55 protein-coding genes and 1 tRNA gene (2 of these 56 cut by a window edge) are annotated in these 56,318 nt (G+C 63.4%); 28 read left to right on the forward strand and 28 right to left on the reverse strand.

Going from position 1 to position 56,318, the window contains the following annotated elements; genetic code table 11:
- The 11 genes from AC1TQG_RS12065 to AC1TQG_RS12115 all read right to left on the reverse strand — a co-directional run.
- A protein-coding gene (locus AC1TQG_RS12065; RefSeq protein WP_482137136.1) for an LLM class F420-dependent oxidoreductase crosses the window boundary here: on the reverse strand, positions 1 to 557 show its 5' portion. It extends 349 nt beyond the left edge of the window; the window shows 557 of its 906 coding nt (coding positions 1–557); the start codon lies at positions 555 to 557; the stop codon falls past the left edge of the window.
- A 45-nt stretch (positions 558 to 602) separates the two neighbouring features.
- A complete protein-coding gene (locus AC1TQG_RS12070) occupies positions 603 to 2,144 on the reverse strand; it encodes an acyl-CoA synthetase (protein ID WP_482137341.1) in 1,542 nt (513 codons plus the stop codon).
- 28 nt (positions 2,145 to 2,172) lie between these two features.
- Positions 2,173 to 2,979, reverse strand: coding sequence for an NAD(P)-dependent oxidoreductase (locus tag AC1TQG_RS12075; RefSeq protein ID WP_482137342.1), 807 nt, complete (start codon positions 2,977 to 2,979; stop codon positions 2,173 to 2,175).
- Positions 2,979 to 3,806, reverse strand: a complete 828-nt coding sequence (locus AC1TQG_RS12080; RefSeq protein WP_482137137.1) for an NAD(P)-dependent oxidoreductase — start codon at positions 3,804 to 3,806, stop codon at positions 2,979 to 2,981. The genes AC1TQG_RS12075 and AC1TQG_RS12080 overlap by 1 nt, the downstream gene beginning before the upstream one ends.
- A 25-nt stretch (positions 3,807 to 3,831) precedes the next feature.
- Positions 3,832 to 4,743: an alpha/beta fold hydrolase gene (locus AC1TQG_RS12085; RefSeq protein ID WP_482137138.1), complete on the reverse strand. Its 912-nt coding sequence runs from the start codon at positions 4,741 to 4,743 to the stop codon at positions 3,832 to 3,834.
- Positions 4,740 to 6,407 carry a thiolase C-terminal domain-containing protein gene (locus tag AC1TQG_RS12090; RefSeq protein ID WP_482137139.1) on the reverse strand — a complete coding sequence of 556 codons (1,668 nt, stop codon included), beginning with the start codon at positions 6,405 to 6,407 and terminating at the stop codon, positions 4,740 to 4,742. The genes AC1TQG_RS12085 and AC1TQG_RS12090 overlap by 4 nt, the downstream gene beginning before the upstream one ends.
- A gap of 124 nt (positions 6,408 to 6,531) precedes the next feature.
- Complete coding sequence (locus tag AC1TQG_RS12095; RefSeq protein ID WP_482137140.1) at positions 6,532 to 7,896, reverse strand: cytochrome P450; 1,365 nt, start codon at positions 7,894 to 7,896, stop codon at positions 6,532 to 6,534.
- Positions 7,897 to 7,950: 54 nt separating this feature from the next.
- Entirely contained in the window at positions 7,951 to 8,145 is a 195-nt protein-coding gene (locus AC1TQG_RS12100; RefSeq protein WP_482137141.1) for a ferredoxin, read from the reverse strand.
- A gap of 50 nt (positions 8,146 to 8,195) precedes the next feature.
- Entirely contained in the window at positions 8,196 to 9,056 is an 861-nt protein-coding gene (locus AC1TQG_RS12105) for a mycofactocin-coupled SDR family oxidoreductase (protein ID WP_482137142.1), read from the reverse strand.
- Positions 9,057 to 9,146: 90 nt separating this feature from the next.
- Positions 9,147 to 9,851: an SDR family NAD(P)-dependent oxidoreductase gene (locus tag AC1TQG_RS12110; protein ID WP_482137343.1), complete on the reverse strand. Its 705-nt coding sequence runs from the start codon at positions 9,849 to 9,851 to the stop codon at positions 9,147 to 9,149.
- Positions 9,848 to 10,654 (reverse strand): TauD/TfdA dioxygenase family protein, encoded by an 807-nt coding sequence (locus AC1TQG_RS12115; protein ID WP_482137143.1) that lies wholly within the window; start codon positions 10,652 to 10,654, stop codon positions 9,848 to 9,850. The genes AC1TQG_RS12110 and AC1TQG_RS12115 overlap by 4 nt, the downstream gene beginning before the upstream one ends.
- A gap of 219 nt (positions 10,655 to 10,873) precedes the next feature.
- Between AC1TQG_RS12115 and AC1TQG_RS12120 the strand changes: the two genes are divergently transcribed.
- From AC1TQG_RS12120 to AC1TQG_RS12135, 4 genes are read left to right on the forward strand one after another with little or no spacing between them, the layout of a single operon-like run.
- On the forward strand, positions 10,874 to 12,376 hold the full coding sequence (locus AC1TQG_RS12120) for an aldehyde dehydrogenase family protein (RefSeq protein ID WP_482137144.1): 1,503 nt from the start codon (positions 10,874 to 10,876) through the stop codon (positions 12,374 to 12,376).
- A complete protein-coding gene (locus AC1TQG_RS12125; protein ID WP_482137145.1) occupies positions 12,373 to 13,578 on the forward strand; it encodes a CaiB/BaiF CoA transferase family protein in 1,206 nt (401 codons plus the stop codon). Before AC1TQG_RS12120 ends, AC1TQG_RS12125 begins: the two co-directional genes overlap by 4 nt.
- An 18-nt stretch (positions 13,579 to 13,596) precedes the next feature.
- Positions 13,597 to 14,784 carry a Zn-ribbon domain-containing OB-fold protein gene (locus AC1TQG_RS12130; protein ID WP_482137146.1) on the forward strand — a complete coding sequence of 396 codons (1,188 nt, stop codon included), beginning with the start codon at positions 13,597 to 13,599 and terminating at the stop codon, positions 14,782 to 14,784.
- Positions 14,781 to 15,947, forward strand: a complete 1,167-nt coding sequence (locus AC1TQG_RS12135; RefSeq protein ID WP_482137147.1) for a thiolase C-terminal domain-containing protein — start codon at positions 14,781 to 14,783, stop codon at positions 15,945 to 15,947. Before AC1TQG_RS12130 ends, AC1TQG_RS12135 begins: the two co-directional genes overlap by 4 nt.
- Positions 15,948 to 16,062: 115 nt before the next feature.
- Here the strand turns inward: AC1TQG_RS12135 and AC1TQG_RS12140 are convergent, their stop codons facing one another.
- Together AC1TQG_RS12140 and AC1TQG_RS12145 are read right to left on the reverse strand one after the other, a co-directional pair.
- On the reverse strand, positions 16,063 to 17,256 hold the full coding sequence (locus tag AC1TQG_RS12140; protein ID WP_482137344.1) for an HNH endonuclease signature motif containing protein: 1,194 nt from the start codon (positions 17,254 to 17,256) through the stop codon (positions 16,063 to 16,065).
- Between the two features lie 293 nt (positions 17,257 to 17,549).
- A complete protein-coding gene (locus tag AC1TQG_RS12145; protein ID WP_482137148.1) occupies positions 17,550 to 18,608 on the reverse strand; it encodes an SDR family oxidoreductase in 1,059 nt (352 codons plus the stop codon).
- Positions 18,609 to 18,698: 90 nt separating this feature from the next.
- Between AC1TQG_RS12145 and AC1TQG_RS12150 the strand changes: the two genes are divergently transcribed.
- Positions 18,699 to 19,016 (forward strand): ArsR/SmtB family transcription factor, encoded by a 318-nt coding sequence (locus AC1TQG_RS12150; protein WP_482137149.1) that lies wholly within the window; start codon positions 18,699 to 18,701, stop codon positions 19,014 to 19,016.
- Positions 19,017 to 19,076: 60 nt separating this feature from the next.
- Here AC1TQG_RS12150 and AC1TQG_RS12155 read toward each other — a convergent pair whose 3' ends face one another.
- Genes AC1TQG_RS12155 through AC1TQG_RS12170 form a run of 4 tightly spaced genes read right to left on the reverse strand, consistent with a single transcriptional unit; the run spans position 19,077 to position 23,745 of the window.
- Positions 19,077 to 19,514: a hypothetical protein gene (locus AC1TQG_RS12155; protein WP_482137150.1), complete on the reverse strand. Its 438-nt coding sequence runs from the start codon at positions 19,512 to 19,514 to the stop codon at positions 19,077 to 19,079.
- 51 nt (positions 19,515 to 19,565) lie between these two features.
- The gene (locus tag AC1TQG_RS12160) at positions 19,566 to 20,996 is read right to left on the reverse strand and encodes a FadD3 family acyl-CoA ligase (RefSeq protein ID WP_482137151.1); all 1,431 of its coding nucleotides are present in this window, start codon (positions 20,994 to 20,996) and stop codon (positions 19,566 to 19,568) included.
- On the reverse strand, positions 20,993 to 22,171 hold the full coding sequence (locus AC1TQG_RS12165; protein WP_482137152.1) for an amidohydrolase family protein: 1,179 nt from the start codon (positions 22,169 to 22,171) through the stop codon (positions 20,993 to 20,995). Before AC1TQG_RS12165 ends, AC1TQG_RS12160 begins: the two co-directional genes overlap by 4 nt.
- A 38-nt stretch (positions 22,172 to 22,209) precedes the next feature.
- The gene (locus tag AC1TQG_RS12170) at positions 22,210 to 23,745 is read right to left on the reverse strand and encodes an AMP-binding protein (protein ID WP_482137153.1); all 1,536 of its coding nucleotides are present in this window, start codon (positions 23,743 to 23,745) and stop codon (positions 22,210 to 22,212) included.
- A 149-nt stretch (positions 23,746 to 23,894) separates the two neighbouring features.
- On the opposite strand from AC1TQG_RS12170, the gene AC1TQG_RS12175 reads away from it, so the two are divergent.
- Together AC1TQG_RS12175 and AC1TQG_RS12180 are read left to right on the forward strand one after the other, a co-directional pair.
- Positions 23,895 to 24,611, forward strand: a complete 717-nt coding sequence (locus AC1TQG_RS12175) for an enoyl-CoA hydratase/isomerase family protein (protein WP_482137154.1) — start codon at positions 23,895 to 23,897, stop codon at positions 24,609 to 24,611.
- A gap of 164 nt (positions 24,612 to 24,775) precedes the next feature.
- Positions 24,776 to 25,396 carry a TetR/AcrR family transcriptional regulator gene (locus AC1TQG_RS12180; RefSeq protein ID WP_482137155.1) on the forward strand — a complete coding sequence of 207 codons (621 nt, stop codon included), beginning with the start codon at positions 24,776 to 24,778 and terminating at the stop codon, positions 25,394 to 25,396.
- A gap of 12 nt (positions 25,397 to 25,408) precedes the next feature.
- Here the strand turns inward: AC1TQG_RS12180 and AC1TQG_RS12185 are convergent, their stop codons facing one another.
- Positions 25,409 to 25,666: a hypothetical protein gene (locus tag AC1TQG_RS12185; RefSeq protein ID WP_482137156.1), complete on the reverse strand. Its 258-nt coding sequence runs from the start codon at positions 25,664 to 25,666 to the stop codon at positions 25,409 to 25,411.
- 308 nt (positions 25,667 to 25,974) lie between these two features.
- Between AC1TQG_RS12185 and AC1TQG_RS12190 the strand changes: the two genes are divergently transcribed.
- From AC1TQG_RS12190 to AC1TQG_RS12220, 7 genes are all read left to right on the forward strand, one after another.
- Positions 25,975 to 26,115, forward strand: coding sequence for a potassium-transporting ATPase subunit F (locus AC1TQG_RS12190; protein WP_482137157.1), 141 nt, complete (start codon positions 25,975 to 25,977; stop codon positions 26,113 to 26,115).
- 3 nt (positions 26,116 to 26,118) lie between these two features.
- The gene (kdpA, locus tag AC1TQG_RS12195; RefSeq protein WP_482137158.1) at positions 26,119 to 27,804 is read left to right on the forward strand and encodes a potassium-transporting ATPase subunit KdpA; all 1,686 of its coding nucleotides are present in this window, start codon (positions 26,119 to 26,121) and stop codon (positions 27,802 to 27,804) included.
- Complete coding sequence (gene kdpB / locus AC1TQG_RS12200) at positions 27,801 to 29,906, forward strand: potassium-transporting ATPase subunit KdpB (RefSeq protein ID WP_482137159.1); 2,106 nt, start codon at positions 27,801 to 27,803, stop codon at positions 29,904 to 29,906. Before kdpA ends, kdpB begins: the two co-directional genes overlap by 4 nt.
- Positions 29,907 to 29,912: 6 nt before the next feature.
- The gene (locus AC1TQG_RS12205; RefSeq protein ID WP_482137160.1) at positions 29,913 to 30,539 is read left to right on the forward strand and encodes a potassium-transporting ATPase subunit C; all 627 of its coding nucleotides are present in this window, start codon (positions 29,913 to 29,915) and stop codon (positions 30,537 to 30,539) included.
- Between the two features lie 10 nt (positions 30,540 to 30,549).
- Positions 30,550 to 33,084 (forward strand): DUF4118 domain-containing protein, encoded by a 2,535-nt coding sequence (locus tag AC1TQG_RS12210; protein ID WP_482137161.1) that lies wholly within the window; start codon positions 30,550 to 30,552, stop codon positions 33,082 to 33,084.
- Positions 33,077 to 33,766 carry a response regulator gene (locus tag AC1TQG_RS12215; RefSeq protein WP_482137162.1) on the forward strand — a complete coding sequence of 230 codons (690 nt, stop codon included), beginning with the start codon at positions 33,077 to 33,079 and terminating at the stop codon, positions 33,764 to 33,766. Before AC1TQG_RS12210 ends, AC1TQG_RS12215 begins: the two co-directional genes overlap by 8 nt.
- A 515-nt stretch (positions 33,767 to 34,281) precedes the next feature.
- Positions 34,282 to 34,761 (forward strand): hypothetical protein, encoded by a 480-nt coding sequence (locus tag AC1TQG_RS12220; protein WP_482137163.1) that lies wholly within the window; start codon positions 34,282 to 34,284, stop codon positions 34,759 to 34,761.
- Between the two features lie 168 nt (positions 34,762 to 34,929).
- Here the strand turns inward: AC1TQG_RS12220 and AC1TQG_RS12225 are convergent, their stop codons facing one another.
- The 3 genes from AC1TQG_RS12225 to AC1TQG_RS12235 all read right to left on the reverse strand — a co-directional run bounded on the left by AC1TQG_RS12225 (position 34,930) and on the right by AC1TQG_RS12235 (position 36,568).
- Complete coding sequence (locus tag AC1TQG_RS12225; RefSeq protein ID WP_482137164.1) at positions 34,930 to 35,184, reverse strand: hypothetical protein; 255 nt, start codon at positions 35,182 to 35,184, stop codon at positions 34,930 to 34,932.
- Positions 35,185 to 35,433: 249 nt separating this feature from the next.
- Positions 35,434 to 35,507: transfer RNA gene (locus tag AC1TQG_RS12230), tRNA-Pro, on the reverse strand.
- 65 nt (positions 35,508 to 35,572) lie between these two features.
- On the reverse strand, positions 35,573 to 36,568 hold the full coding sequence (locus AC1TQG_RS12235; protein WP_482137165.1) for a metallophosphoesterase: 996 nt from the start codon (positions 36,566 to 36,568) through the stop codon (positions 35,573 to 35,575).
- 104 nt (positions 36,569 to 36,672) lie between these two features.
- On the opposite strand from AC1TQG_RS12235, the gene AC1TQG_RS12240 reads away from it, so the two are divergent.
- A complete protein-coding gene (locus tag AC1TQG_RS12240) occupies positions 36,673 to 37,140 on the forward strand; it encodes a GatB/YqeY domain-containing protein (RefSeq protein WP_482137166.1) in 468 nt (155 codons plus the stop codon).
- Positions 37,141 to 37,224: 84 nt separating this feature from the next.
- Here AC1TQG_RS12240 and AC1TQG_RS12245 read toward each other — a convergent pair whose 3' ends face one another.
- Positions 37,225 to 39,693 (reverse strand): penicillin-binding protein, encoded by a 2,469-nt coding sequence (locus AC1TQG_RS12245; protein ID WP_482137167.1) that lies wholly within the window; start codon positions 39,691 to 39,693, stop codon positions 37,225 to 37,227.
- A 227-nt stretch (positions 39,694 to 39,920) separates the two neighbouring features.
- Here AC1TQG_RS12245 and AC1TQG_RS12250 point away from each other — a divergent pair, with 227 nt between their 5' ends.
- A complete protein-coding gene (locus AC1TQG_RS12250; RefSeq protein WP_482137168.1) occupies positions 39,921 to 40,238 on the forward strand; it encodes a WhiB family transcriptional regulator in 318 nt (105 codons plus the stop codon).
- Positions 40,239 to 40,295: 57 nt separating this feature from the next.
- On the opposite strand, the gene bagB is transcribed toward AC1TQG_RS12250, so the two are convergent.
- Positions 40,296 to 41,390: an ATPase BagB gene (gene bagB / locus AC1TQG_RS12255; RefSeq protein ID WP_482137169.1), complete on the reverse strand. Its 1,095-nt coding sequence runs from the start codon at positions 41,388 to 41,390 to the stop codon at positions 40,296 to 40,298.
- Entirely contained in the window at positions 41,390 to 42,400 is a 1,011-nt protein-coding gene (bagA, locus tag AC1TQG_RS12260) for an ATPase BagA (protein WP_482137170.1), read from the reverse strand. The genes bagB and bagA overlap by 1 nt, the downstream gene beginning before the upstream one ends.
- A gap of 143 nt (positions 42,401 to 42,543) precedes the next feature.
- Between bagA and sp36 the strand changes: the two genes are divergently transcribed.
- On the forward strand, positions 42,544 to 42,708 hold the full coding sequence (gene sp36 / locus AC1TQG_RS12265; protein WP_023956445.1) for a Sp36 family protein: 165 nt from the start codon (positions 42,544 to 42,546) through the stop codon (positions 42,706 to 42,708).
- Between the two features lie 7 nt (positions 42,709 to 42,715).
- Entirely contained in the window at positions 42,716 to 43,180 is a 465-nt protein-coding gene (locus AC1TQG_RS12270; protein WP_482137171.1) for a RidA family protein, read from the forward strand.
- Between the two features lie 41 nt (positions 43,181 to 43,221).
- Here the strand turns inward: AC1TQG_RS12270 and AC1TQG_RS12275 are convergent, their stop codons facing one another.
- Entirely contained in the window at positions 43,222 to 43,365 is a 144-nt protein-coding gene (locus AC1TQG_RS12275) for a hypothetical protein (protein WP_482137172.1), read from the reverse strand.
- Positions 43,366 to 43,497: 132 nt separating this feature from the next.
- On the opposite strand from AC1TQG_RS12275, the gene AC1TQG_RS12280 reads away from it, so the two are divergent.
- Genes AC1TQG_RS12280 through AC1TQG_RS12290 form a run of 3 tightly spaced genes read left to right on the forward strand, consistent with a single transcriptional unit; the run spans position 43,498 to position 46,915 of the window.
- On the forward strand, positions 43,498 to 44,670 hold the full coding sequence (locus AC1TQG_RS12280; protein WP_482137173.1) for a CoA transferase: 1,173 nt from the start codon (positions 43,498 to 43,500) through the stop codon (positions 44,668 to 44,670).
- Positions 44,664 to 46,004: an amidohydrolase family protein gene (locus AC1TQG_RS12285; RefSeq protein WP_482137174.1), complete on the forward strand. Its 1,341-nt coding sequence runs from the start codon at positions 44,664 to 44,666 to the stop codon at positions 46,002 to 46,004. The genes AC1TQG_RS12280 and AC1TQG_RS12285 overlap by 7 nt, the downstream gene beginning before the upstream one ends.
- An 11-nt stretch (positions 46,005 to 46,015) precedes the next feature.
- A complete protein-coding gene (locus AC1TQG_RS12290; RefSeq protein WP_482137175.1) occupies positions 46,016 to 46,915 on the forward strand; it encodes an LLM class flavin-dependent oxidoreductase in 900 nt (299 codons plus the stop codon).
- Here AC1TQG_RS12290 and AC1TQG_RS12295 read toward each other — a convergent pair.
- Both AC1TQG_RS12295 and AC1TQG_RS12300 read right to left on the reverse strand, forming a co-directional pair.
- Entirely contained in the window at positions 46,912 to 47,895 is a 984-nt protein-coding gene (locus tag AC1TQG_RS12295) for a MaoC family dehydratase (protein WP_482137176.1), read from the reverse strand. The genes AC1TQG_RS12290 and AC1TQG_RS12295 overlap by 4 nt on opposite strands.
- Positions 47,888 to 48,742 carry an HpcH/HpaI aldolase/citrate lyase family protein gene (locus AC1TQG_RS12300; protein ID WP_482137177.1) on the reverse strand — a complete coding sequence of 285 codons (855 nt, stop codon included), beginning with the start codon at positions 48,740 to 48,742 and terminating at the stop codon, positions 47,888 to 47,890. Before AC1TQG_RS12300 ends, AC1TQG_RS12295 begins: the two co-directional genes overlap by 8 nt.
- A 167-nt stretch (positions 48,743 to 48,909) precedes the next feature.
- Between AC1TQG_RS12300 and AC1TQG_RS12305 the strand changes: the two genes are divergently transcribed.
- The 7 genes from AC1TQG_RS12305 to AC1TQG_RS12335 all read left to right on the forward strand — a co-directional run bounded on the left by AC1TQG_RS12305 (position 48,910) and on the right by AC1TQG_RS12335 (position 56,176).
- The gene (locus AC1TQG_RS12305; RefSeq protein WP_482137178.1) at positions 48,910 to 50,064 is read left to right on the forward strand and encodes an acyl-CoA dehydrogenase family protein; all 1,155 of its coding nucleotides are present in this window, start codon (positions 48,910 to 48,912) and stop codon (positions 50,062 to 50,064) included.
- Between the two features lie 27 nt (positions 50,065 to 50,091).
- Positions 50,092 to 50,838 carry a GntR family transcriptional regulator gene (locus tag AC1TQG_RS12310; protein WP_482137179.1) on the forward strand — a complete coding sequence of 249 codons (747 nt, stop codon included), beginning with the start codon at positions 50,092 to 50,094 and terminating at the stop codon, positions 50,836 to 50,838.
- Positions 50,839 to 50,872: 34 nt separating this feature from the next.
- Positions 50,873 to 51,679, forward strand: a complete 807-nt coding sequence (locus AC1TQG_RS12315; protein WP_482137180.1) for an MBL fold metallo-hydrolase — start codon at positions 50,873 to 50,875, stop codon at positions 51,677 to 51,679.
- A gap of 395 nt (positions 51,680 to 52,074) precedes the next feature.
- A complete protein-coding gene (locus tag AC1TQG_RS12320) occupies positions 52,075 to 54,798 on the forward strand; it encodes a HAMP domain-containing sensor histidine kinase (RefSeq protein ID WP_482137181.1) in 2,724 nt (907 codons plus the stop codon).
- Complete coding sequence (locus AC1TQG_RS12325; protein ID WP_482137182.1) at positions 54,795 to 55,208, forward strand: roadblock/LC7 domain-containing protein; 414 nt, start codon at positions 54,795 to 54,797, stop codon at positions 55,206 to 55,208. Before AC1TQG_RS12320 ends, AC1TQG_RS12325 begins: the two co-directional genes overlap by 4 nt.
- 7 nt (positions 55,209 to 55,215) lie before the next feature.
- The gene (locus AC1TQG_RS12330; protein WP_482137183.1) at positions 55,216 to 55,614 is read left to right on the forward strand and encodes a DUF742 domain-containing protein; all 399 of its coding nucleotides are present in this window, start codon (positions 55,216 to 55,218) and stop codon (positions 55,612 to 55,614) included.
- On the forward strand, positions 55,595 to 56,176 hold the full coding sequence (locus AC1TQG_RS12335) for a GTP-binding protein (RefSeq protein WP_482137184.1): 582 nt from the start codon (positions 55,595 to 55,597) through the stop codon (positions 56,174 to 56,176). Before AC1TQG_RS12330 ends, AC1TQG_RS12335 begins: the two co-directional genes overlap by 20 nt.
- An 82-nt stretch (positions 56,177 to 56,258) precedes the next feature.
- Here AC1TQG_RS12335 and AC1TQG_RS12340 read toward each other — a convergent pair whose 3' ends face one another.
- Positions 56,259 to 56,318 carry the 3' portion of a Crp/Fnr family transcriptional regulator gene (locus AC1TQG_RS12340; RefSeq protein ID WP_482137185.1) on the reverse strand. The gene runs 615 nt beyond the window's last position, so 60 of the gene's 675 nt are visible here — the last part of the coding sequence; its start codon lies beyond the right edge, outside the window; it ends in the stop codon at positions 56,259 to 56,261.

Raw genomic sequence — 56,318 nt, forward strand, 5'->3', positions numbered from 1 at the left:
CGGCGGCTCAGTTTGGAGTTGCCGCCGACCCAGATCGGGATCGGGTTGGAGACCGGACGGGGCAGGGACCGCACATCACGCGCGTTGAAGTGCTTGCCCTGGTAGCTGAATGCCTCGCCACTCCAGTGCAGTGGCAGTACGTCCAGCGCCTCGTCGAACAACTCGTTGCGCTCGTTGATGTCGACACCGAGTGCAAAGAACTCGCTCTTCTGATAGCCGGTGCCCAGGCCCAGGATCAGTCGTCCGCCGGACAGCGTGTCCAGTGTCGACGCAGACTTGGCCAGCAACAGTGGATTCCGGTAGGGCGCGACAGCAAGATAGGTGAGGACCTTGATCCGCGTGGTGGCAGCGGCGACAAAGCTAAGTGCAACAAAGGGATCCACCGTCTGATGTCCGCCGGTGGCGAGCCACTTCGCTCCGGGGATCGGATGTTCACTCACCGAGAATCCGCTGAACCCGGCCTGTTCTACCGCTACCGCGACATCGGCCATCGGTCCGGCGGCAAAGAGATCGGCTTCGGGGCCGCTGGGTTCTGGATAGTGGAAGATGTAGCGCATCGGTCACCTCATGAACTTTTGTTGTGGACTAACTCGGGTCTTCGGTCAAAGGATGAGGCTGTTGTGCCCGTCCCAGTAGCGTTCGCGGAGCCGGCGTTTGTACAACTTGCCGTTCGGGTCACGCGGCAGTTCGTCGACGAAGTCGACGCTGCGCGGACACTTGTAGGTGGCGAGTTCTCGTTGGCAGTAGGCGATCAGGTCGGCCGCCAACTCGTCACCGGCAGCATCCGGATCAACCAACTGCACAACGGCCTTGACCGATTCACCCATTTCGTCATCGGGTACCCCGATGACGGCCGCGTCGGCGATCGCCGGATGGGAGGCGAGGATGTTCTCGGTTTCCTGCGGATAGATGTTCACTCCGCCGGAGATGATCATGTGGGCCTTGCGGTCGGTGAGGTAGAGATACCCGTCCTCGTCGAGGTAGCCCATGTCGCCGATCGTCCGCCAGCCGTGGGCGTTTGCCACAGACGCGGTCTTTTCCGGATCGTTGTGGTATTCGAATGGGCGGCCGCCTTCGAAGTACACAACACCGGACGCGCCGGCCGGAAGCTCGTTGCCGTGCTCGTCGACGATGTGGCACGGCTGCATCGGCCGGCCCACCGAACCCGGATGCGCCAGCCATTCGGCAGCCGTGATGGCCGTGGCCCCGACATCTTCGGTACCCGAGTAATACTCGGTGATGATCGGGCCCCACCAGTCGAGCATCTGACGTTTCACCGCGACCGGACACGGTGCGGCCGAATGCATGACGCTACGCAGACTCGTCAGGTCATACCGTTCCCGATCTGCTGCCGGCAGCCGGAGCATCCGGACGAACATGGTCGGTACGAACTGCGCGTCGGTGACACCGTACTGCTCGATCAGCTCCAGGCACCGGCGTGGATCGAAGGTCTCCATCACCACAACGGCGGCGCCTGCCCGATGCCAGGACATCGAAAAGACCAGTGGTGAACCGTGATAGAGCGGCGCCGGTGACAGGTACACGACATTCCCGCTCGAACTGCGGTCGATCATGCCCTTGGCGATGAGTACCGGCGCCGACGACGGGTCGCCGAAGGGGGTGCCGGGCAGTGGTTTCCGGACACCTTTCGGCCGTCCGGTGGTACCCGACGAGTACAGCATCTCGCGGCCCTCGCACTCGTTGTCGAGGGGCGTGCCCGCGGTGGCGGCCAAGACGTCGTCGTACGACTCGAAACCGTCGATCTGCCCCGCGCCACTGAACTTCGCACGAAGACGGGTCAGATCGAGGTCGGCGACCACCCCGGCGACAGACTCACTGGCAACAAGCGCCAGCGCGCCACAATCATCGAGGACGTATTGCACCTCGTCGGTGCGCAGGTGCCGGTTGATGGCGGTGTAGTAGAGCCCCGAACGCTGAGCCGCCCAGGTGATCTCGAGAAACGACCGAGTGTTCTCCATCAGGATCGCGATGTGATCACCCGGCTGCAGTCCCCGCTCGCGCAGGGCCCGGGCAAACCGGATCGACCGATCCTCGAGCTGGGCATAGGTGACAACCTCACCGCTGATGCCCATCACGATTGCCGGAGCTTCGGGCGTCAGTTCTGCGTGGTGGCTTGGTGTCATCTGCATACGAAGTCCTTACTCGGTCGGATCAGGGTTTGACGGCTCCGAACTGGTCGCCGATCACTTCGTCGATCAGTCCGAGCTGTCCACCGAGTTCGAGGGCGACGGCGCGGACAACGGTTACGTCTTTGCTGACGAACGCACCCACCGCTTCACTGAACGCGGAAACCGATCCGCGGGACGACACCCCGTCCAGCGCACGGCTGCTGGAGCTGCCGTGGGGGAGCGAACTGAGCAGGGTGGATTCGTCGACGCCGAGTTCGGCTGCGAGGCGAACTCCTTCGCGAAGCAATCCGATCTGCGCCGCGAACAATGCGTTGTTGACCAGCTTGACCCGCTGGCCGTTGCCGATGGCCCCCACATGCAGGGCCGGTTCGGCATAGGTCTGCAGGGCCGGACGGATGCGGTCGATGGCCTCGGAGTCGCCACCGAGGAAGACCGTGAGGCCACCGGCCGCGATGTTGTGTGGACCGCCACTGACCGGGGCGTCGACGACATGCACGCCAAAGGGTGTGGCGCGCTCCGTGATCAGCTCTGCAGTGACCGGGCTGCCGGTGGTGTGCAGAACCAGCACCGAGCCCGGCGGCATCGCGGCGATCAGCGGACCCTGGAGGCAGATTTCACGCACCTGGTCGTCGGTGAAGACGCAGACGATGACGATCTCGGCATCGAAGCCGACTTCGCTGATGTCGGTGACTGCCTCGGCACCCGCTTCGGTGACGTCATCACGGGCCTGGTCATTGCGGACGAGGGCACGCACCTGGTGGCCGCCGCCGACAAGACGCCGGACCATGGGCAAACCCATCCGGCCGGTGCCGACAAATCCGATACGCATCATGACTCCGCTCGTGGGTGGTTCATCTGGACCAGGGTGGCATCGGCCGCGGTCAGGACTGCGCCGATCGTGGTGTCGGCCGCGTCGGCAAGGCTGGCGACCAGTCCGACGTCCTTACGGAGCAGGTCGCCGGCATGATGTGCGATGCGGTCGACGGAGCCGCCACTGTCGGCGATACGACTCAGGGCAAAGCTGTTCGAGGTTCCGTGACCGAGGACCTCGCCCAACCGGACCGGGTCGACGCCGAGTGCCTTGCCGAGCGCGAGCGTGCTGGAAGCGGTGGCGAGGTTGGCGGTGAACAGCAGGTTGTTCAGGAGCTTGGCGACTTCACCGGCACCGATTTCGCCCAGGTGCACAACAGGATTGGCGTAGGTTTCGAAGACCGGGCGGACCCGCGCGACGACGTCGTCCTCGCCGCCGACCATCAGAAGCAACGTACCGGCGGCCGCGCCCATTCCGCCGCCGCTGACCGGTGCATCGACGAACGAGATGCCCTGCTCGGCGGCCTTCGCGGCCAGTTCACGGCAGGTGTCCGGGTGCACTGTCGAGTGCACGGCGATCACACCGCCTGCGGCCATCCCGCGCAGGATGCCTTGTTCGCCGTCGACAACCTCGCGGACGTCGGCGTCGTTGACCACACACACGCAGGCGAGGTCGCTGGCCGCACCGAGTTCGGCAGGAGTCCCCGCGAACTTCGCTGCGGTGTCACCGTACGGCTCGAGCGACTCCGGCCGCCGGGCCCACAGCGTCGTCTCGTAACCGGCCTCCACGATCCGGCGGGCCATCGGCCCGCCCTGGCTGCCAAGGCCGATGAATCCGACTCGCATCGATACTCCTTCTACTTGAAAGTGACTAGTATTTGGGACGTTTCGCGTCGTCGAAGCACTCTTCGACAAACGACAAGATGTTCAGGTGGTAGGCCCTCGCGGTGTACCCCAGACTCAGGTTGTGGCCGCCGTCGAACTGTTGTTCAACCACGACCCGGGGGGAGTTGCTGAACAGCGCGCCGATGTCGTGCAACGCGTCGGGATCCTGGCGCCACACGTTCTCGAACTCGCCGGCGGTGAAGTGCACGGGGACCTTGACCTGTGAGGCCTTGTCCGGGAACGTGATCGTCGGCCAATCCCGGACCACCTCGTACTCATACTTGGGGCCTGCCGCCGAAATCGCGGCGCCACCGGATAGTTCTGCCGGATAGAGACGCGCGGGGTTCCAGAGCAGTTCGCGTACTCCGGCACCGTCGGGCTTTTTGTCACCGTTGTGTCGGGGCACCAGAACCCTGGCGGCCTGGGGCTGATGCTCGAGACCGGTTCCGGAGACCTCGAGACCCAGGAGGTCTCCTCGTGGGTTGGCGGCAGCCATGCGGACACCCAGCTCGGATCCCACCGAATGGGCCAAGATGAAGGTGCCGGCTCCGCGCGGGCGGGTACCGAGATGCGCCTCTATCGCCGCGTAAGCCCAGTCGACACGTTGCTCCGCGGTGGTGAACCGGCCGCCGAAATCGTACGAGGCCTGGTAACCCGGACGATCCAGTGCCAGAACGGTATAGCCGTTCGCGGCCCCGGCCCGAAGTAGTGAATGGCGCGGAAACCCGGGGCAGTCGTAGTAGGCCGCCTTGGACGCGCCACCGTGTAGCGCGACGATGACACCACGCGGATCAGGCGCAGCCAGGAGCAAGCCAGACGAGGGGATGCCGTCGACGTCGACGATCTGCGCGACCGGCACGTCGCCGCATGCGGTGGGCGTCATCTCTGCGGCGGTCACTGGGCCGACCTCAAGAGCATCACGCCGCCGGGTGTCAGGCCACCACTGCTGGCGATCGCGGTCTTGGCACCGGGCACCTGGCGAGCTCCACCCTCGCCGCGAAGCTGGGTGATCGCCTCGGCGATCAGGCCCATACCGTGCGTCCGTCCGTGTGAGAGCTGACCGCCGTGTGTATTGACGGCGACTTCGCCGCCGATGGCGATGTTCTTTCCGCCGTCGAGGAAGTCCTTCGCCTCGCCGATCTCGCAGAAGCCCAGTGCTTCCAGCCATGACAGGCAGTTGAAGCTGAAGCCGTCGTACAGCTGAGCGGTATCGATATCTTTGGGCCGCAACGAGGTTCGCGACCACATGTGGGCCGACGGGCCCAGGACCTGTGGTTCGTGCGTCAACGTGCTCTGGTCCCATTCGATCCGCTCGAGGATCTGAGTGCCCACCGCCTCGACGTATACCGGGGGCTTCGCCAGGTCGGCCGCGGCGTCTTTGGCCGAAACGATGACGGCGATCGACGCATCACAGGGCACGTCACAGTCGTAGAGACCGAACGGCGTGGTGATGGTGCGGGCCGACAGGTAGTCGTCCATGGTCATCGGGTCGCGGTAGATGGCGGTGGGATTGAGTGCGGCGTTCTTTCGCTGGTTCAGGGCGATCCAACCGAGCGTCTCGCGCGTGGTGCCGTACCGGTGCATGTGGCGCTGCGCATTCATCGCCAGCGTGTGCGAGGCGGACATGGCGCCGAACGGCATGATGTAGCCGTTCACCCGGCCCCCGCCGGAGTGAGAGAGCTTGCCCTGCTTCATCAATTCGCTGTAGGTGGACTCCCACAAGGTCCGGTAACACAACACGTGGGTGGCGAGTCCGCTGGCAACAGCCATCATCGCGGCGATGACCGATCCACCGGGACCAAAGGTCTCGATGCCGCCGTTGTACCAGGTCGGATGGATACCGAGGGCCGCCTCAACGGCCATCACCCCGCCGCCTTCACCGAACCCGCCGACGTTACCGGAACCCGGATAGCTGGCGATACCGTCGATGTCGGCCATTGTCAGACCGGCATCTGCGACCGCGCGTTCGCAGGCGGTGATGGTCAGGTCCAGCGGTGAAATCATCAGGCGCCGGCCGATCTCGGACATTCCGACGCCGGTGAGAGCGACCTTGTCCTCGAACTTTTCAGTGGTGGCCATCGGACGGACGTGCTTGTGGAAGTCTTCGGGTTCGATTTCGTCGCGTGGGGCCGCGGCGGGCTGCGCGGCCTGCTCGGCGGCGGGCCGGAACAGCGGGAACCAGACATCCTCGCGGTTTTCGAAGACAACTTCCATGCGCATACCGAGTTCGAGATCGGCGGGGTCGCATTCAACTGTGTTGGTGGTCAGTCGAATGCGGGAGTCTTCTTCGAGTGCGACCTGGGCGATCACGAACGGTGTCGGCATGCCGGGTAGCGGGAATCGTTCGTTGACGGTGAAACCGATGAGCGTGGCGTAGCCCGAGACAACCCGGGGCGCGAGCTCCCGCCCGCGGCAATAGCGGCAGACCGGCTGTGGTGGATGGATCAGCGACGAGCAGCTCTGACATTCCTGAATACGTAATGTGCCATCGGAGCCCGAAGTCCAGAAGAACTCGTTCTCGCTGGTGAGTGACGGCAGGGGACGTCCTGTCGTTTCGGCCACTGTGCCTCCTTGTTGGAACTAAAACAGTGACCGCCACGCCTTCATCAGCGTGGCGGCCCCTGTTCGGTTCTTTGTTCTACGCTGTCAGATCGTTTGTCCTGCCCCGACTATCCGGCTGACTGGGCTATCCGGCTGACTGGGCGCGCGCTTTCGCGATGACCGCAGGCTCTGCCAAGCGGGTGTCGTCGATCAGCTTCTGCAACCGGACGAGGGTGGCGTCGAAGCCGTCGCCGATCGGCTTGCCCGGGGTGAAGTCCGCAGGCAGATGACGCATGCCCTGGATGACACCGATGGTGTCGTAGTGCACGGTCGCCTCCGGATCACACTTGTAGTCCGGCATCCGGTCGAGAACGGCGAGCAGCATCCGCTTGAAAACGGTCCGGGCGACATTGGAGCCGGCGCAGCGATGCAGGCCGAGTCCAAAGCTGTAGTGCCGGTTGGCACCACGGTCGAGAATGACCTCGTTGGGATCCTCGAACACCTCGGGATCGCGGTTGGCCATCGCCCAGGACAGCCACAACCGGTCGCCCTCCTTGAATTCCTTACCCTCGATCTCGATGTCCGCGGCGACGGTACGTCCGTCACCGGGGGCCGGGGTGTAGTAGCGCAGGAATTCCTCGGTGGCGGAGTCGAGTAGTTCATCCCGATTCTCGCTGAGTGTCGTACGCGCATTGGGATTCTCCGACAGCCATTCGAGCGCATGCGCAGTCAGGGCAGTCGTGGTGTCGAAGCCGCCGCCGATGAGCAGACCGAGGTTGCCGAAGATCTCCATGTCCGGCAACGGCTCACCGTCGAGGCGCGCCTCGGCCAGGGCGTTGATCAGTCCTGGACGTGGATTCGCCTTGATCTCAGCAAGGTTGGTGAACAGGTCGATGCCCATGGTCTTGTGCATCTCGTTGACCCGCGCGATATCCGGGGAGTCCGGCGGGGTGTAGACGGCGGCATGCACCGGCTCGTTGTACAGCGTCCACTTCTCCAGCGGGATGCCCATCATGCCCAGCGTCAGGACGGCGGGCACGATGTTGGCGAGCTCATCGACGAAGTCGATACGCCCCGACTCGATCTTCTCGTCGAGGCAGGCGTGCACGACATCGTCGATGAACGGGATCCATGCCTTGACCGCAGCCGGTGACAGGTACGGGTTCAGGACTGCGCGGTAGTTCTTGTGATCGGGGTCGTCCATCTCGAGGATGCCGCCGCGAAGACCGTTGGCACGGTCCGGGGTCGGGATCGAGATGCCCTTGTAGCCGTTCCCGGTGCCGTTGACGTCGTGGTCGGTGGACACCACTGGGCAGCGGGCCAGCTCGAAGACCTCTTTGTTACCCGCGGCAACCCAGTGGCCGCCGTAGGTGTCACTCCATGCAATCGGACACTCCGACTGCATCTTCTCGGTGACGGCCTCGAATTGATCGCGATAGCCGGGGGAATGTCTTTCGAATTGGAAGCGGGGCGTTTTACGTTCGTCTTGGGTGACGTCCTCAACGGTCATGGGCGCCGTCCTTTCGGGTGTGCGGGGCAGTCGAATACCAGGGGAGTGGGTGTACTACTCGGTGATGCTGATTGCTCGTTCCGGGCACGATGCGAATGCCTCGCGGACACTCTTTTCGTGCTCCGCCGGTACATCTTCGGTGATCGCCGACGCATGTCCGTCGATGTCGTTCAACTCGAACGATTCGGGAGCGATCATCGCGCAAAGCGTGTGTCCCTGGCACTTGTCTGAATCGACCTGCACCTTCACGTGTTCTCCTCGAGGGTTGTTGTAAAGCGGGCTGGGGCTGGGGGTTTCGATCAGAAGTGGACGCCGTACCACTTCAGGTAGCCGCCGCCGTCGACACGTTGCTGGGTGCCGGTGACGTAGCGGGATTCGTCCGAAGCCAGGAACAGGACCATGTTGCTGATGTCGAGCGGCTCGACGAACGGGATCCGCATCGCCTGCTGTACGCCGAACGCGGGCTCTGCGTCTTCACGCTTCGGATTCTCGAGGTCCGGACGGAAGGAACGGTACATCGGTTCGCTCTGCAGCATGTCCGTATTGCAGTTCGTCGGATGGATAACGTTGGCGCGGATGCCTTCCGGGGCGATGTGCAGCGCGAGATTGTGGATGAACTCGGTCAGTGCGCGCTTGGAGTAGACGTAGGCGACGCCACCGGGATCCTTGCCGGGGACGTCGACCTTGCTGGTGTCCATCAGCGCCGCGGTGGAGCCGGTGGCGATGATCGAGGCACCCTCTTTGAGGTGGGGCAGGGCGGCGGTCACAGCGTTGATGGTGCCGACCAGGTTGGTGTTGATGACGTCGGTGAAGCACTGCCACCGGGGCTCGCCCTTCATGCCGGCGATACCGGCCTGTGCGACAACGATGTCGAGCCTGCCGAGTTCGGCAACACCCTGATCGACCGCGGCTTTCATCTGCGCTGCATCGCGCACATCGGCCTGCACGGTCACGATGCGCCGGTCGTGCTTCTCGACCAGCCTGGCGGTTTCTGCCAGGTCTTCGGGTGTTGCCATCGGGTACCCGATGGTCTCGAAGTCTGTGCAGATGTCAACGGCGATGATGTCGGCGCCCTCTTCGGCGAGACGGACAGCGTGACTGCGCCCCTGCCCTCGTGCCGCTCCCGTGATGAACGCGACTTTGCCCTCTACACGACCCATGATGACTGCCCTCTCAATTTTCTTCTGCTGCTGGAACCATCGACAACGGCGAGTGACGCCGGTGCTTTCTACTTATGTGTTGCGACCGTCCTACGTGTTTCGCCCGCCATTGACGCCCAGGATCTGACCGGTGATGTAGCTGGCGTCCTCGGAGATCAGGAATGCGCAGGCGGCGGCGATGTCCTCGGGCCGTCCGACCCGGCGTACCGGAGTGCGCAGGATGTGATCTTCGACGGTGCCGCCGAGACGCTTCTGGCCTTCGGCACTCCGCAGGAGCGGGGTGTCGACAAAGCCCGGCGGTACCGCGTTCACGGTGATGCCGACCTGGCCCAGTTCGAGGGCCAGTGACTTGGTCAGTCCGTTGACTGCAGACTTCGACGAGACATACGCGGCCATATACGGCTGGCCCGAATGTGCGCTGGACGACGAGATGTTGACGATCCGGCCCCACTTGGCTTTCAGCATGTCCGGCAACGCGGCCTGGATGCAGTGGAAGGTGCCGTGGAGGTTGACCTCGTGGATCTTCTTCCACTCATCGAAGTCGAGATCGACGAAGCGGCCGAAACTGTCGATGCCTGCGGCGTTGACCAGCACGGTGACCGGACCGAAGGTGTCGCGAACTTCCGCCAGCGCGGCGTCGATCTGCTCACGGCTGGTGATATCGACGGTGTAGGTGTTCTTTTCTTCGCTCGGTGTCCGATCGAAGGAGGCGACGTTGTAGCCGTCGGCGACCAGCCGCTCGACTACGGCGTGACCGATCCCCGAGCTACCGCCGGTGACAACTGCAGTCTTCACGCCCATGGTTCAGTTCCGCCCATCGTGGTTCGGTGCATCTCGCGTTCAGAGCTGGGGTCGTAAGGCAGTGCGCGGTGCAGCATTCCGGTGTTGTCCCAGATCACCACGTCGCCGACCTGCCATTCGTGGCTGTACGAGAAGCGGTCCTGTGTGGTCCAGGTCAGCAGCTCGTCGAGCAGCTCGCGGCTCTCCTGCGGGTCCATTCCGAGGATGTACTCCGCGGTGGCGCCGATGACCAGCGACTTACGGCCGTCCTTGCGGTCCCAGACCAGTGACGTGTCGTGCGTGGGTTGTGTCCGCCAGCCGGCGAGCACTTCGGGGCTGGGGTCCGGGTCGACCAGCCGCTGGGCGGCTTCGAAGCTGTGGTGCACGCGTAGACCCTCGAGGCGTTTTTTCTCTGCCTCGGGGAGTGCATCGTATGCGGCGTACGTATTGGAGAAGGCAGTGCCGCCGCCGACCATCGCCACATGCTTGCAGGTGAGCATCGTGGCCTTGGAGGGGATGTCGTTGCAGGTGTCGTCGATGTGCCAGAAGAGAGTGCCCTTGAGGTACTCGGCCGAGCGGGACTTCTCGGGGTTGAGTGAGACGACGAAGACCTCTTTGCCTCCCGGCGCTTGCACCGGTCCGAGCTTGCGGCTGAACGTGACCTGGTCCTCATCGCTCAGGTCCAGTCCGCGGATCAAAAGGACACCTCGCCACTTGAGTGCCTCGAGGCACCGGGCGGTCACGATGGGGTCATTCAGGTCGTCTACGCCGTGAACCTGAACGCCGAGGGCGGGGCCGAGGGCTGTTGTCTCAATCACAAGAATCTCCCTTTCTATTTGTGAGAACGATACTCTCGAAATGTAGCAGTCGGCAAGAGTTTGATGCGTTTGGGCTGCGGCTATTGTCCGTTTGCCCGGCCCTGGATGGGGCTACCTCGGGGTAGGCGTTGGCTGGAAATGTTGCTACAGTCCGTTTAAGGCGAATGTGGCGTTGGTCATATTTGAGAATGAAGTTTTCACAGATTTTGAGGAGGCGCAATGCCAGCCCAGGAAGCAGTGGCGACCGATGGAGGACTCGACGTGAAAGGTGGCGGAGTCCGCAAACGTCTGCTCATCGGCGGAGAGTTGGTGGCGATGGACAAGGAGTTCCCCTCGCTGAACCCGGCCACCGAAGAGGTTTACGGCTACGCCCCGGATGCGGGTGTCGACGAGGCGAATGCGGCCATTGCCGCCGCGCGCCAGGCATTCGATCACACCGACTGGTCCACCAACACCGAATTCCGCATCAAGTGCCTCGATCAGCTGCACCAGGCGATGCTCGACAACCTCGAGGACCTTCGTGAGCTCACCATGGCCGAAGTTGGTGCCACCCGGATCCTGACGCACGGTAACCAGCTCGAAGCGCCGATCGGCATCGTCAAGTACTACGCGGATCTGCTCCGTACCTACCCGCTCACCGAAGACCTCGGCGAGGTCGAGCTGAACGGCAAGCGCCACCGTCGTTGGGTGGAGAAGGAAGCAGCCGGCGTGGTCTCGGCCATCGCCGCCTACAACTACCCGACTCAGCTCGCGCTCGCGAAGCTGGCTCCGTCGCTTGCCGCCGGTTGCACTGTGATCCTGAAGGGCGCACCCGACACCCCGCTGCTCACCCTGGCGCTCGGCGAACTGATCGCCAACCACACCGACATCCCGGCCGGTGTGGTCAATGTGCTCTCGTCCACCGATATCGCCGTCGGTCAGGTCATGACCACGCACCCCGACGTCGACGTCGTGACGTTCACCGGCTCCACCCCTGTCGGCCGCCAGATCATGTCCGCCGCAGGCGACACCCTCAAGAAGGTGTTCCTGGAGCTCGGTGGCAAGTCGGCCCTGATCGTTCTCGAGGATGCCGACCTGCAGACCGCTGCCCAGTTCGCGGCGTTCAGCATCTGTTCGCATGCCGGTCAGGGCTGTGCGCTGACCACCCGCCTGCTGGTGCCGCGTCACAAGCAGGACGAGATCGTCGCGGCGGTTGCAGCGATGATGGGGCACATTTCCTACGGCGACCCGACCAACCCGAAGATCTACATGGGTCCGCTGATCAGCGAACGTCAGCGTGACAAGGTCGACGGCATGGTGAAGCGGGCCGTCGAAGCCGGCGCGACACTGGCCTTCGGTGGCGAGCCCGTGAGCCCGGGCTACTTCTACAAGCCCACACTGCTGGCCAATGTCGACCCGTCCAGCGAGATCGCCCAGGACGAGGTCTTCGGACCGGTCCTCGCCGTGATCCCGTTCGACGACGAAGAGCATGCCGTGCGTATCGCCAACGACTCGCAGTTCGGTCTGTCCGGTGGCGTCCTGAGCGCCGACGAGGATCGGGCAATCGCGATCGGTCGCCGGATCCGGACCGGCACGTTCAGTATCAACGGTGGCAACTACTTCACACCGGACGTCCCGTTCGGCGGCTACAAGCAGTCGGGGCTCGGCCGTGAGATGAGTGCCGCCGGATTCGAAGAGTTCCTCGAGACCAAGGCGTTTGCGGCTCCGGTGGTGAGTGCATGAAGCCACTAGAGGGCATTCGCGTCCTCGAGGTCGCCATGTACGGCTTCGTCCCGTCCGCCGGTGCGGTTCTTTCGGACTGGGGCGCCGAGGTGATCAAGATCGAGCACGCCGTGACGGGCGATCCGCAACGCGGACTGCGCCAGACCGGCACGATGGTCGTCGTGGGCGACCCCAACCCGAACATCGAGCATGCCAACCGTGGCAAGCGGAGTCTGGGCCTGGACATGTCCAAGCCTGAGGGCAAGGAAGTCCTGACCGAATTGGTCAAGAAGGCGGACGTCTTCCTGACCAGTTTCCTGCCCGACCACCGTGCCAAGTTCGGGATCGACGTCGACGACATTCGGGCGATCAACCCGAAGATCATCTACGCCCGCGGCAGCGCTCTGGGTCCGCGTGGCCAGGAGTCCGATCGGGGCGGCTACGACATGACCGCCTTCTGGTGCCGTGCCGGTACGGCCGCAACCATCACTCCTCCTGGGACCCAAGGCATGATCGCGCCTCCGGGACCGGCCTACGGCGACACGATCTCCGGGACCAACCTGGCCGGTGGCGTCGCCGCCGCGTTGCTCAAACGTGAGCGGACCGGTGAACCGTCGGTGGTGGATGTGTCGCTCTTGGGCAGTGGCCTGTGGGCGATGGGACACGGCATCGCATTGTCAGCTCATCTGAAGGAGCCGATGGTCGCACCGGTTCCCGGCGTGCACGGTTCGCCGGTGAATCCGCTGACCGGTGTGTACGAGACGGCCGATGGTCGGTACATCTCGTTCATCATGATGCAGCCGGCGAAATTCTGGGCGGATGTCTGCAGGCATATCGAGCGGCCGGAACTCATCGACGATCCGCGATTCGCCACGGGCAAGGACATCTCTGCCAATACCGACGCCGCGGTGGCGATCCTGCGTGAGGCGATCAAGGGCCGCACGCTGGAGGACTGGACCGTCCGCTTCGGGACACTGGCAGGCCCGTGGGCGCCGGTGCAGGATTCGCTCCAGGTGTCGTCCGACGCGCAGGTCCGGGCCAATGACTACCTCGTCCAGGCCGGTGAGATCGAATTGGTCTCCACGCCGGTGCAATTCGATGTAGCCGCAACGGAAACCACTGCGGCCCCGGAGTTCGCCGCCCACACCGATGAGATCCTCCAGGAAATCGGACTCGACTGGGACCGCATCATCGAACTGAAGACCGCCGGCGCGGTCACCTAGGTAAATCGGGAGATCAACATGCCTTACATCGCCTCTATCGGAACGTACCTGCCGCCGTGGGGTACCTCGGAACATCGCATCGCCGGTGACGATGAGGATGCCATCACGATGGCGGTGGAGGCGGGTCGGGCAGCACTGTCGAAAGGGGGTGCGGTCGACTCGGTTGTTCTTGTCACCCGTGACCTCCCTTTGCTCGAAAGCAGCAATGCTGCAGTGCTTCTCGCCGGGCTTGATCTCGACCCCGAGCTAGAGGTGACCGAGCGTCTCGGTGGCGCGCCGGCAACGCTTGATGCGTTGAGTTCGGCGCGCCAGCGGACGCTGGTCATCGGTGTGGATCTCGATCCGGCCGGAGCGGCCGCCGCTCTGACCTCCGATTGCGGTCTGCACGTACGCACGTCGGCCCGGGTGGCGCGCAGCCTCCCGGTCCGCACGCGCAATTCCACCGGTGTGGTCCATGACTACGGTGACCCGCGGTTGCTGCACGATCGCGGCCTGGTTGCCTCGCTGGCAGCGGCATGGCTGGATCATCCGACAGCCGTTGCCGGCGTTGACCACAAGCACGCAACCGAACTGAGCCCCGAGTTCTCGGCACACCTGCCGACAGTGGGGGCCAGTTCAGGTCTGTTCGCCCTGGCGGCGATGGCCGAGTCGGAGACGACCGGTCCTTTGGCAGCCATTGAACAGGCGAGCCTTTCCGGGATAACAGTTGCTGCCGGGTCGGTGGCGCTTCACCGGCGTGAGCCGACTGCCCGGCCCAAGATCGAGACAACGTACATCCCCGGAAACGAGATCCCGATCTCGCTGGCGGCGTATGAACGGGCATTCGAGGCGAAAGTGCGTTGGGAGGCAGGCCGACACGCTGGTTCCGACCAGCTCGACTTCCCGCCGCGCTACCAGGTCTCCGACGACTCTGTTTTGCAGACCGAATACGAACACGTACCGCTGCCGCGGACCGGGACCGTTTACACCGGTGTCACGGTGTACGTGCCGGTGCCGGGTCTGAAGACTCCGTATTCGCTGGTGATCGTCGAGCTCGAAGATGTGAATGTGCGAGCACTGGTGAAGGTGACCGGTGCCGATCCCGGTTCTGTGGGTATCGGTGATCGCGGGCGGTTGGCTCTCCGTCGGGTGGCCATGCGGTCGGGAGTTCCCGACTACGGCTACGCATTTGAGCCCGAACTTGTTGTGGAAGGAGCAGCGGTATGAGGAAGGTTGCAGTTGTCGGCGCGGGTATGACCCCGTTCGCCGAACACTTCGCTCACGGAATCAAGGATCTGCTGCCGATGGCCTATGCCGAGGCGGCGGCCAGTGTTGACAAGGGCATCAACAAGAATGACCTGCAGGCCGCCTGGTTCGGTGCGATGGGTACCACCGACGGCTTCCCGTCGGGCATCCTCGCCGATTCCCTCGGCCTGCCCGACATTCCGGTCACGCGCATCGAGAACTCGTGTGCCACCGGCAATGACGCGGTCCGTAATGCGTTGTACGGCATCGCCTCCGGCGCGTTCGACGTCGCGCTCGTCATGGGTGCCGACAAGCTCCGCGAGACGGCCTCCAAGGACATGCTCTGGGAGTGGGAGGCGACGTCGCGGGACATGGCCTGGGACTACCCGCTCGGTCTGGTCGCACCTGCAGGATTCGCCCTGCACGTGAGCCGCTACCTCTACGAGTCGCCGGCGACCCGTGAACACATGGCGATGGTCGCGGTGAAGAACCACCGCCAGGGTGTGAACAATCCGAAGGCGCGCTTGCGATTCGAGATCACCATGGAGCAGGCACTCGAGGCCCCGACTGTGGTGACACCGTTTGGTCTCTACGACTGCGCGCCTCAGAGTGACGGCGCTGCCGCGCTGATCCTGGTCTCCGAAGACGTCGTCGACCGCTACACCGATCGGCCCGTGTGGGTCCGTGGTGTCGGTCTCGGGCTGGATTCGGTGATGCACCAGCACAAGAAAGATATGACCACGTTCCCGGCCACGGTTCGTGCGGCCAAGCAGGCGTTCTCCATGGCCGGGATGACACCGGCCGACGTCGATGTCGCCGAACTGCATGACTTCTTCACCGGCGTCGAGATCATGAGCTACGAGGACCTGGGCTTCGCTGACCGGTTCGAGGGCTACAAGCTGCTCGAGGCCGGCGACACCTCCGTCGGTGGTTCGATGCCGGTGAATCCCAGCGGAGGCCTGAAATCGAAGGGGCATCCGCCGGGCGCGACCGGTGTCGCGCAGTGTGTCGAGTTGTTCGACCAGCTGCGCGGCAACGCCATCAACCAGGTGGACGGTGCCAAGGTCGGCCTGGCACACAACCTCGGTGGACCCACCGCCGTTGCCGCCGTGACGATCCTCGAGGGACCGGACTCGTCCCGCTAGGTTCGGCCACCACGCTGTGAAGTTTTCAAAGAGCTTGCAGGGCAGAGCTATCTGCGCTACTTGGGGTACGTGGAATGTGCCGTCATGAGGTCTGGCGGTTCCGGGCCTGGTCGTTCTAGGCGGCGATGGATTCGGTGGTCAGGGTGCGGCGGGCATGCGATCTCAGCGGTGTCTTGCTCGCATCGTCGGGTGAAACAAACCAGGGGTGTCCGTCGCGACCGATGAAGACTGTCCACCTGCGGTGGTGGATGTATCGGTGGTGGCGTCGGCACAGCAGGACCATGTTGGTCAGGCTGGTGGTTCCGTCGTTGCGCCAGAAGTCGATGTGGTGGGCATCGGTGTAGCCGGCAGGACAGCCGCAGCCTGGGAATGCGCAGCCGCGGTCTCGGGCGATCAGTGCTTTGCGGATCGCCGGGGTCACGGTGCGGTGCTCGCGTCCGACATCGAGTGGTACGGAGTTGTTGTCGAGCAGGATTTTCGTGATGACTGAATCGCAGGCGAGCATCTGCGCGGTGGGTGCTGAGGCCGGTCCGGTCCATTCGAATGCAGGCGCTATCGCCGGTGGTGTGGCGTTGCCGAGTCCGCGCAGCTGTAGTGCTTGGAGGTATTCGGCTGTCACTGTCACCGTCACGTGCGGTTTCACGCCGCCGCTGGAGGGCCGGTTTTCCTGTCCGAGATAGAAGTCCAATAGTCGTTCCAGGGCATCGGCCCGGATTTGGGCGTTGTTACGTGGGTCTGGTGACCCATCTGGTTCGGGTACTGGTGTGGATAGTGGTTTCAACGCGACGGCAAGTTTCTCGCCCACGAGGTTGTCCAGGTCGAACACTCCGTGCGTGCGGCCGTCGTCGCCGGTTGCGAATGAGAACTCATTCAAGTCGTGATTCTCGGCATCGGGTATCTCTTTGTCCGGTGGTGACAACACGATCGCCATGTGCCGTGCTCGCTCCGATACCGCGGCGGGTGTCGCCATCAGCGCTTCGGTCAGGAGTCCGCGCACACAATCGGTACGATCAACGTCGGGTAGATCAGGGTTTCGCCGTTCAATGTGGTTCAGCCCCTTCACGATAGAGTCGACATGCTCACCCGACAGTGTTCCGTCCACACCATAGGACGCCACCGACGGAATGTTGTTCAGTGCCTTACCTACCCGCACGTATCTGTGCGCGACCGCCGGCGCCATCCCGGCCTGTTGTAACAGCCTTGCGGTGGAACCATCACCCGATTTCTGCGCTATCCCACGCCGATCAAGTTCACCGACCAGCCGAAAAAGTATCTGTTCCACAACATGATTGAGTCGAATAACCGCCACCGTGCGTGATGAAATCTCAGCATCATCACCGGCGACCAAAGCCGCATCCCCTGCCGGATCAGACAACCTGGCGAACATTCCCCGAAGTCCATAGCTCAACAATACGGCCCCAACCCAGTTCGCACAAGCTTTCGAACAGGTCAATTTGGTTGCACTGCAATATCTTTCGCGATCCTCAGGTTCACGACCGGTCAGTCTATCGAAGTGGTCTGACAAGGAGTGGTATCCCTGGTCGGCGCCCTATGGTGGCGAATTCGGTGCAGTCGTAGGCGACGAACCTGTACTGCTGGTTGTCAGGGGATTATCTTGCGGGTTCGGAGGTCGGTGAAGATCTCCAGGAACATTGCTTCGGTGTCGACGTAGCGGTGGAACCCGGCCCGTCGGGCTTTCGATCCGTCGGCGAAAAAGTCGTAGTCCCAACTGAATACGAAGTCCCCGAACTCCCACGATGAGACGTCGGAGTACGGGGTTTGAGCCAGATCATGCTCCTTGACGAGCTCGTCCCATACCGACTCCTTGTCTGCCATTGCCAGCGCCATCGACATCGGGAGTGGAGGTGCGACGTCCATGTCGAAGAACGCTGCGATCTTGGGCCACATCTCTTGCCAGCGAAAGAGATCGCCGTTGTTGATGTTGAACGCTTGATTGGCGCAGTCGGGGCTGGTGGCGGCCCAGGCCGTTGCCTCGGCCAGTAGCCCGGCGTCGGTCATCTCGATCAAACTGGTGTACGCACCGGGTTTTCCGGGGAAGCGCAGCGGGACACCCAATCTCTTCGAGATGGTCGCGTAGACGGCGATGACCAGTGCGAGGTTCATCGGGTTGCCCAGTGCGAATCCGGACACAACGGATGGTCTGATCGCTGACCAGGTCCACCCCTTGCCTGCTTGTCGGCGTTCGAGGAATTGCTGCTGGTCGACGTTGAACTCCGGCGGCATGTGCGGCGGATCGCTCTCGCGGGCAGGTGTTTTGAACGGTCCGAGATGGGCCCCGTAGACCTTGTATCCCTGCATCAGGCTGACGTGCTGGAGTCCTCGAGCGACCGGTTCGATGGCGTCGAGAGTGTTGACCAGCATCGCCAGGTTGGGCGCCACCAGCTCGGCCCACGTCGGGCGGTCCTGATAGGCGGCGTAGAAGACATGGGTGACCGCGTCCAGTCCGCTCAGCGCGGCCGTGGTCTGGTCTGGATCGAGCAGGTCGACTGCGATGTGTTTCACCGGTCCGGAGTCCGTGCCGCCTCGCCGAGAAAGTCCGATGATGTCCCATTCGCCGATTGATGCGAGGTGGTCGATCAGGTTTCCACCGATCACACCTCGGGCTCCGACCACGAGTGCCACTTTGTTGTTCTGCGTCATCCCGACCTCCATTGGTATATCGCGATCTTGCGATATTGCTAGTCAACCACATGTATCGGGATATTGCGATCTAGCGGTAGGCTGAGCGACGTGGACGAAGCATCGACAGGTACGGCATGGGATTCCGCGTTCAAAGCGCTGTCGAATCCCGCGCGTGTGCAGATCCTGCAATGGCTGAAAGACCCAGGAAGTTTCCCTCCGCAGCTCGCGCCTGCCGAGGAGATCGGAGTGTGCCTCAAGCACATTCAGGCGAGGGCAAAGGTATCGCAATCCACGGCGTCTCAGTACATGGCCGCACTCCATGCAGCTGATCTGGTGACCACCACACGGATTGGCCAATGGACGCACTACAAGCGAAACGAGCAACAGATCGCGAGGCTTGCCACGTTCATCGAGCAGGGGTTGTGAGCAACTTCGGCGCGGTCAATGGTCCGTTGGCACGTGCGACGGGGGAGTGCGGCGGGTGTTTTACTCGATGCTGCTTCGGATCTGCGTAAGCATGCGTTTGACGATCAGTCCGTGTGCTCCGGAGCTGATGACGAAACGTCGATAGCCCCAGCCGAGCACTCCGGGAAACGTCGCATAGGAGCGGGCGCTGATCTCTGAGCCACCCGCGTCGCCGCTCACCGTGAAGCGCAGGAGGTAGCGGGAGAAGCGGTGGCGACCGGCCAGCGTGATGTGGTCGCCCGGTACGGATTCGGTCACCGCGAATCCGGGGATCGTGGCGCCGACGTCGGGGATCGTGCCCGAAGCGCGCCGCGGATCGGTTCCCACCAGATGCGCGAACTGGGTGTTGGTGCCGAGTTGTGTGCGGGCGATCCAGGCGGTCAGTGCTTCCCAGACTGTCAACACGGGTGCACTGACGGACAACCGGTGTTCGTCGATCAAAGGGAGATCTGTGTCCATCGGGCGGTCCTCGTGATGGGGGTGTGTCAGGTCAGACTATCGACTCCGAACTCATCGGAGAAGATCTTTCACAACCTTGCCGGTTGCGTTGGTGGGTAGCCCGGTCAGGAACTCGATCGAGCGCGGGACCTTGAAGCCGGCCATGCGCTCGCGGCTCCACGAGATCAGATCGGCTTCGGACACAGCCTCTTTGGTGACGACGAACGCCTTGCAGACCTCGCCGAGCCGGTCATCGGGCACACCGATGACCGCGACCTGTGCGACCGCCGGATGTTCGAGGAGGAAGCCTTCGATCTCGGCGGGGTAGGCGTTGAAACCGCCGACGATGAACATGTCTTTCTTGCGGCCGATGATGCGCAGGCGGCCGCCCTCGTCGAGACTTCCGAGATCTCCGGTGTGAAGCCATCCGTCGGAGTCGATGGCTTCGGCGGTTGCCGCCGGATCGTCGAGGTAGCCCTGCATGACGTTGTACCCGCGGATCAGGACTTCGCTGTCGTCGGCGATGTGCAATTCGATTCCATCGCACGGTGTTCCGACGGTGGTGGCGATCTGTTCGAAGGTGTCGCCCGCCCGTGATGCGGTCGCTGTGCCGCCCTCGCTCAGGCCGTAGCCGGTCATGATGGTTTCGAAGGGGAGGTCATTTTTGATCCGGCGGATCAGTTCGACGGGGATGTCGGCCGAACCGGTGACAGCGGCCCGCAGTGACGAGAGGTCGCGGCTACCGTCGTTGGCCGCCAGTAACGACTGGTAGAGCGTCGGGGGGCCGGGAAGCATCGTGATCTTCTCGCGTTCGACGAGATCGAGTACCGCATCGACGTCGAGGACCGGCACGGGAAAGATGGTGGCACCGCGGATCATCGACGCGATCATGCCGGCCTTGTAGCCGAACATGTGGAAGAAGGGGTTGACCACCAGATAGCGGTCGCCTTCGCGTAGGTCTGCGAGGTCGCACCACTCGGAGAACAGCCGCAACGTCTGCCGGTGGTTCATCATGACGCCCTTGGGGCGTCCGGTGGTACCGGAGGTGTACATGATGTCGGCGATGTCGTCGCCGCTCACCTCGCACTCGAAAGGCTCACCGCTGGAGAGGAAATCGGACTTGAGGTCGATGACTGGCACACCTTCGGGGCCGCCGTACTGCACCCCGAGAAAGCCCTGCTGCACGAGCAGGAGCTTGGCGCCGCTACGCCGGACGATGTCGTCTGCCTCATCGGCCTTGTAACGGGTGTTGACTGGGACCAGCACGCCGCCTGCGGTCAGCAGCCCGAAGACCGCGATGACCCACTCCGCCGAATTGGGTGCCCAGATGGCGACCCGGTCGCCTTTGTCGATGCCCGCTGATGCAAAAGCTCCGGCTGCCTTCCGAACCCGTTGTGTGAGTTGACGGAAAGTCAGCCGGAGCGGTCCGTCGACGATCGCTTCGTTGTCACCGAAGCGATCGTCGACGGAGAGGACCATCTGCGGGATGGTCTCCCAGGTCATACCTTGAGCAACCTCGCCATGTTTCCGCCCATGACCAGCTTCTGATCTTCGAGAGGCAGATGCTGGATGTGGTTGATGTACGTGGTCGGCTCGGCCAGGCCCTCGGGATGCGGGTAGTCCGACCCGAACAGCACGCGCTCGGCGCCGATGAGGGCGGTGAGCTTGCTGAAATCTTCTTCCCAGAAGGGGCTGACGTGGATGCTCTTCTTGATGGCAGCCACCGGATCCTGCATGCCGAAGCCCTCAGGAGCCTTCTTGTACACGTCTGCAAGGGTCTGCAGCACGTGCGGCAACCAGCTGGCACCGTTTTCGATGACCGCGATGCGCAGCTCCGGGAACCGGAACAGGGCGCCGTGGCAGACCCACGAGGCAACTGTGTCCTGAATCGGACGCCATTCGCTGACCATGCGGAAGGCATTGGTGACGAAGGGGAGCATCTCGTCGCTGGTGCCGTCCCAGTCCTGGTTGTAGCGTGCGTAACCGCTGTCCGACGAATGCTGGGTGACCAGCACATCGAGCTCGACGACGCGCTTCCAGAACGGGTCGAACTCGGGAAGGGCGAACGACCGCGGGCCCTTGAATCCGGGGACCGGAGCGGGACGGACCAGGATGGCCTTGGCGCCGCGCTCGACACACCACTCGAGTTCTTTGATGGCCTCTTCGACGATCGGCAGGCTGATCACCGGGACGGTGAAGATGCGATCCTCGTAATTGAAACCCCAGGTCTCGTACAGCCACTGGTTGAGCGAGTGGACCACGGCGTGAATCAGTTCCGGGTTGTCACGCATGCGCTCTTCGATGAGGCTGGCGAGCGTGGGGAACATCAGCGTGCGGTCGATCTGCAGCTCATCCATGAGCTTGAGACGCGCAGCAGGCTCACGGAATGCGGCAGGCGACTTGATCGGCTTGCCGAAGATCTCGCGCTTGCTCAGGCCCTTGGGGTTACCGTTCTTGAAGTAATCCTCCATGGCACCCGGCCGTGCGACGACGTCGAACGTCGGGTTGGGGATGTATTCGCTGATCTGCCCACGGATGGCGATCTTTGTCCGGCCGTTGACCTGGACGTATTGGATCGCATTCTTGTACTTCTCCGGAAGGAACTTGGTCAGCGCCTCCTGGGTCTCGTACAGGTGGTTGTCCGCGTCGAACAACGGATACGGCAATGCTTCGGGCATGAGATCCTCCATTTCCTCTTGTGAGAATCATATTCTCTTTATGCGGATGTCGCAATATCCTTGCGCACCTGAAACTTCTGAACTTTCCCGCTCGCGGTACGAGGAAAATCGTCGGCCTGATGCAACTCCTCGGGCCACTTCTGCTTGGCCAAACCGATCCGATCGCAGTGTGCGCGGACTTCGGCCATCGTGGGCATGGAATGGCCCGATTTGAGTCGAAGGACCCCGGCGGCGTGCTCGCCGAGGCGGGCATCGGGCGCGGCGACCACCACCGCTTCGGCAACTGCCGGCATACCCATCAGGACCTCTTCGACCTCCAAGGCGCTGATGTTCTCCCCGCCGCGAATGATGAAGTCCGCCTTGCGATCTGTGATCGTCAGGTAGCCGTCTTCGTCGATCACCCCGACATCGCCGGTGCGGTACCAGCCGTTTTCGTCGAAACTACGTTCGGTCAGTTCCGAATCGGTGTAGCCGATGCAGAGATCCGGTCCGCGACTGAAGATCTCACCGTCGTCGCCAAGCCGGATCTCGGCGCCCGGCAGAACATTTCCGTCGGTGAACAGGCGCTTGTCGATGGGGGCGTTGTACATCGAGCCGACGATGGACGGGTGCTCGGTGCTCCCATATGAGCGGAAGACCGTGATGCCGAGGTCCTCGAGTCGCGTGGTGACCGCCGCAGGCACCGACGACCCGCCGAGCCCGGCATATTTCATGAATGGCAGGTACTCGTCGGTGAAGTCCGGATGGTCGATCAGGCTGGTCACGAAGTAGGTGGCACCGCCGCCGACGGTCAGGCCTTCCGTCTTCATCAGGTCCATCGACTGCACGGGATCCCACGCGTCGGTGAGGTTGATCGGACTGCCGTCGAGGACCGGGATGAGGAAGGCGTTGACCATCCCGATGAAGTGGCCGACCGGCGCGGCGGTGAGCTGGCTGCCGCGATCGGGTGGATACCACGCGCCGAGTTGCCGGGTCTCGAAACCGAGCGTGCGATGGCTGTGGATCACGCCCTTCGGTGAGCTGGTTGTACCCGACGTGAAGGCGATCAGTGCAGGTAGCGCCGCATCTGTCTCGATGATCCCGGACATCGGTTCGTCGGCCAGGAGGTCGTCGAAGTCGCGGCCGACCACCCCGACGATCGGAACGTCGGTACTGAGATCAGGGGAGTATTCGAGGCGTCCGAACTTCTCGGCGGCGATGAACACCTTGGGTTTGATCGCACCGAGGATGTAACCGACTTCCTTGCGCCCATAGAAGTGGACAATCGGAACCACCGTGGCGCCGAGGAACGATGAGGCCCAAAAGGTTGCCGCGGCTTCCATCCAGTTGGGGAGTTGAAATGCGACGACGTCACCTGGTCCCACGCCACGGTCACGCAGGCCGGCGGCAAGTCGTCGGGCAACCAGCTCGACATCGGCGAAGGTCCCCGTCCACGGTCGGATCGACGAATGGATCCGGAACTCGACATCGGGTGCGGCAGCGAGCCCCGCTGCGAGCAGTTCTCCGATGGTCTCGTCGGTCCACCACCCCTGCTGCTCGTATCTGGCCACCAGGTCGGCGGGGATGGTTCGCATGTAGACAACTCCAATACAGCTCTGATCCGGGTCCGGGTACCGAACGACGGCCGGGGTCGCGATCGGCCGGGTGAGGCGATCAACGGCCGACGGTGATGATGATATTCTCATAACTGAAGAATGCCAATCTCATTGATGGAGAATCTCCCATGGTTGAACTTGAACTCAACGAAGGCCTGGCGGTCATCACGATCGACCGTCCGCAGGCCCGGAACGCGATTGCGCCGGAAACCATGGATCAGCTCGAGACGGCGCTGGATGAGGCGAAAGGTGCTCAGGCCCTGGTCATCAAGGGTGGCGGCGACAAAGCGTTCGTCTCCGGCGGAGACCTGAAGCAACTGAGCGCCCTGCGCACAATCGAAGAGGCCGAGGCGATGGCCTGGCGGATGCGCGGGATCTGCGATCAGATCGCCGCGTTCCCGGCACCGGTTGTCGCGGCGCTGAACGGGCACGCACTCGGTGGTGGGGCCGAGGTTGCCGTTGCCGCCGATATTCGTATCGCTGCCGACGACATCAGGATCGGCTTCAACCAGGTGACGCTGGCGATCATGCCGGCCTGGGGTGGCGCAGAGCGACTCGCGCAGCTGGTCGGTAAGAGCCGGGCCCTGCTGCTCGCCGGGGGTGGGGCACTTCTCGGTGCTGCCGAGGCCGAGCGGATCGGACTGGTCGACCGGGTACTGCCCCGGGCGTCGTTCGATGAGGGCTGGAAGGCCGTGGCCAGGTCATTGGCCAACAATTCGTCCGGTGACATCAAGCGCGTCATCGGCGGTGCGACCCCCGATGAGGCGGTTGCGGCGTTCGCACGCCTGTGGGTGGCCGAGGAGCATTGGGAAGCTGCTGACCGGGTGATGAACCGCAAGCGCTGACACGTCGCATCGAACTGGCCGCCCGGTTGTCCGGGCGGCCATTTCGCGTTTCTGCACGGAGCGGTGCTAGGCATTTGCACAGCATCCGTCGATATTGTGGACAACGGCGCGCTAACATGTCGTGAGCCAAATGGCTGCTGACAATGATGCGGAGGTCGAACCCGATGGCATCGCCCCGCAGACTGGGCGCCCCGGACGCAAAAAATCGCGCGGTGCTGCTTGCCGCCGCCGAGCGTCTGATGTTGGAGAACGGCTATGCCGCGGTGAGTTCCCGCCGCGTGGCCGACGAAGCGGGCCTCAAACCTCAGCTGGTGCACTACTACTTCCGCACCATGGACGAGCTGTTCCTGGAGCTGTTCCGGCGTCGGGCCGAGCAAGGCCTCGAAGTACAGGCGTTGGCGCTCAAATCCGAGCAGCCGTTGTGGGCGCTGTGGACGTTCAGTACCGATCCGGCCGGTGCGATCTTCACGATGGAATTCATCGCATTGTCGAACCATCGCAAAGAACTTCGGGCCGAGATCGTGCGGATCTCTGAACAGTTCCGCAGCGAGGCAAGTGCCGGTATCGAGGAAGTGCTGCGCAGATATGGGGTTGATCTCGACCAGATGCCGGCAGTGGCGGCGATAGTGTTGATGACCAGCATCTCGCGGGTTGTGGTCATGGAAGACACTCTCGGCGTCCGCGAAGGGCACGCGGAGATGATCGAGGTTGTCGAGAATTACCTGCGCCAACTCGAGGGCGAACCGAGTCCTGAGCTGCGGGAGGTCATGCAGCGCCGTCGTTGACGGCGCCGCGTTTTACGAGATTGCCTCGAGGCTGTCGTCGTTGACGAACACCAGGCTTCCGTCGTTCAGCAGCACAGCAAAGCGCTTCGGGCTGACCTTGAGTCCGTCACCGAGATCGACCGTGGCCTCGGGGAGAACACCGAAGTCCTCGACGATGGTGCCTTCTCGAGTGTTGTCGTCAGTGGTGACGTTGACCTGCGCTCCAACGCTGAGTGCCTTGGATGCTTCGGGAGCATCCTTATCAGCAGCAGTCGATTGTCTATTTCGCATGCATACATTAGATCAGTAGATTCCCGCTATTGGTACATCGGAGTTGCTGAACTACTGATTCGGCATTGCGATATCTGAATACGTCAGCTGTATTCACGGCCTCGATTGAGCCCGAATCGCCACGCGCAAAGATCGCGTAAAGATCGAGGATGCGGGCGTATGAAGGTCGTCAACGACGGGTTCGACGCCCCTTTGATCGGCGCATGCTCAGGACACACGCCGGGCTCGATGGAGTAGCCCGGCATCTCTCCAGGAGTGGTCGTGTCAGATCTCTTTTTTCTGCTGGCAATCGGCGGCGGTTTCCTAACATGCGCGCTGGTTCTGCGTGCCGTCGCTGCGAGAACACGCCGGTGACCGCCGACGGAGCAACCAACGTCGTGTTGCTGATCCTCGCAGTGATCGTCGTGCTGTACCTCTTTGCCGCCCTCATATTTCCCGAAAGGTTCTAAGGCGTGAACTCCTCTTTGGCTGCCGCGCTCCAGGTCGGGGTGGTGGTGTTCGTACTCGCGGCGGCATATGTGCCCCTCGGCGACTACATGGCCCGAGTGTTCTCCGGTGCGCGCGATTGGGCGCCCGAACGATTCATCTACAAAATCGCCAGGATCGATCCCAAGCGCTCCCAGACGTGGACCGGCTACGCCACCGCGTTGATCGCATTCTCTTTCGTCGGCATCGTGTTCCTCTACCTGCTACAACGACTGCAAGGTGTCCTGCCTTGGAGTGACGGCCGCGATTCCGTATCGCCTGCCATGGCTTTCAACACCGCGATCTCGTTTGTCGCGAATACCAACTGGCAGTCCTTCTCGCCCGAAGTGGTGATGAGCAACCTGACCCAGATGGTCGGACTGGCAGTGCAGAACTTCCTGTCTGCGGCAGTTGGGCTGGCGGTTGCCGTCGCGCTCATCCGCGGCATCATCGCGAAAAAGGGTGACGGGGAGCTCGGCAACTTCTGGGTCGACATGACCCGTTCGGCACTCCGGATCCTGTTGCCGCTGAGCATCATCGTCGCGGCCATTCTGCTCACGCAGGGTGCCGTTCAGTCGTTCAAGAGTGGCTTCGATTTCATCGGCCTCGACGGATCGAATGGTTCGAGTGTGGTCGGTCCGTTTGCGTCGCAGGAGGCGATCAAGGAACTCGGTACCAACGGAGGCGGCACGCTGTCGGCCAACTCCGCTCATCCGTTCTCCAATCCGACACCCCTGAGCAATATCGTCGAAATCCTTGCACTGCTGATCATTCCGGTCTGTTTGACGCGCACCTACGGCACCCTCGTTGGCGATCGTCGCCAGGGTTTGACGATTCTCGGTGTGATGGCGGTGATCTGGAGCGGCATGCTGGCTGTCGTGTGGGCCTTCGAGTCACGTACCAACGGCATTGCTGCGCAGGCGGCCGGCGCCATGATGGAAGGCAAAGAACAGCGGTTCGGAGTCCCGGGGTCGGCATTGTTTGCGGTCTCGACCACCGGAACATCTACCGGCGCAGTCAACTCCGCACACGATTCCTATTCCGCCGCCGGTGGCGGCGCGCTGATCTGGAACATGTTGCTCGGTGAGGTCGCACCTGGTGGCGTCGGAACCGGTCTGTACGGGATGCTGGTACTTGCGATCATCGCGGTGTTCGTTGGTGGCCTGCTGGTCGGCCGGACCCCGCAGTTCCTCGGCAAGAAGATCGGTCAGCACGAAATCACGATGGCGGCCCTGTCGATCCTGGTAATGCCGGCGTTGGTGCTGACCGGAACCGCGATCACGGTCATCCTGTCGTCCACCACCGGGTTTCAGGGAAACAGCGGCGATCCGGGGTCGACCGAGTCGATCCACGGCTTCTCTGAAGTGTTGTATGCCTACGCTTCTGCCGCCAACAACAACGGCAGCGCGTTCGGCGGCCTCACCGTGACCAGTGACTGGTTCCAGACATCTCTGGGCTTCGCGATGCTTCTCGGCCGATTCCTGCCGATCATCTTCGTCCTGGCGCTCGCCGGGCTGCTGGCATCACAAAAGCCCCGGTCTACCAGTAGCGCAACACTTCCCACCCACGGTCTCCTCTACGGCGGCCTGGTCACCGGCACCGTACTCCTTGTTGCCGGGCTCACCTTCTTCCCCGCGATGGCGCTGGGACCAATAGCAGAGGCATTGTCATGACCACATCGGTGGCGCAGCGACCTGCACCCGTCGACATCGCGGATGATGATCTGGCAGGCAGCGGAGCATTCGATCCGCGGCAGCTCATCACCTCGGTGCCACAGGCGCTCCGCAAACTCAATCCCCGCGATCAGGCGCGCAACCCGGTGATGTTCGTGGTCTACATCGGCGCGATCGTCACCACTGTTCTTGCGGTGTGGCAGCCGTCGTGGTTTTCCTTCGCGGTGGTGTTCTGGCTCTGGTTCACGGTTCTGTTCGCCAACCTGGCCGAAGCGGTTGCCGAAGGCCGTGGCCGGGCGCAGGCGGCAAGCCTGCGCAAGGTCAAGCAGGACACCATGGCCCGCAAGCTCGAGGCGGACGGGAGCATCACCGAGATCTCCGGTAGCGCGCTGGTCATCGGTGATCGGATCGTGGTCGAGGCAGGCGAGGTCATCGCAGGCGACGGTGATGTGGTCGAAGGTATTGCCACAGTTGACGAGTCGGCGATCACCGGCGAATCTGCCCCGGTCATCCGGGAATCGGGTGGTGATCGGTGTGCGGTGACGGGCGGCACGGTTGTGCTGTCGGACAAGATCATCGTCAAGATCACCACCTCGCCCGGTGAGTCTTTCGTGGACCGGATGATCGCGCTGGTCGAGGGGGCATCGCGCAAGAAGACGCCCAACGAGATCGCCCTCGACATCTTGTTGTCCAGCTTGACCATCATCTTTCTGTTGGCGGTGGTGGCAGTCGGTCCGATGCAGGAGTACGCGGGCCAGACACCGGACGCGGTCAAGCTCATCGCATTGCTGATCTGTCTGATCCCGACGACCATCGGTGCTCTGCTCTCGTCGATCGGCATCGCCGGTATGGACCGGTTGGTGCAACGCAACGTGCTGGCGATGTCGGGCCGTGCGGTCGAGGCCGCAGGCGACATCGATACGTTGCTGATGGACAAGACCGGCACGATCACCTTTGGTAATCGTCGCGCCACATCCCTTGTCGCCGCACCGGGGGTGACCACGAAGGAACTCTCCTTGGCCGCATGCCAATCGAGTCTTTCCGACGACACGCCAGAAGGGCGCAGTATCGTCGACCTCTGCCGAGACGAGTTCGGCCTCGATCCGGCGTCGATCGATATCGAGACCCGAGGTTCTCGAGAGTTCATCGCCTTCACCGCCCAGACCCGGATGAGCGGGATGGATCTGCGAACCGGCGAAGGCGTGCGTCAAATCCGCAAGGGGGCGACAGATTCGGTACTCCGGTGGGTGAGCGACAACGGCGGTGTGCCGCCGATCGAGGTCTCCGATGAAGTCGATCGCATTGCCGGTGCCGGCGGAACCCCGTTGGTCGTCGCTGTGCGGGTCGGGGATACAAAGGCGCGCGTCCTGGGTGTCATCGCACTGTCCGACGTTGTGAAACCCGGTATGGCACAGCGTTTCGCACAGCTGCGGGCCATGGGCATCCGGACCGTGATGGTCACGGGTGACAACCCGCTCACCGCCAAGGCCATCGCCGCCGAGGCCGGGGTCGACGACTTCGTGGCCGAGGCGACTCCCGAGGACAAGCTGGCGCTGATCCGCAAGGAACAGGCCGGTGGGCGCCTGGTCGCGATGACCGGTGACGGCACCAACGACGCACCCGCACTGGCACAGGCCGATGTCGGTCTGGCGATGAACACCGGTACTTCGGCAGCCAAAGAGGCAGGCAACATGGTCGATCTGGATTCGGATCCGACCAAACTGATCGACGTGGTGGCCATCGGCAAGCAGTTGTTGATCACCCGAGGGGCGCTCACGACGTTCTCCCTTGCCAACGATCTGGCAAAGTATTTCGCGATCCTGCCCGCGCTGTTCACCGGCATCTATCCGCAGCTCGACAAGCTCAACATCATGGGCTTGCATTCGGCGCAGTCGGCCATCACCTCGGCGGTGATCTTCAATGCGCTGATCATCGTGGCGTTGATCCCGTTGTCGTTGCGAGGCGTTCGTTACCGGCCCAGCTCGGCGTCAAAGTTGTTGGGCCGCAACCTCTTGATCTACGGACTTGGTGGTGTGGTCACGCCGTTCATCGGAATCTGGCTGATCGACCTGGTGGTCCGCTTTCTCCCGGGAATGGGGTAGTTGAACATGAATTCTGTGTCGACATGGATACGGCAGTGTGTAGTTGCCGTCGCGGTCCTCGCGGCGATGACGGTGATCCTCGGCGTCGCTTATCCCACTGTGGTGTGGGGGATTTCGAGAGTCACCTCGTCCTCTGCAGAAGGCTCCAAAGTGGAGGACAGCAACGGCTGTGTCGTGGGATCGAGCCTGATCGGCATCGACCCGCAGGTGGAGAACGGGCAACCCGACAAGTTCCTACACGCTCGCGTGCTGGGATCTGCTGACGATCCGATGGCACCGGGCGACCCGGCCGCCTCGGCTGCCAGTAACCAGGGACCGAACAGTGCCAAGCTCGCGGGATGGATCGACGAGCGCAGGCAGATCATCGCCGCCCGGGAGAACGTCGGACCGCAGCAGGTGCCGGTCGATGCCGTCACCGGATCGGGATCGAGTCTGGATCCGCACATCAGCGAGGCCTACGCACAGCTCCAGATACCGCGGGTGGCCCGTGAGAACGGGAAGTCCGTGGACGAGGTCGAGCGAATTGTCGCCGAGAACACCAACGGTCGCCAGCTGGGATTCCTGGGGGAGCCGACGGTCAACGTTCTTGGTGTCAACATCGACCTGGGGCTGACCGCTCCGGCCTGCGACTAAGATCGCTGCAGTGACTGCCGGCAAAGAGACCAGGGGACGACTCGAGGTATTCCTCGGATGCGCACCTGGTGTGGGCAAGACGTACGAGATGTTGGCGCAAGCCCACGCGCTGGTCGGCGAAGGCGTTGATGTGGTGGTCGCGGTGGTCGAGTCGCATGGGCGCTCGGTCACCGCGGCCATGACCGACGGTCTGGAGATCGTCCCCCGTCAGAAGATCGAGTATCGCGGCACGGTTCTGGAAGAAATGGACCTCGACGCCGTGCTGGCACGCCGTCCACAGGTGGCGCTGGTTGACGAGTTCGCACACACCAACGTCCCCGGTTCGCGAAATGCCAAGCGGTGGCAGGACATCGACGAGCTTCGCGACGCCGGGATCGACGTGCTGTCCACGATCAACATCCAGCACCTGGAGAGTCTCAACGACGTTGTCCAAGAGATCACGGGCATCGTGCAGCGTGAGACGGTACCCGATGACGTCGTGCGCAAAGCCGACGAGATCGAGCTCGTCGACATCGCTCCGCAGGCGCTGCGACAACGATTGGCTGCGGGCAAGGTGTACCCCAACGACCGGGTGGGCGGCGCACTGGCCAACTATTTCCGGCAGGGGAACCTCACCGCACTCCGGGAGCTGGCGCTGCTCTGGTTGGCCGACCAGGTCGACGACAACCTGGCGGCATATCGTGCCGCACATGACATCACCGCGACGTGGGAGGCGCGCGAGCGAGTGGTGGTGGCGCTGACCGGCGGCCCCGAGTCGGCGACCCTGCTGCGGCGGGCGAGCCGGATCGCGTCGAGATCAAGTGCTGAACTTGTTGTCGTTCACATCGTGCGCGCCGACGGACTGGCCGACCCGACGGCGGTCGACATCGTCAAACTGACCGAGATCGCCAAAGGGTTCGGTGCACAGATCCACACGATCGTCGGGGACGATGTTCCGGTCGCGTTGCTCGAGTTCGCCCGCGGCATCAATGCCACGCAGCTGGTGCTGGGAACGTCGCGGCGCCCGCGGTGGAAGCGGATCTTCGACGAGGGTGTCGGTGCCACGGTGGTCCGGAACTCAGGGAAGATCGACGTGCACATGGTCACTCACGAAGAGGCCACGGCACGGAACCCGCTGGACATCAGGCAAACCCGGTTTCATCACCCGCTGAGCTGGCTTGCCGCCGTGGTTGTTCCCTGTGTGGCGGCGGGCTTCCTGGGTCTGCTGGATCGCTGGTTGGGGTTCGCCAGTGAGTCGGCGCTGTTCTTCGTGGTGGTACTGGCGGTCTCGATGCTCGGTGGCATCGGTCCGGCGGCACTGTCGGCGATTCTGTCGGGACTGCTGCTCAACTACTTCTTCACGAATCCGCGATTCACCTTCACCATCAATGAGCCGGACAACCTCATCACCATCATCGTGATGCTGATTGTTGCGATTGCCGTCGCAGCCCTGGTCGATTCAGCCACCGTCCGGCGGACACAGGCGCAGCGCGCCAGTCGCGACGCCGAACTCCTGGCCACATTCGCCGGAGCCGTTCTCAGTGGTGAAGGCCTCGAGGGCCTGCTGCAACGGGTTCGAGAGACGTACGACCAGGAGGCGGTATCCGTGGTCCGCCGGGGTGGGCGGGATCCGAACACCGTCGAGGGGGCGGTCGGTGCTACCCCGCCGACGGAGGCCGCCGATGCCGACACCGTGTGTTCCGTTCCCGGCAGTGAGTTCGAGATGCTGCTGAAGGGACCGAAACTCGGTGGGCGAGAGCGCAAGGTGCTGTCCGCGGTCGCCACGCAGGCGGCGGGCATCGTGGAGCGCCGCGAACTGGCTGCCGAGGCGTCAGAAGCGCGTGCACTCGCGGAAACCGATCGATTGCGCAGGGCGCTGTTGTCGGCGGTGAGTCACGATCTGCGTACCCCGCTGGCCGCGGTCAAGGCGGCGGCGTCGAGTCTGCGGGGTACCGACGTCACATTCTCCCCCGAGGACACCGCCGAATTGCTCGCGACGATCGAGGAGTCGACCGATCATCTGACCGCGCTGGTGGGCAATCTGCTCGATTCGTCGCGGCTGGCCGCGGGTGTCGTCCGCCCCGATCTGCAGATGGTCTACCTGACCGAGGTGGTGAGCGGGGCGACGGTCGGGATATCGCGGCTTGATCCGGCAGGCGCGAATCGCATCGAACTCGATGTCGAACACATCCTCGTCTACGCGGATCCGGGCCTGCTGGAGCGGGTTCTCGCCAACCTCATCGACAACGCCCTACGTCACAGTGGACAGTCGAGTCCGGTTCAGGTCCGGGCCCGGCTCACTGCCGATGACCCGCCGCGGTGCACCATTTCGGTATGCGACCACGGACCGGGTGTTCCCGCTGATGATCGGGACAAGATCTTCACGGCCTTTCAGCGACTCGGTGATCACGACAACGGCGTGGGAGTCGGACTCGGGCTGTCGGTTGCCCAGGGGTTCGTTCAGGCCATGGACAGCAAGATCATCCCTGGCGTCAGCCCTGGCGGGGGCTTGACGATGTCATTCCAACTTCCGGTCGGCCCTCCATCGGAGCGCGGCGATGAGTGAGCGGGTGCGCGTACTGGTCGTCGATGATGAACCCCAGATTCTTCGTGCGCTCCGAATCAACCTGAACGCGCGCGGGTTCGACGTCACCACCGCGTCGAGCGGCGCGGGTGCACTGACTGCAGCCGGGCAGACCAACCCTCAGGTCATCGTCCTCGATCTCGGTTTGCCTGATATCGACGGTTTCACCGTGCTGGCCGGGTTGCGTGGCTGGACCAATGTGCCGGTGATCGTGCTGTCCGCGCGCGTCGATTCGGCAGACAAGGTGCAGGCCCTCGATGCCGGCGCCGACGATTACGTGACCAAACCGTTCGGGATGGAAGAGTTCCTGGCGAGGCTACGAGCAGCGGTACGTCGGGGGAGTGCCAGCACCGATGAGGGCGCTCCAGTGGTCGAGACCGATGCCTTCACGGTCGACCTGCGGGCCAAACAGGTGACTCGCGCCGGCGAGCCCGTGCATCTGACTCCCACGGAGTGGGGTGTGCTCGAGATGCTTGTGCGGCACGAAGGAAAGCTCGTCAGCCAGCGCGACATACTCAGCCATGTCTGGGGCCCGTCGTACGGCACCCAGACGAACTATTTACGTGTATATCTGGCCAGCCTGCGGCGTAAGCTCGAACCGGATCCCACCCGGCCGCGGCACCTTCTGACAGAAGCGGGCATGGGATATCGCTTCGTGCGATAGCACCTTTCCTCGTCCGGTATTTGTTGATTGCAATGAAATTACTATTAGTCCACTTGCCCGAAAGGGTAAGTGGACTTCGTTGGTAATTCTCGATCGCTTTTCTGAACCCTGTGGATCACAAACTTTGCGAGTGCTCGCTTTCGATACGATCGGCGTTAGTTGTTTGTGAACTTAGAAAACAGAAGCCGATCAAGTAGGTGTGCCCGAAAGTTCGCACGTTTGTACTACAGGGCAGGTCAGTGCGGGTGTCACAATACTTCTTGACCGCTTGAGACCGCCGGTTTGCCAAAGATATTTCCCTTGTGGGAGTTTTACTAGGAATGACCGGTTAAGCAATTCGGTTGTGTAGTTTCGTGTCGGGTTTCAGTTGTTGCCGGGCGAAGCCGACCATTATGTGTTTAGGATCGAAGAGCTTCTAGCGGAGGGGTGGACAATGGTGTTGGCCAGTCGGCTTGGTGATACTCAACTGTTTATCGAACCCGGGGGCGATTTGTTACGGAGAGCGGGCGAGCGCTGTGCAGCAATCAGGACCTGAGACAACAACGCTTCTTGCCACTCTTCGACGATGGCAGGACGTTGAATGTGCCGATGGCGTCTACTGGTGTGCAGCATGGCTGTACTCGTGTGGAGATGCCCTCGCCAACGACCTCCTCGAAGACCTCGCGCGCGACGAGGGTCTGGAAGACGTCTACATCGACGAGGCCCTTCGTATGCTGGCGCGCTCTCGGTTCCAAGACCTCGTCGAGTGGTGCCTGCAGACGGCGACCCGCCTCGACGGATCACTGACCACTGATCCCGGCCGGTGGCTACCAGAACTCATCCGCAGTCTCGACGAAGGCGTTCTGGCACTGAGCGTGGCGCTGCACCGGCTTGTTCTCGCCGACATGTGGCTGATGACCTGTTCCGACTCCGTCCTGATCCAGAACGCGCCTGCTATCCGGGCGTACCAGGCCAAGCGACAGGCAATTCTGGCCACCGCGGCGCAGCGCAACTGATCCGATCGAGAAGGCCGATCCCGACCGTGCCCTGACCTCGGTCACCGGATATCTCAGGTGATGTGCCTGGGGGCTGCCAATCTTGTTCGGCGTCAGAGGATTCAGGACCGGCGAAGACGGGGGCATGACGCCCCCGTCCAGGCCCGGCGCGTGGCCGTCGGCAGAGACCTAGTTGGCTTGTGGCGCTTCGGTATCCGCGTCGACCCCCAGGACTTCTGCCCCGGGAGTTGCAGGGGCCAGCACGTCGTCGTCAGTGGCAGGCACTTCGTCTTCAGTCTTGGTTGAACTGGCGGATGCGCCCGATTGGGCGTCCGGAGAGCCCAGGTTTTCTGCTCCAGGTGTCGCAGGCGACAACACCTCGTTTGCGACATCTTCCGAAGGGACCTCCGTCGTGCGGAGTTCTTGTGGGTCCTGGGCTGCCATGGTCGACCTCTCATGATGCTGATCGTGCAGTTTCGACACTGCTTGTCAGTCCACAAAGAATTGTGGGGTGCATGTTTCTATACCCGGATCGGACATCGCGAAACTTTTGCAAGCGCGAACGGATTGGAACAGCGGCAAGAGGGTCTCCAGAAACGAGGAAACCCCGGTCTCGGTTTCCCGAGACCGGGGTCTCACTGCTTGTGTCTCAACCAACACATCTTGTAAAACCGATCGAAATCGGTCTTTCTGTCGGGGTGGCGGGATTCGAACCCACGACCTCTTCGTCCCGAACGAAGCACGCTACCAAGCTGCGCCACACCCCGTGACAATCAACCTGCGATAGCTTACCGCAGTCCGCCCGAGGCATTAAATCGCCTGGTCAGAGGCCTCAATTGGCTTCGGCGCTGATCGGCGGAAGAGAGCCTTCCTGGTCAAAATCGGAGTCGTGATCCGAGACCGGTGTGAGCGTCAACAGCGACGCCTCCGGACGGCAGCAGAAGCGGGCCGGTGCGTACGGGGAGGTGCCCAGGCCGGCACTGACGTGCAGGCGCATCGAGGAGCCCCACGCGGACGGTCCCTTGACCCGCGAGCGGTCGAGGTGGCAGTTGGTCACCAGTGCGCCGTACAGCGGCAGGCAGAGCTGGCCACCGTGCGTGTGGCCTGCCATGACGAGGTCGTAGCCGTCGTCGGCAAACCGGTCCAGTACGCGGGGCTCGGGGGAGTGGGTCAGACCAAGGCGCAGGTGGGCCAGCGGGTTGGGGCGTCCCTCGATGGTCTCGTAACGGTCCCGTCCGATGTGTGGATCGTCGACGCCCGCGGCGGCCACGCGGACCCCGGCGACCTCGAGTTCACGGACCGAATGGGTGGCGTCGAGCCAGCCGCGCTCGGTGAAGGCCGCCCGCAGATCCTGCCAGGGCAACGGCTCACCGTGGGAACGCTTGTGGTCCTTCTTGAAGTACTTCAGCGGGTTCTTGGCGGTCGGACCGAAGTAGTCGTTGGAGCCGAAAACGAACAACCCGGGCACCGACAGCAGTCCACCGAGGGCCTGCACCACCGCGGGCACCGCCTGGGGGTGAGCCAGGTTGTCGCCGGTGTTGACCACCAGGTCGGGCTTGAGGCCTGCGAGTTCCTGGACCCAGGCCTGCTTGAGGCGCTGGCCGGGCATCATGTGCAGATCGCTGATGTGCAGAACCCGCAGTGGCGTCGCGCCGGGCTCGAGCACCGGAAGCGTCTGATGGCGCAGCGCAAAGGCATTGCGCTCCACCAGAGTTGCGTACGCCAGGCCGGTTGCGCCTGCGGCAACTGCACCGAGTGCGATCTGCTGCAGCGTCGGGCGTGAGAGTTGATTCCCGCGCCCAGGAGCGCCTTGTAGTCCCTGAATCATGGTCCCAGAATACGCGCCGGTCCCGAACCCGCAGGTTGCTCGGCCTATGCCCTGAGCGAAAACAGGTTGGGAGCGCGGTACCTCGTCGGCGTAGCTTTGACCTCATGTCGACCATCAAGGAACAGATCCGCGCCGATCTGACCACTGCCATGAAAGCCAAGGAAACTGTTGTCACCGGGACGTTGCGGATGGTTCTCGCCGCGATCGGTGCCGAAGAGGTCTCTGGCAAGGCGGCACGTGAGTTGACCGACGACGACGTCCTCAAAGTGCTTGCCCGCGAAAGCAAGAAGCGAGCGGAGGCGGCTTCGATCTTCGCCGAGAACGACCGTGATGAACTCGCCGCCAAGGAGCGTGCCGAAGCCGAGATCATCGCCCGCTACCTGCCGAGCCAGCTCGACGACGCCGAACTCGAGGCAGTGGTGAACCAGGCCTACGCGGCGGTCGCCGAGCAGACGGGCGCCGAGCCGACGATGAAGCAGATGGGCCAGATCATGGGACAGGCCACAGCCCTCGCAGCAGGCCGGGCCGACGGCAAACGCCTGTCGGCCGCGGTCCGCGCGCGTTTGCAGTAACTGCGTAAACGAAATCCGCTCCACCTACTTGCGTCTGATCCGGTTGCAAACGGATCGAACGCAAGCAGGTGGAGCGAATTTTGGTCAGGGTGGTGTCGGTATCTCGATCGGGCCGATCCCCGGCACGGTGATCGTCGTCGGCAGAGCGGGTGCACGTGTCGTCGGTGGTGGCGGTGGCGGCTGCGTTCGCCCGGTGCTGACGTAGATGGTGATGGTGCTGCCACCGATCGCGGTGCCCTCAGGGCTCATCGACACGACGGTCCCCGCTGACGCAGGGCTGTCGGTCTGGACCCGCGTGACCCGGAATCCGGCGTCCTCGAGGCGACTGGTGGCCGCACTCACACTCATGCCTGCCACGTTCGGGACGGACGTGCCGCCGACTCCGGCGACATAGCGCGGGTCGTTGGGCGGTAGGACGGTGGGCCCGAAGTTGTTGGCGATCGGCAGGATCGCGGTGAACCAGGTCCGAGCCGGTTCACTACCGCCGTACAGGTTTCCGTCGCCGCACTGCCGAAGTGGGCCCGAGCAGATTTCAGACGGCGTCGGGGAATCGTTGTAGGTGTAGGTGGCCGCAGCCAGATTGTTGGTGAAGCCGACGAATGCCGATGAGCGGTGGGCTTCGGTGGTGCCCGTCTTGCTGGACAGCGGCAGACTCCAACCGGTCGAACCAGCGGCACCGGCAGCGGTTCCCGCACCGCGATCGTCGGCACTCAAGGCGTTGGCGAGGGTGTCCGCGAGCCCGGGTTCGACGGCTTTCTCACATTTGGGCCGCTCGAACGCGACTTCTTGGACAGCGGGGGCACCGTTGGCGTCGACCACCTCGTTGCCATAGCGGTCCCGCTTGGGCTGGGTTATCGATGCGATCGGGTTGGGCGGGCACCACACACCGTGTGAGGCCAGCGTTGCGCCGACGTTCGACAGCTCCAGCGCGTTGACCGCGGTCGGTCCCAGGGTGAACGAACCGAGGTTGCCCTGCTTGAAGTAGTCCGCGAGAGACTGCTCGCCGTTGCCCGAGCTGCCGGGGCTGGCGTACGACCGCATGCCCAACCGAACTGCGATGTCGACGGCAGGGGCCACACCGACGTCCTGCAACAGCTTCACGAACGCGGTATTGGGCGACTGCGCGAGAGCATCGGTGATCGACATCCGAGCCGGGTACCTGCCGTCGTTCTTGACGCAATAGCTGGCCGGGGGACAGCCGTTGGCGCCATCACTGCTACCCATGCCCTGCGCCTGGAACGATCCCGGGACCACCAACGACGATCCCGCGCCGAGCCCGTTCTCCATGGCCGCGGCGACGGTGAAGATCTTGAAGACCGATCCGGCGCCGTCTCCGACCATCGAGAACGGCTGTGGCTGGACGGTCTGGTTCGCGTTCTGATCGAGTCCGTAGGCGCGGCTCGACGCCATCGACATGATGTCGTGCGATTCGGTGCCGGGCTTGATCACACTCATCACCGTTGCCACGCCCTCGAGGTTGGGGTCGGTGATCTTCTGCACGCCGGCATCTGTCGATCTCTGGACGGCCGGATCGAGCGTCGTGCGGATCGTGTAACCGCCACGGGCGATGGCTTCGCGGTTCATGCCGTTGGCGGCCAGGAACTGCAGTGCGTAGTCGCAGAAGAATCCGGCGTCGGCGGCGGAAAGGCAGCCGTTGGGCATGGTGATCGGGGAGGGGGCAACGCCCAGCGGGGCGCTCATCGCGGCCTGGTATTCGGCGGCACGGTTCGGGAAGTTCGAGACCATCGTCTCGAGGACGACGTTGCGGCGTTCGGTCACACCCTCGGGGTTGGTGTACGGATCCAGGGCCGAACTCGACTGGACCATGCCTGCGAGCATGGCCGACTCGGGCACATTCAAATCCTTGGCAGGCTTGCCGAAGTAGGTCTGGGCGGCGGCTTCGATGCCGTAGGCACCGTTACCGAACGGCACCACGTTCAGATAACGGGTGACGATCTCCTTCTTCGCCTCCTGCTTGGCCTCTGCGTCGCTGAGGTTCCGGTCGCTCTTGATCTGTTCGGTGAGCGTCTTCTCGAGGGTCAACGCCATGCGGACCTCTTTGAGCTTGCGGGCCGGAGTCGTCTCGGTGGCCGCGCGGCGCTCGGCGTCGTTCTGCGCGAGCACCAGCAGCTGGTAGTTCTTCACATACTGCTGGTCGATGGTCGATGCGCCCTGCTGGACCTCACCGGTCGACTGGTTCTTGAGGAACGCACGGATGGTCCCTTTCCAGTCGACGCCGTCGTGATCGAGGAATCGGCGGTCCTCGACGGAGATGATTGCTCGGATCATCTCGGGGGAGATGTCGTTGTAGCCGACCTGGGTGCGATGTTGGTCGTAGACATACGCGATCGGTTTGCCGTTGACGTCGGTCATGGTCGTGACCTCGGGGACCTGACCCTCGATGAGCTCCGACGACACGTTCTGCATGGTGTCCGCCGCCCGATTCGACACGAGGCCGAAGCCGCCTGCGATCGGAAAGAGCAGGCCGGCGACCAGAACTCCGGCCAGGACACAGGATCCAACGAGCAGAGTTAAAGATTTCGACTTCGACACGCCCGCCACGATACGTGTCACCCGGGGGTGCCTCGAAGGAGTTCGAAGGTCTTGAGATCGACCCGATACCTCATCTGTTTGGACGTCAGTGCCACTTTTTTCAATCCAGGTCTTGACTGTCCATGAGTGTGATCCATAGATTAGTTCTACTTGAATGTGACTCACATAACATTCAGTGGTAAATGCAAGTCCAGGCGTACTTCATATGCTTTAGACAGGGGATGCACATGGCGAAAGCGGCAGCTGCGACCATAGAGAACGAAGCCAGGCTGGCCTGGGTGGCCAGGGCACGGTGCCGTGAGGTTGATCCTGACCAGCTGTTTGTCCGTGGCGCAGCACAGCGCAAGGCGGCAACCATCTGTCGGCATTGCCCGGTGCAACTCGAATGTGGAGCCGATGCGCTCGACAATCACGTCGAATTCGGTGTGTGGGGCGGGATGACGGAGCGTCAGCGTCGAGCACTTCTGCGTCAGCATCCCGAGGTCACCTCGTGGAGTACGTTCTTCGAAACTCAGCGCAGGCGTCAAATCGTCGGCGTTGGTTGAGCAGTCAGCGCAGATCAACAAAGGAGGCGGCCGGGGAGACCGCCTCCTCGCATGTTTTCAGCCTTTGTTCGTGAGCTCTTCGGCTACGGCACGTAACGCCGTCATGTCCGCGACCTCGAACGGCAGTGCCGGAACACCCACGATCGGAACCGTGGGATGTGAGGTCGTGAAGCTGTGCAAGAGGTGCAGCTCGCGCTTGCCGATGGTGGCCCGCTCTGCGTGAATGGTCAGAATCGCCTTGGTCAGCGGATCATCGATCTGCGAGGCGGCGGCCTCGGCTGTCGATCCGCTGATGCTGGTCAGGTTCGGATGGGTCCGGTTGAGGATCAGTCCGGCCAACGGCATCTTTTCTTCCGACAATCGGTCGACGAAAAATGCGGCTTCGCGCAGCGCATCCGGCTCGGCCGTGGCAACCACCGCGAATTTGGTCCCCGGCTGCTTGAGCAGCGTGTAGGTCTTGTTGGCCCGCTCGCGGAAGCTGCCGAACATCGTGTCGAGTGACTGTACGAACACGGACACGTCTCGCAGGGTCTCGCCGCCGATGATCGTCGAGACGCCCTTCATTGCCAGGCCCACGGCGCCGGTGACCACGCGGCCTACGCCACGTCCACCGCCGACGAGCACCTTCATCAGGCGACCTTCGAGGAACGAGCCGAGTCGCTGCGGTGCATCGAGGAAATCCAAGGCATTGCGCGACGGTGGGGTATCGACCACCACAAGATCCCAATCATCCTGTGCCAGAAGCTGGCCCAACTTCTCCATTGCCATGTATTCCTGTGTTCCGGAGAACGAGCTGGCAACCGTCTGATAGAAGGTGTTGTTCATGATCGCCTCGGCCCGATCGGGTGGCGAGTATTGCGTGACCATTTCGTCGAAGGTCCTGCGCATGTCGAGCATCATCGCGTCGAGCGTTCCCTCGCCGTCGATCTTCACCGGCTGTGGGCTGTTGGTCAGCTCGTCCATGCCCAGCGACTGGGCAAGGCGTTTGGCCGGATCGATTGTCAGCACAACAACTTTGCGACCGCGCTCGGCAGCCCAGACCGCCATTGCCGCCGCAGTGGTGGTCTTGCCGACTCCGCCTGCGCCGCAACAGATCACAACTTTGGTGCCCGGATCGGTGAGGATCGCACCCATTTTCAGGTCGATGGGCATCAGGCACCCGCTTTCTGCAGGATCTCGGACAGATCGTAGAGACCGCCGAGGTCCATGCCTTCGTCAAAGGCCGGGAGTTGCAGCTTGTCCTTGTGCAACGATTCCAGATCGGCCCCGGCCTCGAGCTGCGCCTGCACCCGGCCGGCATGCTCGATGGTCTCGGTCAGCAGGCCCTCGAAGTCGGCTTCGGTGACGGTCAGGCCTGCGGCGTCGAGCTGAGTCCTCAGCCGGGCAGCGTCGATCACGCCATCGGCGATGTCGGTGACCGAATCGGCAGGCAGGTGCTGCGGCGACACCTTGTTGATGATCAGCGACCCGATTGTCAGGTCTTTGCCCTCGAGCTCGCCCACCGCGTCGATGGTCTCCTGAATCGGCATCGCCTCGAGCAGGGTCACCAGATGCACCACGGTCTCGCTGGAGTGCAACAGCTTCACAACACCGTCGCTCTGATTGCGGAGCGGACCGGTTTTGGTCAGATCGGCCATCGCCTTGGTGACATCGAGGAAGTTACCGATCCGCCCCGTCGGTGGTGAATCCACGACCACCGCGTCATAGATCCGGTTGCCCTTCTTGTCCGTCCGGACCACGCACTCTTTGATCTTTCCGGTCACCAGAACATCGCGAAGCCCCGGCGCGACGGTGGTGACAAAATCGATCGCCCCGATCCGGCGCATGGCGCGACCGGCGAATCCGAGGTTGTAGAACATGTCGAGATATTCGAGCAATGCGTGTTCGATGTCGATGGCCAGCGCCGAGACCTGGCCGCCGCCCTCTGCGGTCGCGACTTTGGTCTCGGTTGGTGCCAGCGGCGGAACGTCGAATATCTGCGCGATGCCCTGCCGCCCCTCGCATTCCACGAGCAGCACTTTCTTACCCTCGGCCGCAAGAGCCAACGCGAGCGCAGCCGCGACGGTCGTCTTCCCGGTCCCACCCTTACCTGACACGAAATGAAGTCGTGCTTTCCTGGCTGCTTCCGGCCAGTGATAACCCTGCGGTTGTTCTGACGTCACCGGCTCACCTTATCCATCAGAGCCGGTGATCAACATGGCGCCGCGGACTTCGGGTCCAAGTTTTGCCGCTTGCCCGACTGTGGTTCCGGTGGCTGAGCGCGGCTGCCCCTGGCTTGCGCATATGCAGCCGTTAGGCTGGGCACATGAGTGAGCCAACTGCCTGGGAATACGTGACCGTTCCGCTTCTGACCCACGCCACCAAACAGATCCTCGACCAGTGGGGTGCCGACGGCTGGGAGCTGGTCAGCGTCCTGCCCGGACCCACCGGCGAACAGCACGTCGCCTACCTCAAGCGCGCGAAGGGCTGATGCGCATATGACCTGGTCGGAGCGACTGACTGAACTGAACATCGTGCTCCCCAAAGTGGTGGCGCCCCTTGCCGCATACGTGCCGGCCGTCCAGACCGGCAACCTCGTCTACACGTCGGGTCAGTTGCCGATGCTCGGTGGCGAGCTCACCGCGCACGGCAAGGTGTCCGAGGGAGCCGAAGGTGTGGTCCGGCCCGACGCTGCCGCCGACGCCGCACGGATCTGCGCGCTGAACGCGCTGGCCGCCATCGACGCGCTGGTGGGTATCGACTCGATCAAGCGGATCGTCAAGGTCGTCGGATTCGTGGCATCGGCACCCGGGTTCACCGGACAGCCGACCGTCATCAACGGCGCCTCGCACCTGCTCGGTGAGATCTTCGGTGAGGCCGGGGCTCACGCCCGATCAGCGGTGGGCGTCGCCGAACTGCCGCTCGGTGCACCGGTTGAGGTCGAACTCATCGTCGAGGTCTGACCACAGCGGTATCGATCCAGCTGTACCACTGCTCCAAACCTTCACCGGTCCGCGCGCTCACTCCGAATCACGTGGGCGCGCGGATTCGTCTGGGCGATCGTGTCCAGAAATGCCTGCAACTCGATGTCGAGGTGCGGCAACAGGTCGATCTTGTTGAGTAGCACCACATGTACCCGGTTGACCATCGGCGTATCCAGATGACATTCCCCGCCAAACCCGTTGGCGGTGACGATGGAATCGACCTATACGCCCATGGCAGGTGGGTGTGAGCTGGGTAATAGGCTGGTGCGAAGTGCGGGGGACCAGAAGGAGCATCGGTGACCGATCCGGCGAGGCGCTGGGCCAGTAGCGGGATGGCTCATCTGACCGGTGATCCGGACGGCCCACCTGATTTCAGTCGGGCCGGCATCCTGGCACTGGCCGACGAGGCCGCGGCGCCCTTTGATGTCTCGGTCGACGATCTCCTCGCAGGCCGATCTGCGCTGATGGGGACCCGGCGGCAGGGGCGGATTTCGGTGGGCGGTGCCACCCGGCTGATCCGGTGCAGCGACACCTGGACGGCGTTCTCCCTGGCCCGCAGCACCGACATCGAGTCGCTTGGCGCATTGCTCAGGACCGACGAACCCATCGAGGACGTGTGGTCGACGCTGGAAGGCGCGGCCCGGGGTTGGGTTGCGGACGAACTCGTCGACCGCGCACAGATGCTCGAGATCCCGGCTGCGGTGCTGGGGTCGGCGACTGCCCCACCGTCGGTGATGACGCGAGGTTGGGACCGGACTCAGCCGCGGGCGGTCGACAGCGATCTGCTGGTGGTCGACCTGTCCGCGATGTGGGCCGGACCGCTGTGTGGGCAACTTCTGGGGAGCCTGGGAGCCACGGTGATCAAGGTGGAGAGTCCGGGCAGGCCGGACGGCGCTCGCGCCGGGAACCCTGACTTCTTCCGGTGGATGAACGGTGGAAAGCATCTCTTTCCAGCCGAGATCACCGGTCGGAACGCCGAACTGGCGAATCTGCTCGACGTTGCCGACGTCGTGATCGAGGCATCGCGACCGCGGGCGCTGGAGTCCGCAGGACTGGACGCCGCGACGCGTGCACTCCGCCCGGGTCGCGTCTGGATTCGGATCACCGGGTACGGCACGGCCCCTGACATGCGTAACCGGGTGGCGTTCGGCGACGACGCGGCGGTCGCCGGTGGACTTGTCGGACAGGGGAGTACCGGCCCGGTGTTCTGTGGCGACGCTATTGCCGACCCGTTGACGGGTCTCGAAGCCGCAGGCGCGGTGATCGAATCGCTCGGTCGGGGTGGCGGGGAGATCATCGACGTGGTGATGTCGGGGGTGGCGGCAAAATACGCTGCAGTGCAGACGATCCCGGGTCATAGCGACCACGCAGAGGTTGAAGCCCGGGTGCCTGCGATCGCAGAGGCCACCGGCGCGACGGTGGACGCGCAGTGGGTGGCAGGCCTGATCGAGAGTCGGGCGGCATGCTGATCATCAATGCGCGACGACTCACCGGGGAGCCCCTCGTGCTGCGCACGGTGGGCGACCGCATCGGTGAGGTCGGGACGGAACTCACTGCGGTGCAAGGAGAAACGGTTCTCGATGGGCGAGGAGGAACCCTCATCCCAGGCCTCTGTGACCATCACATCCACCTGCGGGCCACCGCGGCCGCGGCCGAGTCGACCAGGGTCGGCCCCCCGCAGGTCCGCACCCCTGAGGAGTTCAGGGCCGCGCTGATCACGGCAACCCCGCAACCGGATGGCTGGATCCGCGCGGTCGGCTACCACCACAGCGTGGCCGGAGAGCTCGACCGGCATACTCTCGACGCGCTGGTTCCGCACGTGCCCTTGCGGATTCAGCATCGCAGCGGCGCGATGTGGTTTGTGAACTCGGCCGGTCTCGCTGCTCTCGATCAGTCAGACCATCCCACCGGACAGCTCTTTCGGCAGGACACCCGGATGGCTGCGACAACCACCGGCAGCCCCACCGATTTCGGTCCGCTCAGCCGCCGTCTGAGCGCATACGGCGTCACCGCCGTCACCGAGGCAACTCCGGATCTGACCGCGTCCGACCTGGATTCGCTCGACGCCGCCGTCGGCGGCGGCCAGATCCGTCAGCGGGTCCTGGTGATGTCTGCCGATTCGGGCCGCGACCATCCCCACCTGTCGTTCGGGCCGGTCAAACGTATTCTCGACGACACCACCCTCGACCTCGATGCCCTCACCGAATGGATTGCAGCCGTGCATGATCGGGGCATTGCAGTGGCCCTACACTGCGTCACCACCGTGCAGTTGGTGGTGGCCACCACCGCGCTGCGCTCCGCCCGAGTCCATGCCCGCGACCGCATCGAACACGCTGCAGTCGTGCCCGAATCAATGATCGAGGACCTCGCGGAACTGGGCGTCACCGTGGTGACACAACCCAATTTCGTGGCCGAACGCGGCGAGGAGTACCTGCAGGATGTGCCGACCGCCGAACACGAAGAACTCTGGCGGCTGCGAAGTCTGCAATGTGCCGGAATACCGGTGGCAGGCAGCACGGACGCCCCGTTCGGGGATGTTGATCCCTGGGCGGCGATGCGCGCGGCGCGCGATCGCACAACGGGGAGCGGATCGGAACTGTCCATCTCGGAGCGTATTTCGGCGAGGTCTGCCGTCGAACTGTTTCTGGGTGAGCCCGGCGATCCGGGAACGCCACGTGAGCTGACCGCTGGTTCGGTGGCCGACCTGTGCCTGCTGTCCGAGCCGCCCGAGGTGGTACTCGCGGAACTGAGCGCAGAACTTGTCGCCGCCACGGTGATCGGTGGACAGATGATGGAGCGATGAGGAGTGAAGAGATGACAGATCGGCCGCAGTTCGGGATCTTCGTGCCCCAGTTGGGGATGCCGGCCGATGCCGTGATCGCCGCCGCCCAGAATGCCGAGCGGGCGGGATTCGACTCGTTCTGGGTGATGGACCACCTCTTTGCGCCCGGCGCGCCGTCCCTGGATGCGCTGGAGAGCTGGACATTGCTGTCGGCGATCGCCGTGGCCACCGCGGACATTCGGCTCGGACATCTGGTGGTGTGCAACCCACTTCGGCATCCGGCTGTTCTGGCAAAGATGGCCGCGACCGTCGACCGGATCTCGGGTGGCAGGCTCGATCTGGGTTTGGGTTGGGGGTCGATCGAAGCCGAGTTCGAGATGTTCGGCATCGAACACGGATCACGAAAGGAACGTGCGCAGCAATTGGGGGAGACCGTCGAGATCCTCCGCCTGATGTTCTCCGGAGAGCCGTTCGACTACCAGGGCAAGCACTTTGCGCTGTCCGGTGCTTACGGCAGGCCGACGCCGGTACAGAGTTCGATCCCCATCCACATCGGCGGAGCAGGCAAACAACTGACGATGCCGCTGGTCGCCGAATACGCAGACTGGTGGAACTGCGTTGGTGGCGCGCGTGATCAACTCGACGAACTGCGTCCGCTGAGCGGTGGTGCGCGCCTGTCCGTGCAGTACGCCGTGGGCGTTGTGACCGACGAGTCGCTGCGCGCCAAGGTGATCGAGAGAACCGCTCGCCGGCTGCCTGAATCCGGTTGGGGCAAAGCCCTGGTCGGTACACCCAGCGAACTGGTCGACATGTTCAAGGACGAGATCGATCGCGGGGTGGAACTGTGTATTGTCCGCCTCCACGATCTCGCAGACCCGGAGACCATCAAGATCTTCGGGCGCGAGGTCGTCGCGGGGGTACTCGACGATTAAGTGGTGAGCGCGGTGAACTTCCAGTCGAGCACCGGCGTCGTGGTGCCGTCCGCCGCAACAACGTCGGCGAGCGAACGCAGCTTCAACAGTGTTCCGTTACCAACAGATTCGGCCGACTCCACCTCCAGGCGGCTGGTGATCGTGTCGCCCTCGTGTACCGGACCGACATGGTCGCAGGACTGCCAGCCCAGGACCGTCACCAGATTGGGCAGGGCCCGGTTTGCCTGGGACAGTGCGATGCCGATGGTGTGACCGCCATACACCAGGCGCTCGCCACCGATCCGCGCATCGTGGTGGGTGGCCGCGATATTGAGTGAGAGTCGCGCCAACTCAGGGGCACTCGACACCACATCGGCACTGGATACGTAGACCGTGCCGGGTGCCGGAATCGACTGGGACTTCGGCAATGCCGACAGATCCCACCCGGCCGGGATCTCAAAGGCCGGTTCGTCGGCTGGGCCGATTGCCGAGAGATCATCGTTCGACTCGGGACGGCCTTCGGCCGGGGAGCCGGACAGGGGGATCATCGCGCACCGGTAGAAGTCCAGGATCTTGTTCCCGTCGGCGTCGGTGGTCTCCATCCGCAGGGCCGCAAGTCCGGTGGGCCGTCGACCTGGTTTAACCGAATTCGCCCGCAATCCAACAACTTCGGTGCGGGTGTAGAGCGTGTCGCCGATGTGGGGAAAGCGGTGAAAGCGGAGACCGCGGTAGAAGAGGTTGGCCTTCACATGATGTGTCGCCAGCGTCGACTGTCCGATCGCCACATCGCAGACCAGTCCGGGATGGGCCAGGGCCTTCGGGTGTCCGGTCACGGCCTGCGACAGGTGGGCGTCGAGTGACAGCCGCAACCTGTCGCCGAGTATCGACTGATGCACCGCGGCAGCGCCCTCGGTCAGCGTCATCGACGGGGCGGTGTCGAAGACCTGCCCCACCACCAGTTCGTCGAAGTACGGTCCGCCAACGGCGATCGGGTCAGACATCGGTGCTCTCCTCTACCTTGGCCAATGTGCGTCGTGCAGACAATGCAACCGCCTCGTCGAGCATCTGCCCGTCGAGTTGAGCGGCCCCGGCGCCGCGCAGAGCGGCTTCCTCGAGTGCGGCCAGAACGCGTTGTGCGTGTTCGACAGCATCGGCCGATGGAGTGAATTCGCTGGTTACGTAATCGATTTGACGTGGATGGATCATCCACTTGCCATCGAATCCCAGCTCGCGCACCCAGCGCGTCGCGAACCTGAAGTCGTCGTTGTCGGCGGTTCCGAGGTGCGGTCCGTCGATGGCGGCGATACCAGCGGTCCGCGCGGCGATCAGCACTCGGTCCTGAATGGCAGCCCACCGGTGTGGCGGTAGACCGGGCTCTCGGCCGAGTTCGGCCGCCAGATCGGCGTATCCGATGATCAGGCCGTCCAATTCGTCTACGGCACTGCAGATGTCGTCGAGGAAGGTGAGGCCGGTGGGGGTTTCGATGAGTGCCTGCAGAGTGGCACCATGTCCGGCGAGTCCAGCCGCGGCGGTCTCGAGGTCGGCTGCACCCTGCACCTTTGGCACGACGACACTCGACAAGCCGGATCCGGTGTGGGCCAGCGCCGCGAGGTCCGCGGCGGCCCACGGTGAATCGATGCTGTTGATGCGCACGGCGATGGTGGTACCGGGCGCCGGCGTGATCGTGTTGATGGCCTCGACCACCAGCGTCCGGGCAGCACCCTTGTTGATGGGTGTGACGGCGTCTTCGAGGTCCAGGACGACCTCATCGGCTCCGGCCTGCAATGCCTTGGTCAACTTGCGTCGGTCGGAACCCGGGGTCACGAGCACAGATCGTCGGCGGCTCATCGCATCCTTTCGAGTGGCTGGTGCATCGGGTATGTACGGCCAAATCATGGTCGTCGGTGTTTGCCACTGTCAAGCAACGTGCGGTCGAGGCGGGCAACAAGTGGTTGACAATGGGTCACATTGGGCCGAATATGGCCGTACAAAGTTTCACTGTCGCGGAAGGTGTCATGAGCTACAACTTGAACGACGAAGAATCGATGCTGGTGCAAACGGTGCGTGACTTTGTCGACCGCGAGGTGAAGCCCTCAGTACGTGAGGTCGAGAAAGCCAACGAGTATCCCGACAAGTGGATCGATCAGATGAAACAGATCGGTATCTACGGTCTGGCGGTAGATGAAGAATACGGCGGCTCGCCGGTGTCGATGCCCTGCTACGTGGCGGTCACCGAAGAACTCTCCCGCGGCTGGATGAGCCTGGCAGGCGCCATGGGCGGACACACCGTGGTCGCCAAACTGATCACCATGTTCGGGACCGACGAACAAAAGCAGAAGTACCTCCCGGTGATGGCAACCGGTGAGATGCGGGCCACCATGGCATTGACCGAACCCAGTGGTGGTTCGGACTTGCAGGCGCTGACGACCGTGGCCAAGACCGAAGGCGACGACCTGGTCATCAACGGCGCCAAGACCTGGATCAGCAACGCGCGTCGGTCCGGTGTGATCGCGCTGCTCTGCAAGACCGATCCGGCCGCCACACCACGCCACGCCGGTATCTCCATCGTTCTGGTGGAACATGGCCCGGGACTGATGATCTCGCGTGACCTACCCAAACTGGGCTACAAGGGCGTCGAGTCCTGTGAGCTCTCCTTCGACAACTACCGCATCCCGCAGTCGGCGATCCTCGGTGGTACGCCGGGCAAGGGATTCCCGCAGATGATGAAGGGCCTCGAGACCGGGCGCATCCAGGTCGCCTCGCGGGCGCTCGGTGTCGCGGCGGCGGCGCTCGAAGACGCACTGGCCTACGCCCAGCAGCGGGAGAGTTTCGGCAAGCCGATCTGGAAGCACCAGTCGATCGGAAACTACCTGGCCGACATGGCAACCAAGCTGACCGCCGCCCGGCAGCTCACCCGTTTTGCCGCCGAGAAGTTCGACTCGGGGGAGCGCTGCGACATGGAAGCCGGTATGGCCAAGCTCTTCGCCTCCGAAGTCGCGATGGAAATCGCCCTCAACGCGGTCCGGATCCACGGCGGCTACGGATACTCCACCGAATACGACGTCGAACGCTACTTCCGGGACGCCCCGCTGATGATCGTCGGGGAGGGCACCAACGAGATCCAGCGCAATGTCATTGCCGGACAATTGGTGTCCCGCGGCGGGCTATAGGCCTGCCCGCGTAGCATCGTGGCGATCATGCCTGGGAAAAGGAGCGAGGCCGCGCCCGCCTACCAATTGTTGGCGAACCAGCTGCGGCAGGACATCGCCGCCGGTCGCTACGACAACGGCTTGCGCCTCCCAACGGAATCCGAGCTGTCGGAGCGTTATGAGGTCAGCAGGCAGACCGTGCGCCGGGCATTTGTGGACCTGGTGGCGGACGGCATCGTCTATCGGGTGCCGGGGCGCGGAACATTCGTCAATGAATCCGGTGGGCGGTACGTGCGGCAGCAGGGTTCGATCGAGGATCTGATGAACCTGTCGCACGACACCACGATGGAGGTGGTCGATCAGCTTCGCAGGCGGATCGATGTGGAGGCCGCCAGTCGGCTGCGGCTGGACAGCGACGTGGTCTACACGGTGGTGTTCCGGCGGATCCACGAGGGGATCCCGTTCGTGCTGACAACGGTCCATCTGCCCGAGGACGTCGCACGACTGGTGATCGACGCCCCGGAAATGGCACAAGGAGCGGTCAGTACCTACACGGTGATCGGGCTGTTGGAACGGCACCTCGCCGCGCCGATAGCCGAGGCGGCTCAATCCATCACGGTCGGGCAGGCCGACGACCTCGACGCCGTCCATCTCGATTGCGAAGCGGGTCAGCCTGTTCTGCGGATCGATCGGCTGTACACCGATAGCAACGGGGTCGTCAGTGAACTGTCGGTCAGTCACTTCCTGCCCGAGCACTACACCTATCGCGTCACGCTGTATCGCGATCGCGGGTGAGCTGCATCATGCTGAGGGCGTTAGCCTGAGTCGCATGAGTGAATTGCAGCATCCTGCATACCGTGAAGTTCGCCCGGTCACCGACTTCGCTTCGGTGCTGCTGTGTCGCAACCCAGGGATGATGACGCTGGATGGCACGAACACCTGGATCTTGCGGGCGCCCGGACATCCGGATTGTGTTGTGGTGGACCCCGGCCCCAAAGGCAAGAAAAAGCACGTGAAAGCCGTTGCTGCGCAGGGCAACGTGGTGTTGGGGCTGATCACCCACCGGCACTACGACCACACCGGTGCGATCAAGTACTTCCGCGCACAGACCGGTGCCCCGGTCCGGGCCCGCAGCGTCGACTACACCCGCGGCGCCTCGACCCTGGCCGACCGCGAGGTCATCGAGGCCGCGGGATTGAAGATCACCGTGCTCTACACACCCGGTCACACGGGGGACTCGGTGAGCTTCCTCGTCGAGCACGAGGGACAGCGAGCCATGCTGACCGGCGACACCATCCTCGGCGGTGGCACCACAGTTCTCGATCCGTCGGACGGATCGTTACGTGACTACATGAACTCACTCAATCGGCTCATCGTCGAGGGTGATGAGTGTGCGATGCTGCCCGGCCACGGCCCCGATCATGCCGAGCTGATCCCGGTGGCCCGCTACTACAAGGCGCACCGCGAGCAGCGGATCGATCAGGTGCGGGCGGCCCTGACCGAACTCGGGGTGACTGCAAAAGATGCCAAGCCCGGCAAGGTGGTGAAAATGGTATATGCCGACGTCGACAAGAAACTCTGGCCGGCAGCCAAGATGTCGGTCAAGACGCAGCTCGCCTATCTCGCACAGGATTAGATTTAATGGCATGGATCTCGTCGGCGAGATTCAGAACAATTCGTTAGCGTTGAAAAGTACCGTCCGACAACGGATTTGGCTTCGTCATTAATCTTTGATCATGACGATATTGACCTCTGGTCGTGACGATCGAAATCGATCGCATTCGGAGCAGCTTGAGCATCTGGCCGTTCATGCCTAAGCGAGTCAGGACGATCTCAAAACTTTCTCGATGCACATTGTTGGTATAAGTTGCTCCCACAGAAGATGCCCAAGCTTTCGTTATGCGTCACATCAAGCCAAGGTGTCCTTTGCCGGGGAACATCCGTTACCTCTGCCTCCAGCCCCACCCGGGCGAATCGAAGCGGGATTCGAGCGTGGTCGAAATCGGAACAGAGTCATCGAAGCGTAGACGTGTGCCGCGTATCTGGTCGCTCTCCGGCTGGCCGGTCAGCGTCAAGGTCGCGGCCGTCGTTGCGCTGCCGCTCGCGCTGGCCATCTTTTTTGGTGCGTTGCGCATCCAATCGGTGGTGGCCGACGCATCAGATCTGGCGTCGAATGTCGACAAGTCGACCGCGTCGTCGCAGTTGTTCGCCATCGACTCCGTGGTGGGTGACCTTGCCACCGCCGGTGATCCGGGGCCGGAGGATCAGCTCGGGAAAATTCTGTCGTCGCTCGCCGTCGGTGAGCGACTGGAGAATTCGCCGCTGCAGGCCGACGTGGCCAGGGACTTCCAGGCGGCCTTGGCGGCGGCGGGCGAGCTGCGGGCTCGCCTACAGTCCGGGCCGGTACCGGTCGCGGACCGTATCGCCGTCGCAGAGAACATGACCTCCGCGGCAACGGAACTCTGGCTCGCCTCTGTGACGAACCTCACCAACGGGTTGGCCGCCGACAAAACCGATCTGAGGACGCTCGGGAACGGCATCATCGATTCGCTCTCTGGCAACCGGGCGGCGCAAACCCAGCAGATCCTCCTGTCCGAGCCCAACCGGGCCACGTTCGGCCTGGCCAACCGTGCCGCGGGCCGTGAGACCGCGTACCTCTCCGCGTTGGCCGTGCTGCTCGGTGACGACTCCCCGGAAGTCCAGGAGCTTCGTTCTCTGCTCGACACCCGCCTCGCCATCTACTCCACCGGATCGAACGTAGGCCTGGCCGAAGCGGCTGCGTCGGCGGAGAGGTCGGGCGAGGTGTACAACGCGATCACCCAGCGTCTGGCCGGAGAGTCGATCGCATCGCTGACGGCGCAGGCCGAGGATCGAAAAAGGGCCGCGTGGATCGAGTCGGCGATTGTCCTGGCCGCCGTGTTGATCGCGTCTCTGGTCGCACTGTTGGTGGCGCGGTCGCTGATCCGACCGATTCGGCGACTCCGGCAAGGCGCGCTCGATGTTGCGCACCGTGCCCTTCCTGAGGCGATCGAAGAAATCCGCATGGGTGGCGACCCGCCCAAGGTCGTACCCATCCCGGTGCACACCAAAGAGGAGATCGGTCAGCTGGCCCGGGCTGTGGACGACATCCACGAAGAAGCCCTGGCACTCGCCGGCGAGCAAGCGCGACTGCGACTCCAGGTCGGCAACATGTTCGAGACGCTCTCGCGGCGGAGTCAATCGCTCGTGGACCATCAGCTCTCCCTCATCGAGGAACTCGAGCGCGACGAGGACGACCCGCGCAGGCTGGAGAGCCTGTTCCGCCTCGATCACCTCGCGACGAGGATGCGGCGTAACGGGGCCAACCTGATGGTGCTCGCAGGCACCGCGCCGCGCCGGAACCAGAACGACCAACCGGTGGCTGTGGACACCGTCCTGAGTGCCGCTGTGTCCGAGGTCGAGGACTATCGCCGCGTGTCGATGCAAGAGGTGCCCGACGCGATGGTGGTGTCCCCGGCGGCATCCGACATCGTGCATCTCCTCGCCGAGTTGATCGACAACGCGCTGCGGTACTCGCCTCCCGACACTCTCGTCTCCGTCGCGGCCGCGCGTGCCGTCGATGGCGGAATCCTCATGGAGGTCGCCGACCGTGGACTCGGGATGTCCGCAACGGAGATCGACGAAGCGAATGTCCGGTTGTCCGTCGGTGGCGAGGTCACACCCGAGACGGCGCGCCGGATGGGCCTGTACGTGGTGGGGAGCCTTGCGCAACGCCACAATGTGACGGTTCGGCTCCGTATGACGCAGGCGCAGGGGAGTACGTCGGGAGTCACCGCCAGCGTGCACATCCCCGTGAACCTGGTCGTCACCTCCTTCCCGTCGCAGGGTCGGAACGGGCGGGCGGCCAGGCGGGACTCGGCAGCATCGTCTCGTGCGGCGGCCAACCGTCTGTTCGACGGGGCCAGTGCGGGCAGGGGCGCCCCGGCCACGAGTGCACCTACCGCGGTCGCCGCACCCGCAGCAAAGTCCGGTCACTCGACCGCGTACACCGAGCTCACCGCGGCGAAGCTGCCACGACGTAGGCCCGGAGCGAGTGGAGTCGACAAAGCTCCGGCACCGGTCTTCCCTCCCACCGACTCCGACTCCGACTCCGGCTCCGTCGCGTCGACCGTCGACTGGAATGTGAACGGTTCGCCCTCCGATACAACTGCGTTCTTCAGTGCCCGGCCCGCCGCTCGCGCCGACAGAGCGGCGGCCGGCGACACCAGGAACGGTCCGACAACCAACGGCCGCAACCGTCCGCCGCCGATGGACCAGACCTCCGCCTCTGAATCGACGGACCGCGCCGTTCCTGGGCCGTCGGCACGCGAGGCTGCGTCGCCTGAGGCTGTGTTGCCTGAGGGCAGCCCACCGGTGTCCATCTATGAACGCATGGTCTCGGAATGGTTGCTCGATCCCGCAGACGTTCAGCGTCCGAGCGGTTCCTGGTTTACCGCTGCCGATGCCGGATGGGCCGCGGCGGCGAGCGCAGCCGAGTCTCCGATCACGACTCGGACGGAGAGCGGTCTGCCCGCCCGTACGCCCGGCGCCCGCCTGGTCCCGGGAACTGTCAACCCGGCGCAGGCGTCCCCCCATCGACCTCGCCCCGATCCGGAGAGTGGACCGGCGAGAAATCCAGAGGCCGTGCGGCGAAAGTTCACGAATCATTTCGACGGCGTCCGCGCCGGCCGTTCAGAAGACGCCTCCCACCGACACAGAACGGACGAGAACGAATGAATTACTCCGTGGCCCCAACACCGGACCGGTCGCTCGACTGGCTCGTGTCGAACTTCGCGAGAGACATAGTCGGTGTCGTACATGCCGTCCTGGTCTCGGCCGATGGCCTGCTCATGGCAACAAGCGAAGACCTGCCTCAGGAGCGGGGCGAGCAGTTGGCGGCCGTGACATCCGGACTGGCGAGTTTGTCCTCAGGTGCGGCGCGATTGTTCGACGGCGGCCCGGTATTGCAGTCGGTCGTCGAGATGGAGAACGGCTACCTCCTACTGATGAGCGTCGGTGACGGATCGCACCTGGCGTCACTGACCGCAGCATCGTGCGACATCGGCCAGGTCGGGTATGAGATGGCCGTGCTCGTCTCGCGCGTCGGCAGCATGGTGGAACCGTCGGCCCGAATGCGAGAACGGTGACGCACTCATGCCCCCACCCGATTCGCTGCACGACGACGACGATTCCTCTGAGATCGGTGCACCGTCTCCCAACCTGGTGAGGCCCTACACGCTCACGGCGGGGCGTACCAAAACCGACATCTACCTCCCGCTCGAAGCTCCGGTGCACACCACCCCTGACACCATCCCGAACTTCTGGCCGCCCAGCGACGTCCGCACGAAAATCATTGCGCTGTGCGGGAACGGACCGTCCGTGGCGGAGATCTCGGCCCGTCTGAATCTGCCCCTCGGCGTTGCGCGTGTGCTTGTCGGGGATCTCGTCGAAACCGGAAGCCTGCGCCTTTCGGAGACTCTCAGCGACGACGCGACTGCGGCGCAGCGCCGCGAACTCATCGGAAGGACACTTCGTGGACTACAGGCACTCTGATACGAGAGGCCGAGCCGCATCGACAAAGATTGTGGTGGCGGGCGGGTTCGGCGTGGGCAAAACCACGTTGGTCGGCACGATTTCGGAAATCGTGCCCCTTCGCACCGAGGCGATGATCACCGACGAGTCCGAAGGCGTTGACGAACTCGATGTGGCGGGCACGAAATCGACGACGACGGTCGCGATGGACTTCGGCCGGATCACGTTGTCCGACGATCTCGTCCTCTACCTCTTCGGCACACCGGGACAGCGTCGCTTCTGGTTCATGTGGGACGACCTGGTGCGCGGAGCGATCGGTGCCATCGTGCTCATCGACACCAGGCGCCTCGACGACTCGTTCGCGGCAATCGATTACTTCGAAGCCTGCGGTCTGCCGTTCGTCGTTGCGATCAACCAGTTCGACGACGCACCACGTTTCGCGATCGATGACATTCGAGAAGCGTTGGCGATCTCGGGTTCCGTGCCCATCCTCGAAGTCGACGCCCGGCGGGCACAGTCGGTACGTACAGCTCTGATCACACTCACCGAATACGCACTCACCAGCGTGAGGTCAGCCAGCTAGTGTCCCGCGTCCGGCCAAAACAAAACCGCCAGTTCCAACGCGCCACATGGGTGCGCCGGAACTGGCGGTTTCGGTAAGGAAATCAGCGAGCGCGACGTGCCAGGCGCTCGGAGTCGGCGATCAGGACACTCTTGCCCTCGAG

This window comes from Williamsia sp. Y844 (assembly GCF_056786475.1).

What these genes read in the sequence shown, in the direction of transcription:
- AC1TQG_RS12070 (WP_482137341.1), bottom strand. Translation starts at nt 2,144, where the DNA reads ATGACACCAAGCCACCACGCAGAACTGACGCCCGAAGCTCCGGCAATC.
- AC1TQG_RS12075 (WP_482137342.1), bottom strand. Translation starts at nt 2,979, where the DNA reads ATGCGTATCGGATTTGTCGGCACCGGCCGGATGGGTTTGCCCATGGTC.
- AC1TQG_RS12080 (WP_482137137.1), bottom strand. Translation starts at nt 3,806, where the DNA reads ATGCGAGTCGGATTCATCGGCCTTGGCAGCCAGGGCGGGCCGATGGCC.
- AC1TQG_RS12095 (WP_482137140.1), bottom strand. Translation starts at nt 7,896, where the DNA reads ATGACCGTTGAGGACGTCACCCAAGACGAACGTAAAACGCCCCGCTTC.
- AC1TQG_RS12105 (WP_482137142.1), bottom strand. Translation starts at nt 9,056, where the DNA reads ATGGGTCGTGTAGAGGGCAAAGTCGCGTTCATCACGGGAGCGGCACGA.
- AC1TQG_RS12120 (WP_482137144.1), top strand. Translation starts at nt 10,874, where the DNA reads ATGCCAGCCCAGGAAGCAGTGGCGACCGATGGAGGACTCGACGTGAAA.
- AC1TQG_RS12125 (WP_482137145.1), top strand. Translation starts at nt 12,373, where the DNA reads ATGAAGCCACTAGAGGGCATTCGCGTCCTCGAGGTCGCCATGTACGGC.
- AC1TQG_RS12130 (WP_482137146.1), top strand. Translation starts at nt 13,597, where the DNA reads ATGCCTTACATCGCCTCTATCGGAACGTACCTGCCGCCGTGGGGTACC.
- AC1TQG_RS12135 (WP_482137147.1), top strand. Translation starts at nt 14,781, where the DNA reads ATGAGGAAGGTTGCAGTTGTCGGCGCGGGTATGACCCCGTTCGCCGAA.
- AC1TQG_RS12145 (WP_482137148.1), bottom strand. Translation starts at nt 18,608, where the DNA reads ATGACGCAGAACAACAAAGTGGCACTCGTGGTCGGAGCCCGAGGTGTG.
- AC1TQG_RS12155 (WP_482137150.1), bottom strand. Translation starts at nt 19,514, where the DNA reads ATGGACACAGATCTCCCTTTGATCGACGAACACCGGTTGTCCGTCAGT.
- AC1TQG_RS12160 (WP_482137151.1), bottom strand. Translation starts at nt 20,996, where the DNA reads ATGACCTGGGAGACCATCCCGCAGATGGTCCTCTCCGTCGACGATCGC.
- AC1TQG_RS12165 (WP_482137152.1), bottom strand. Translation starts at nt 22,171, where the DNA reads ATGCCCGAAGCATTGCCGTATCCGTTGTTCGACGCGGACAACCACCTG.
- AC1TQG_RS12170 (WP_482137153.1), bottom strand. Translation starts at nt 23,745, where the DNA reads ATGCGAACCATCCCCGCCGACCTGGTGGCCAGATACGAGCAGCAGGGG.
- AC1TQG_RS12175 (WP_482137154.1), top strand. Translation starts at nt 23,895, where the DNA reads ATGGTTGAACTTGAACTCAACGAAGGCCTGGCGGTCATCACGATCGAC.
- AC1TQG_RS12180 (WP_482137155.1), top strand. Translation starts at nt 24,776, where the DNA reads ATGGCATCGCCCCGCAGACTGGGCGCCCCGGACGCAAAAAATCGCGCG.
- AC1TQG_RS12185 (WP_482137156.1), bottom strand. Translation starts at nt 25,666, where the DNA reads ATGCGAAATAGACAATCGACTGCTGCTGATAAGGATGCTCCCGAAGCA.
- AC1TQG_RS12190 (WP_482137157.1), top strand. Translation starts at nt 25,975, where the DNA reads ATGCGCGCTGGTTCTGCGTGCCGTCGCTGCGAGAACACGCCGGTGACC.
- kdpB (WP_482137159.1), top strand. Translation starts at nt 27,801, where the DNA reads ATGACCACATCGGTGGCGCAGCGACCTGCACCCGTCGACATCGCGGAT.
- AC1TQG_RS12205 (WP_482137160.1), top strand. Translation starts at nt 29,913, where the DNA reads ATGAATTCTGTGTCGACATGGATACGGCAGTGTGTAGTTGCCGTCGCG.
- AC1TQG_RS12215 (WP_482137162.1), top strand. Translation starts at nt 33,077, where the DNA reads ATGAGTGAGCGGGTGCGCGTACTGGTCGTCGATGATGAACCCCAGATT.
- AC1TQG_RS12225 (WP_482137164.1), bottom strand. Translation starts at nt 35,184, where the DNA reads ATGGCAGCCCAGGACCCACAAGAACTCCGCACGACGGAGGTCCCTTCG.
- AC1TQG_RS12235 (WP_482137165.1), bottom strand. Translation starts at nt 36,568, where the DNA reads ATGATTCAGGGACTACAAGGCGCTCCTGGGCGCGGGAATCAACTCTCA.
- AC1TQG_RS12240 (WP_482137166.1), top strand. Translation starts at nt 36,673, where the DNA reads ATGTCGACCATCAAGGAACAGATCCGCGCCGATCTGACCACTGCCATG.
- AC1TQG_RS12250 (WP_482137168.1), top strand. Translation starts at nt 39,921, where the DNA reads ATGGCGAAAGCGGCAGCTGCGACCATAGAGAACGAAGCCAGGCTGGCC.
- bagB (WP_482137169.1), bottom strand. Translation starts at nt 41,390, where the DNA reads ATGCCCATCGACCTGAAAATGGGTGCGATCCTCACCGATCCGGGCACC.
- sp36 (WP_023956445.1), top strand. Translation starts at nt 42,544, where the DNA reads ATGAGTGAGCCAACTGCCTGGGAATACGTGACCGTTCCGCTTCTGACC.
- AC1TQG_RS12270 (WP_482137171.1), top strand. Translation starts at nt 42,716, where the DNA reads ATGACCTGGTCGGAGCGACTGACTGAACTGAACATCGTGCTCCCCAAA.
- AC1TQG_RS12275 (WP_482137172.1), bottom strand. Translation starts at nt 43,365, where the DNA reads ATGGTCAACCGGGTACATGTGGTGCTACTCAACAAGATCGACCTGTTG.
- AC1TQG_RS12285 (WP_482137174.1), top strand. Translation starts at nt 44,664, where the DNA reads ATGCTGATCATCAATGCGCGACGACTCACCGGGGAGCCCCTCGTGCTG.
- AC1TQG_RS12290 (WP_482137175.1), top strand. Translation starts at nt 46,016, where the DNA reads ATGACAGATCGGCCGCAGTTCGGGATCTTCGTGCCCCAGTTGGGGATG.
- AC1TQG_RS12295 (WP_482137176.1), bottom strand. Translation starts at nt 47,895, where the DNA reads ATGTCTGACCCGATCGCCGTTGGCGGACCGTACTTCGACGAACTGGTG.
- AC1TQG_RS12300 (WP_482137177.1), bottom strand. Translation starts at nt 48,742, where the DNA reads ATGAGCCGCCGACGATCTGTGCTCGTGACCCCGGGTTCCGACCGACGC.
- AC1TQG_RS12305 (WP_482137178.1), top strand. Translation starts at nt 48,910, where the DNA reads ATGAGCTACAACTTGAACGACGAAGAATCGATGCTGGTGCAAACGGTG.
- AC1TQG_RS12310 (WP_482137179.1), top strand. Translation starts at nt 50,092, where the DNA reads ATGCCTGGGAAAAGGAGCGAGGCCGCGCCCGCCTACCAATTGTTGGCG.
- AC1TQG_RS12315 (WP_482137180.1), top strand. Translation starts at nt 50,873, where the DNA reads ATGAGTGAATTGCAGCATCCTGCATACCGTGAAGTTCGCCCGGTCACC.
- AC1TQG_RS12325 (WP_482137182.1), top strand. Translation starts at nt 54,795, where the DNA reads ATGAATTACTCCGTGGCCCCAACACCGGACCGGTCGCTCGACTGGCTC.
- AC1TQG_RS12330 (WP_482137183.1), top strand. Translation starts at nt 55,216, where the DNA reads ATGCCCCCACCCGATTCGCTGCACGACGACGACGATTCCTCTGAGATC.